49 protein-coding genes, 2 pseudogenes and 1 riboswitch (2 of these 52 only partly in view) are annotated in these 57,671 nt (G+C 45.3%); of the genes and pseudogenes, 37 read left to right on the plus strand and 14 right to left on the minus strand.

What is annotated here, in order from left to right; translation table 11 throughout:
* The 6 genes from uvrA to IPJ71_16095 form a co-directional block, all read left to right on the plus strand.
* Nucleotides 1-2,978: the 3' portion of an excinuclease ABC subunit UvrA gene (uvrA, locus tag IPJ71_16070; GenBank protein ID MBK7845174.1), read on the plus strand. It extends 37 nt beyond the left edge of the window; 2,978 of the gene's 3,015 nt are visible here — the last part of the coding sequence; the start codon falls outside the window, past its left edge; its stop codon occupies nt 2,976-2,978.
* Nucleotides 2,975-4,690, plus strand: coding sequence for an ABC transporter ATP-binding protein (locus IPJ71_16075; GenBank protein ID MBK7845175.1), 1,716 nt, complete (start codon nt 2,975-2,977; stop codon nt 4,688-4,690). Before uvrA ends, IPJ71_16075 begins: the two co-directional genes overlap by 4 nt.
* A gap of 242 nt (nt 4,691-4,932) precedes the next feature.
* Entirely contained in the window at nt 4,933-6,483 is a 1,551-nt protein-coding gene (locus IPJ71_16080) for a sigma 54-interacting transcriptional regulator (GenBank protein ID MBK7845176.1), read from the plus strand.
* A 520-nt stretch (nt 6,484-7,003) separates the two neighbouring features.
* Nucleotides 7,004-7,816 carry a hypothetical protein gene (locus IPJ71_16085; GenBank protein MBK7845177.1) on the plus strand — a complete coding sequence of 271 codons (813 nt, stop codon included), beginning with the start codon at nt 7,004-7,006 and terminating at the stop codon, nt 7,814-7,816.
* Nucleotides 7,817-7,910: 94 nt separating this feature from the next.
* Nucleotides 7,911-8,960 (plus strand): phosphotransferase, encoded by a 1,050-nt coding sequence (locus tag IPJ71_16090; protein MBK7845178.1) that lies wholly within the window; start codon nt 7,911-7,913, stop codon nt 8,958-8,960.
* The gene (locus IPJ71_16095; protein ID MBK7845179.1) at nt 8,957-9,985 is read left to right on the plus strand and encodes an NDP-sugar synthase; all 1,029 of its coding nucleotides are present in this window, start codon (nt 8,957-8,959) and stop codon (nt 9,983-9,985) included. The genes IPJ71_16090 and IPJ71_16095 overlap by 4 nt, the downstream gene beginning before the upstream one ends.
* Before the next feature lie 37 nt (nt 9,986-10,022).
* On the opposite strand, the gene IPJ71_16100 is transcribed toward IPJ71_16095, so the two are convergent.
* The gene (locus tag IPJ71_16100; GenBank protein ID MBK7845180.1) at nt 10,023-10,955 is read right to left on the minus strand and encodes a hypothetical protein; all 933 of its coding nucleotides are present in this window, start codon (nt 10,953-10,955) and stop codon (nt 10,023-10,025) included.
* Nucleotides 10,956-11,293: 338 nt separating this feature from the next.
* Nucleotides 11,294-13,264, minus strand: coding sequence for a Tad domain-containing protein (locus tag IPJ71_16105; protein ID MBK7845181.1), 1,971 nt, complete (start codon nt 13,262-13,264; stop codon nt 11,294-11,296).
* A gap of 176 nt (nt 13,265-13,440) precedes the next feature.
* On the opposite strand from IPJ71_16105, the gene IPJ71_16110 reads away from it, so the two are divergent.
* The 7 genes and pseudogenes from IPJ71_16110 (at nt 13,441) to IPJ71_16140 (ending at nt 20,316) form a co-directional block, all read left to right on the plus strand.
* Entirely contained in the window at nt 13,441-14,346 is a 906-nt protein-coding gene (locus IPJ71_16110) for a hypothetical protein (GenBank protein MBK7845182.1), read from the plus strand.
* Complete coding sequence (locus IPJ71_16115; GenBank protein MBK7845183.1) at nt 14,343-15,263, plus strand: ABC transporter permease; 921 nt, start codon at nt 14,343-14,345, stop codon at nt 15,261-15,263. Before IPJ71_16110 ends, IPJ71_16115 begins: the two co-directional genes overlap by 4 nt.
* Nucleotides 15,260-15,874, plus strand: a complete 615-nt coding sequence (locus IPJ71_16120; GenBank protein ID MBK7845184.1) for an ABC transporter permease — start codon at nt 15,260-15,262, stop codon at nt 15,872-15,874. The genes IPJ71_16115 and IPJ71_16120 overlap by 4 nt, the downstream gene beginning before the upstream one ends.
* Before the next feature lie 3 nt (nt 15,875-15,877).
* Nucleotides 15,878-16,093, plus strand: coding sequence for an ABC transporter permease subunit (locus IPJ71_16125; protein ID MBK7845185.1), 216 nt, complete (start codon nt 15,878-15,880; stop codon nt 16,091-16,093).
* 55 nt (nt 16,094-16,148) lie between these two features.
* A pseudogene (gene nagZ / locus IPJ71_16130) lies at nt 16,149-17,315 on the plus strand (beta-N-acetylhexosaminidase).
* A 26-nt stretch (nt 17,316-17,341) separates the two neighbouring features.
* Nucleotides 17,342-17,477, plus strand: a riboswitch (cobalamin riboswitch).
* A 69-nt stretch (nt 17,478-17,546) separates the two neighbouring features.
* Entirely contained in the window at nt 17,547-19,382 is a 1,836-nt protein-coding gene (locus tag IPJ71_16135) for a TonB-dependent receptor (GenBank protein ID MBK7845186.1), read from the plus strand.
* Nucleotides 19,383-19,497: 115 nt separating this feature from the next.
* Entirely contained in the window at nt 19,498-20,316 is an 819-nt protein-coding gene (locus tag IPJ71_16140) for an energy transducer TonB (GenBank protein ID MBK7845187.1), read from the plus strand.
* Nucleotides 20,317-20,577: 261 nt separating this feature from the next.
* Here the strand turns inward: IPJ71_16140 and IPJ71_16145 are convergent, their stop codons facing one another.
* Both IPJ71_16145 and IPJ71_16150 read right to left on the minus strand, forming a co-directional pair.
* On the minus strand, nt 20,578-21,486 hold the full coding sequence (locus IPJ71_16145; protein MBK7845188.1) for a hypothetical protein: 909 nt from the start codon (nt 21,484-21,486) through the stop codon (nt 20,578-20,580).
* A gap of 218 nt (nt 21,487-21,704) precedes the next feature.
* A complete protein-coding gene (locus IPJ71_16150; protein ID MBK7845189.1) occupies nt 21,705-22,946 on the minus strand; it encodes a hypothetical protein in 1,242 nt (413 codons plus the stop codon).
* Between the two features lie 320 nt (nt 22,947-23,266).
* Here IPJ71_16150 and galU point away from each other — a divergent pair, with 320 nt between their 5' ends.
* The 18 genes from galU (at nt 23,267) to IPJ71_16240 (ending at nt 40,677) form a co-directional block, all read left to right on the plus strand.
* A complete protein-coding gene (gene galU, locus IPJ71_16155) occupies nt 23,267-24,157 on the plus strand; it encodes a UTP--glucose-1-phosphate uridylyltransferase GalU (protein ID MBK7845190.1) in 891 nt (296 codons plus the stop codon).
* Between the two features lie 8 nt (nt 24,158-24,165).
* Nucleotides 24,166-25,035 carry a hypothetical protein gene (locus IPJ71_16160; GenBank protein MBK7845191.1) on the plus strand — a complete coding sequence of 290 codons (870 nt, stop codon included), beginning with the start codon at nt 24,166-24,168 and terminating at the stop codon, nt 25,033-25,035.
* Between the two features lie 7 nt (nt 25,036-25,042).
* Nucleotides 25,043-27,079: a primosomal protein N' gene (gene priA / locus IPJ71_16165; protein MBK7845192.1), complete on the plus strand. Its 2,037-nt coding sequence runs from the start codon at nt 25,043-25,045 to the stop codon at nt 27,077-27,079.
* 139 nt (nt 27,080-27,218) lie between these two features.
* Nucleotides 27,219-27,998, plus strand: coding sequence for a hypothetical protein (locus tag IPJ71_16170; GenBank protein ID MBK7845193.1), 780 nt, complete (start codon nt 27,219-27,221; stop codon nt 27,996-27,998).
* A gap of 33 nt (nt 27,999-28,031) precedes the next feature.
* Nucleotides 28,032-29,165: an NAD(P)-binding protein gene (locus tag IPJ71_16175; protein MBK7845194.1), complete on the plus strand. Its 1,134-nt coding sequence runs from the start codon at nt 28,032-28,034 to the stop codon at nt 29,163-29,165.
* A 201-nt stretch (nt 29,166-29,366) separates the two neighbouring features.
* Nucleotides 29,367-30,293 (plus strand): 30S ribosomal protein S2, encoded by a 927-nt coding sequence (gene rpsB / locus IPJ71_16180; protein MBK7845195.1) that lies wholly within the window; start codon nt 29,367-29,369, stop codon nt 30,291-30,293.
* Nucleotides 30,294-30,430: 137 nt separating this feature from the next.
* Nucleotides 30,431-31,081: a translation elongation factor Ts gene (tsf, locus tag IPJ71_16185; protein ID MBK7845196.1), complete on the plus strand. Its 651-nt coding sequence runs from the start codon at nt 30,431-30,433 to the stop codon at nt 31,079-31,081.
* Nucleotides 31,082-31,085: 4 nt separating this feature from the next.
* Entirely contained in the window at nt 31,086-31,796 is a 711-nt protein-coding gene (locus IPJ71_16190) for a UMP kinase (protein MBK7845197.1), read from the plus strand.
* Nucleotides 31,797-31,810: 14 nt separating this feature from the next.
* Complete coding sequence (frr, locus tag IPJ71_16195; GenBank protein MBK7845198.1) at nt 31,811-32,368, plus strand: ribosome recycling factor; 558 nt, start codon at nt 31,811-31,813, stop codon at nt 32,366-32,368.
* Between the two features lie 3 nt (nt 32,369-32,371).
* The gene (gene uppS, locus IPJ71_16200; GenBank protein MBK7845199.1) at nt 32,372-33,154 is read left to right on the plus strand and encodes a di-trans,poly-cis-decaprenylcistransferase; all 783 of its coding nucleotides are present in this window, start codon (nt 32,372-32,374) and stop codon (nt 33,152-33,154) included.
* Complete coding sequence (locus tag IPJ71_16205) at nt 33,155-33,988, plus strand: phosphatidate cytidylyltransferase (GenBank protein MBK7845200.1); 834 nt, start codon at nt 33,155-33,157, stop codon at nt 33,986-33,988. It abuts the gene before it with no gap.
* 135 nt (nt 33,989-34,123) lie between these two features.
* Nucleotides 34,124-35,818, plus strand: a complete 1,695-nt coding sequence (rseP, locus tag IPJ71_16210; protein ID MBK7845201.1) for an RIP metalloprotease RseP — start codon at nt 34,124-34,126, stop codon at nt 35,816-35,818.
* Nucleotides 35,819-35,838: 20 nt separating this feature from the next.
* Entirely contained in the window at nt 35,839-36,573 is a 735-nt protein-coding gene (gene tsaB, locus IPJ71_16215) for a tRNA (adenosine(37)-N6)-threonylcarbamoyltransferase complex dimerization subunit type 1 TsaB (protein ID MBK7845202.1), read from the plus strand.
* A gap of 8 nt (nt 36,574-36,581) precedes the next feature.
* Nucleotides 36,582-37,556 carry a P-loop NTPase gene (locus IPJ71_16220; GenBank protein ID MBK7845203.1) on the plus strand — a complete coding sequence of 325 codons (975 nt, stop codon included), beginning with the start codon at nt 36,582-36,584 and terminating at the stop codon, nt 37,554-37,556.
* Between the two features lie 9 nt (nt 37,557-37,565).
* Entirely contained in the window at nt 37,566-38,330 is a 765-nt protein-coding gene (locus IPJ71_16225) for a helix-turn-helix domain-containing protein (protein ID MBK7845204.1), read from the plus strand.
* Nucleotides 38,317-39,327: an RluA family pseudouridine synthase gene (locus tag IPJ71_16230; GenBank protein ID MBK7845205.1), complete on the plus strand. Its 1,011-nt coding sequence runs from the start codon at nt 38,317-38,319 to the stop codon at nt 39,325-39,327. The genes IPJ71_16225 and IPJ71_16230 overlap by 14 nt, the downstream gene beginning before the upstream one ends.
* On the plus strand, nt 39,320-39,994 hold the full coding sequence (locus tag IPJ71_16235; protein ID MBK7845206.1) for a polyphenol oxidase family protein: 675 nt from the start codon (nt 39,320-39,322) through the stop codon (nt 39,992-39,994). The genes IPJ71_16230 and IPJ71_16235 overlap by 8 nt, the downstream gene beginning before the upstream one ends.
* 131 nt (nt 39,995-40,125) lie before the next feature.
* Complete coding sequence (locus tag IPJ71_16240) at nt 40,126-40,677, plus strand: hypothetical protein (GenBank protein ID MBK7845207.1); 552 nt, start codon at nt 40,126-40,128, stop codon at nt 40,675-40,677.
* 773 nt (nt 40,678-41,450) lie between these two features.
* On the opposite strand, the gene mltG is transcribed toward IPJ71_16240, so the two are convergent.
* The 5 genes and pseudogenes from mltG to IPJ71_16265 all read right to left on the minus strand — a co-directional run bounded on the left by mltG (nt 41,451) and on the right by IPJ71_16265 (nt 47,770).
* Entirely contained in the window at nt 41,451-42,515 is a 1,065-nt protein-coding gene (gene mltG, locus IPJ71_16245) for an endolytic transglycosylase MltG (protein MBK7845208.1), read from the minus strand.
* On the minus strand, nt 42,512-44,029 hold the full coding sequence (locus IPJ71_16250; protein MBK7845209.1) for a succinylglutamate-semialdehyde dehydrogenase: 1,518 nt from the start codon (nt 44,027-44,029) through the stop codon (nt 42,512-42,514). Before IPJ71_16250 ends, mltG begins: the two co-directional genes overlap by 4 nt.
* A gap of 18 nt (nt 44,030-44,047) precedes the next feature.
* Nucleotides 44,048-45,061, minus strand: a complete 1,014-nt coding sequence (locus IPJ71_16255) for an arginine N-succinyltransferase (GenBank protein ID MBK7845210.1) — start codon at nt 45,059-45,061, stop codon at nt 44,048-44,050.
* A complete protein-coding gene (locus tag IPJ71_16260) occupies nt 45,058-46,401 on the minus strand; it encodes a M20/M25/M40 family metallo-hydrolase (GenBank protein ID MBK7845211.1) in 1,344 nt (447 codons plus the stop codon). Before IPJ71_16260 ends, IPJ71_16255 begins: the two co-directional genes overlap by 4 nt.
* Nucleotides 46,398-47,770, minus strand: a pseudogene (locus tag IPJ71_16265) (aminotransferase class III-fold pyridoxal phosphate-dependent enzyme). The gene IPJ71_16260 and the pseudogene IPJ71_16265 overlap by 4 nt, the downstream one beginning before the upstream one ends.
* Before the next feature lie 145 nt (nt 47,771-47,915).
* On the opposite strand from IPJ71_16265, the gene IPJ71_16270 reads away from it, so the two are divergent.
* The 6 genes from IPJ71_16270 (at nt 47,916) to hpt (ending at nt 52,446) form a co-directional block, all read left to right on the plus strand.
* Entirely contained in the window at nt 47,916-48,731 is an 816-nt protein-coding gene (locus IPJ71_16270) for a tetratricopeptide repeat protein (GenBank protein ID MBK7845212.1), read from the plus strand.
* The gene (locus IPJ71_16275; GenBank protein MBK7845213.1) at nt 48,725-49,273 is read left to right on the plus strand and encodes a cyclic nucleotide-binding domain-containing protein; all 549 of its coding nucleotides are present in this window, start codon (nt 48,725-48,727) and stop codon (nt 49,271-49,273) included. Before IPJ71_16270 ends, IPJ71_16275 begins: the two co-directional genes overlap by 7 nt.
* Complete coding sequence (locus IPJ71_16280; protein ID MBK7845214.1) at nt 49,270-50,331, plus strand: AI-2E family transporter; 1,062 nt, start codon at nt 49,270-49,272, stop codon at nt 50,329-50,331. Before IPJ71_16275 ends, IPJ71_16280 begins: the two co-directional genes overlap by 4 nt.
* A gap of 110 nt (nt 50,332-50,441) precedes the next feature.
* Complete coding sequence (bamD, locus tag IPJ71_16285) at nt 50,442-51,197, plus strand: outer membrane protein assembly factor BamD (GenBank protein MBK7845215.1); 756 nt, start codon at nt 50,442-50,444, stop codon at nt 51,195-51,197.
* On the plus strand, nt 51,181-51,924 hold the full coding sequence (locus tag IPJ71_16290) for a tetratricopeptide repeat protein (protein ID MBK7845216.1): 744 nt from the start codon (nt 51,181-51,183) through the stop codon (nt 51,922-51,924). The genes bamD and IPJ71_16290 overlap by 17 nt, the downstream gene beginning before the upstream one ends.
* Before the next feature lie 6 nt (nt 51,925-51,930).
* Nucleotides 51,931-52,446, plus strand: coding sequence for a hypoxanthine phosphoribosyltransferase (gene hpt, locus IPJ71_16295; protein MBK7845217.1), 516 nt, complete (start codon nt 51,931-51,933; stop codon nt 52,444-52,446).
* A 44-nt stretch (nt 52,447-52,490) separates the two neighbouring features.
* On the opposite strand, the gene IPJ71_16300 is transcribed toward hpt, so the two are convergent.
* The 5 genes from IPJ71_16300 to IPJ71_16320 all read right to left on the minus strand — a co-directional run.
* Nucleotides 52,491-53,705, minus strand: coding sequence for a hypothetical protein (locus IPJ71_16300; protein ID MBK7845218.1), 1,215 nt, complete (start codon nt 53,703-53,705; stop codon nt 52,491-52,493).
* A 324-nt stretch (nt 53,706-54,029) separates the two neighbouring features.
* A complete protein-coding gene (gene rimO, locus IPJ71_16305; GenBank protein MBK7845219.1) occupies nt 54,030-55,424 on the minus strand; it encodes a 30S ribosomal protein S12 methylthiotransferase RimO in 1,395 nt (464 codons plus the stop codon).
* 11 nt (nt 55,425-55,435) lie between these two features.
* Nucleotides 55,436-56,365 carry an outer membrane lipoprotein carrier protein LolA gene (locus tag IPJ71_16310; GenBank protein MBK7845220.1) on the minus strand — a complete coding sequence of 310 codons (930 nt, stop codon included), beginning with the start codon at nt 56,363-56,365 and terminating at the stop codon, nt 55,436-55,438.
* 144 nt (nt 56,366-56,509) lie between these two features.
* On the minus strand, nt 56,510-56,944 hold the full coding sequence (locus IPJ71_16315; protein MBK7845221.1) for a hypothetical protein: 435 nt from the start codon (nt 56,942-56,944) through the stop codon (nt 56,510-56,512).
* Between the two features lie 320 nt (nt 56,945-57,264).
* Nucleotides 57,265-57,671, minus strand: partial view of a 23S rRNA (pseudouridine(1915)-N(3))-methyltransferase RlmH gene (locus IPJ71_16320; protein MBK7845222.1) — the 3' portion only. It continues 67 nt past the right edge of the window; 407 of the gene's 474 nt are visible here — the last part of the coding sequence; the start codon falls outside the window, past its right edge — the gene reads right to left on this strand; it ends in the stop codon at nt 57,265-57,267.

The following is a 57,671-nucleotide window of genomic DNA, read 5'->3' on the forward strand; positions in this document are numbered from 1 at the left end:
ATCTTAAGGACATCGAAGTTGATATTCCTATTGGATCGTTTACCGTAGTTTGTGGGCCAAGTGGCTCGGGAAAGAGTTCTTTGGCTTTTGAGACACTCTACGCAGAAGGACAACGACGTTTTTTCGAGAGCCTTAGTAACTACAGCAAGCAATTTCTTAATAAAGCACCAAAACCTGATATCCAGGGCGTCGAAAATATTCCCCCGGCAATATCCATCGAACAGAAAAATTCGGTAAAATCCTCCCGATCGACTGTCGGAACAACCACCGAAGTCGTCGACTATCTCAGACTGCTTTATGAAAAATTGGGCCAGGCATTTTGTCCAGAGCACCATCTCGCTCTTGAGAGAGATTCCATTTCTGAAGGTGCCGATAAGATTCTTGCTTTGTTCGAGGGCGAGCGAGGCTACATCTTGGCGCCCATTCCCGCAGAAAACCGCCTACTCAGTGGGAAAAAGTTTTATGACCAACTCATCAAGGATGGAATCCTAAGAATCTACTGCCCCGCCAAAACCGCCGAGTCAGAGGTTAAAGCCAGCCGTCGAAAAGGCAAGTCCGCCCAAAGTGGCTCCACAAAAAAGGTCCTGGCCCAGGCCGCCTCTGACAGTCTCACTCGCTCCCAACTGACTCCGTTCTTTCAAGGCAAATTGGGAGAAGTCCTTGAGCTGAGCGATGGAAAATTCAAGCGATACGGCCCACCAAAAGATGAATTCTACCTCGTTATCGATCGTTTGGCCTTCCGCTCCGAAGAAAGAGGAAGAATTATCGACTCCCTTTCTCATGCTTATTCGGCCTCTCTCAAATACAACAACGAGAGGAATTCGGGTCGGGCTCTCATTGCATCCACCGAAGGAAAGCACCTCTTTGTCAGTGAAGATCTTTCTTGCTCAATTTGTTCTTACTCATTTCCTCGTCTTACTTCTCGCATGTTCAGCTTTAACAGCCCGCTCGGAGCTTGTCCCAAATGCAAGGGTTTCGGAAACCTTCTTGAGTTAGATATACACAAGGTAATCCCCAATTTTGAACTGAGCCTTTCCCAAGGAGCTCTCACTCCATTCACAATGCCAAGTGCGGCAAAGGACCGGCAGGTTCTCTTTAAATACTGCAATAAGATGGGCATCAGCTTACATACACCCTGGAAAGACCTTCCATCAGAACAAAAGAAACTGGTTTGGGAGGGATCCAAGGATTTTTTTGGTGTGACTGGTCTTTTTGAATACTTGGAGACAAAAAAATATAAAATGCATATCCGAGTATTTCTATCAAGATACAAAAGTGCCGTTCAATGCTCGACCTGCAAAGGCACTCGTTTGAAACCAGAGATTCAGCAGGTTCTCATTGAAGGTAAGTCGATTTCTGATTTGTGCGCAATGACCGTCTCAGACTTGCTCCAGCATCTTCACAGATTGCGATTATCCCCTAGCCAAAAAGAAATTTGTGAAGAACTCCACCAACAGCTTTTGGGAAGACTCAGTTTTCTCCGGGATGTTGGCGTTGGCTATATGACCATGGATAGACCCACCAGAACCCTCTCGGGAGGGGAATACCAAAGACTTAACTTGGCCAATCAACTGGGCATGGGCCTTTCCCAAACCCTTTATGTGCTTGATGAGCCAACGGTAGGACTACATCCTCGTGATAATGACAAATTGATCGATGTCCTAAAAAGACTGAACGAGTTGGGCAATACTCTGGTCGTCGTAGAGCACGACCACGACGTGATCCGAAATGCCTCTCACATCATTGAGATGGGTCCCGGATCAGGCCACCTCGGTGGTGAGATTTTGTTTTCTGGAAATATCAGGGATTTCTATCATTTTGATGGATCCAACACACTGCCCTACTTGAAAGGGGCAGATAAGTGGATCCTAGAAAAATCAGAGCGGCCAATTGAACCTAAGAGCTATCAATACAAAATTGAGGTTACGGGGTGCACGGGAAACAATCTTAAAAATGTTGATCTCTCGATACCTCTCCACCGGATTGTTACGGTCACTGGGGTCAGTGGATCGGGTAAATCTTCCCTCATCACAAATACCCTCTATCCAGCTCTGGCCAGAACTTTAGGAGTTGAATATCTAGAGGGTCTGCCTTTCAAGGAATTGCGCGGAGATAATTTCATCAAGGGCGTCCTCATGATTGACCAATCACCCATCGGAAAAACCGCGCGCAGCAATCCAGTTACCTACCTAAAGGTCTACGACCATATTCGATCCCTTTTTGCGAATACGCCAGAGGCAAAAGCTTTGGGCCTTACAGCGGGAGCCTTCAGTCTCAATGTAGATGGAGGACGTTGTCCTGTCTGCAAAGGCCTCGGTCACGAAGTCGTAGATATGATATTTATGGATGATCTGGAAATTCCTTGTGATGCATGTGATCGTAAGAAATTCCGGCCTGAAATTCTGGAAATTCTCTTCAAAGACCGCAACATTCACCAAATATTAGAAATGACTGTTGCTGAGGCGATGGATTTTTTTGTCAGCTTTCCGAATATTCGTAGGCCTCTGAGCGTGCTCCGAGAGGTTGGCCTCGAATATTTGCGCCTTGGGCAAAATGCAAATTCTTTGAGTGGCGGAGAATCCCAACGACTTAAAATTGCGCGTGAATTTAATTCAACCAGTCAGAAGTCAACGCTCTATATTTTAGATGAGCCCACGACGGGGCTCCACTTTCGAGAAGTCCATTTGCTATTGGGAGTTCTCAATCGTCTTGTCGAGTCGGGAGGATCAGTCTTGCTTATTGAGCACAATCTTGAGGTTATCCGACACTCGGATTGGGTGATAGATATGGGTCCTGAGGCCGGGATTGGCGGGGGCGATGTCATTGCCGCAGCTACCCCTGATGAATTGACCAAATCCTTAAAAGGATATACTGGAAGATACTTAAAACATTACATGGATTTTATTCATCGTTCTGAAGAAGGAAAAATGGAAGTCGTACCAAGCACATCTAAAGCCGAAGATCTATTAAGCTCATGAAAGTGATCTATGAGCGTCTCTGGCCAGAACTGGCTGCCTACAAAAAGAGAGTTTTTGTTATTGTACTCCTTGGGGCCGTTGTGAGCGGCCTAAAGGCCGCCTCGCCAGAGCTGCTTCGGCAACTGGAATCAGCGTGGAGAGAAGACGATCACAGACGGGCCATTCAGATACCAATCTTGATTGCCCTCGTTTGGAGTCTCAGCGGAGTGGCTCGCTACTATCATCTGTTTTGGATGAAATTTACTTCTGAACAGGTCGCTGTGAAGTTGCGACGCGATTTAATGGATAAGTATCTGAGTTTAAATATTGGCTTCTTTCAAAGTTTCTTGAGGGGTTCGGGCGGACTCATGAGCCGCATGATTAGTGACATCCAGACCATTCAAGGTGGCATCCATAAGATTTCAGATATACTTCGAGAACCTTTCATGGCCATTCTCACTTTTTGTTATGTTCTTTACCTCGACTGGAGGCTGACCCTTTTCATTTTAGTAGCTCTTCCAATCATCACTTGGGTCATGCGTTCCTTGGCAAAAAGCCTCAGAAAATATGGCCGGAAAAATCAAGAAGCAATGGAGGATTTAACGAAGACTCTCAAAGAGAGTTTGGATGGTACCAGAATTGTCCAATCGTATAACTTAGAATCTGAACTGCGCAGGCGCTTCAATGAACAAGCCGATCATTTTCTCGATACTCAAAAGGAAATTATTCATCGAGAAGAACTCGCAGGACCGATTTCAGAGGCATTGGCCTCGATTACCCTCGCAATGATCCTCATCTATATTGGGCAGCAGATTTTTGCGAGTAAACTTTTGATCGGCGACTTTCTTGCTTTTTCTTTTTCAATAGGATTGTTGCAAGACGCAGTCAAAAAAATACAAGAGGGCTATATTAAGCTACAGCAAGCTGCCGTTGCTCTTGAACGGCTCAAAAACATCATGGAGATCGATAATTCGGTCGCCGATCCGCAGGAGCCAATTGCCTTCCCTGAGCAATGGCAGGAGATTGAGTTTAACAATGTGAGTTTTTCTTTTGGTAAGGAAAACATCCTCAACAATATAAATTTGACTATTAAACGAGGAGAAATTGTGGCTCTTGTGGGCTCTAGCGGCGGGGGAAAGTCAACCCTCGTTAACCTCCTGGAGCGCTTCTTTGACCCCACCAACGGTGTCATTTCAATCGGCAAAATCGATATTAGAAAAATGACTCTTCGCGACTTACGCGCTCACATTGCGCTCGTGTCTCAAGATGTTTTTTTGTTTGGAGATACAGTTGCCTCAAATATTCGAATGGGTAATTTGCAAAAGGACGAGGCAGAAATCGAGCAGGCAGCTAGGTCAGCGAATGCCCATGAGTTTATTCGACGCACCCGTGAAGGATATCAAACACGCATGGGTGATCAGGGAGCTCTCTTTTCGGGTGGCGAAAAACAACGAATCAGTATTGCTCGGGCCATTTATAAAGACGCTCCAATTCTCATTCTGGACGAAGCAACGAGTGCCTTGGATAGTGAAAGTGAAGTTGCTGTCCAGAAAGGCCTTGATGAATTGATGCATGGTCGAACAGCTTTTGTAATTGCTCATCGGCTTTCAACTATCGCTAAAGCCGACCGAATTTTGGTACTAAAAGGTGGCCAAATTATAGAAGAAGGCAGCCACGATGTTTTACTGAAACAGCAGGGCGAGTATTTTCGTTTTTATCAGTTGCAATGCTAGTTATGAAACTGAATTCAAAATGACAACCTAGCCACCGAAATACTGTCTGGCTATGAATCAGTGACAATAGGACCAAAGTCCAAATTGTCACCCGATCAACACTCTATACTCGCGTATTTTCAATACCTTAGGCAGTCGAATGTCGAACGGTTCGACTTTCACTCTTAAGTGTGTCGAGACTTTGGACGATAACTTCATTGTCTAAAAGCTTTGCTATTTGAGCAAATAAAGAGGTGGGCCAAATGATTAACTGGGACGAATTTGAACATATTCACGTCATTAAGAAGCTCAAACAAATCCTGAGTTCATGGTGGAATATCGATCTTATTTTTACGGATGAGAGGGGACATCTTAGGGGTGTAGATTCCAAGGGCGTTCATTTTACGAACCCAGCTGTCAGTGTCTTTCTCAATAAGGAGTCTGCCGCCACCAACCTTTCTGAAACTATCGCAAAATCCATTGAAGATTTGCGCGTCTCAGAAAATCGGTACAGCATTCGAAAATGGGACACCGCCGGATTTGATATTGCAGTTGTCCCAATTCTTATTGATCACGATTTCATGGGCACCGTGGTAGCAATGGGCTTCTTCAAAGATGAAAATAGCTCTCAGCGTCTCACAGAAGTTCGCGAACGCCTCGCTGTTTTTGGTGCAAATGGCGATACGATCGACGTTGCCTTGAGTAAACTTCGTTACGTCGAAGATCAGGATCGTGAGCACTTTCTTGAACTCGTCGAACTGGTTTCGCAGGAAATTGTCACCTTACACCTTGAAATTACAACTCGCGAAAACAGAATAAAGGAACTCAACAAAGAATTGGGCAGTCGCTACAAATACGACAATGTGATTGGAAAATCAAAGCCCATGCAAAGCCTCTACTCTCTCCTGGATAAGATAAAAACAGCTGATAGCACAGTTCTCATTCAAGGCGAGAATGGAACGGGAAAAGAACTGATAGCCAAGGCCATTCATTACAACTCACTCCGAAAAGATAAGGCCTTTGTTATTCAAAACTGTTCCGCATTCAATGACAATCTCTTGGAGTCAGAACTCTTCGGACATGTGAAGGGGTCATTTACCGGGGCGGTCCGTGATAAGAAGGGTCTTTTTGAAATTGCTGATAAGGGTACCTTTTTTCTGGATGAAATCGGTGATACCTCTCCAACTATGCAGGTCAAACTCCTTCGCGTGATTCAGGAGGGAACCTTTCTTCCCGTGGGTGGCTTGGAACATAAGCGAGTTGACGTGAGAATTGTTGCGGCAACCAATCGCGTACTGAGAGACATGGTTGACCAAGGGACCTTTCGGGAAGATCTTTTTTATCGGCTCAATGTGATCAACATTCGAGTGCCACCCCTACGGGAAAGAAAAGAAGATATTCCCTTCTTGGCAGAATTCTTTCTCAATAAAGCGCAAAATGGAGAAATGAAAAAGACATTAACCAAACGTGCTCTGGAAAAGCTATATGATTACGCATTTCCCGGAAACGTGCGCGAACTGCAAAATGAAATGGAACGAGTCGTGGTGCTAAGCGGATCCGAAACAAAAATCACGGCAGATATGCTTTCCCCAAAAATCCTGGAGGCAAGTGAAAAGGGTAAAATTCAGGGAGCTCGCGTTCATGGGAAGCTAAAAGATGCTCTTGAAGAACTCGAAAGGGAAATGATCAGAGAAGGCTTGCGTCGCACGGGATGGAATAAGTCTAAACTGGCAAAAGAATTGGGAATCAGTCGCGCAGGACTGATCATGAAAGTTGAAAAGTACGGACTTGATAAGCGAAAAATGCTCAAATAGATAATTTGAGAAATATTTTCTGAAATGATTAAAAGTTAATTTATTCCCCCAGGCGGTCGGGGCATTGATTTTGTGCTCATCCCCATTGGCTCTGGAGAATACGCCCTTTTTTCCAGCAATGAATCTGAATATTTTGTCCTATTTTCAAATACTTATACGACCACCCCTGACACCTCCATAGATTATTCAAGAAAACTTCGAGATGCCCCCGGTGAGCCGCCTTGTGGGCACAGGTCTTGCGATGTTTCATCCTCGTGAATCAAATGAAATAGTGGAGTTTTCGTGGAATCTTCCTTTCAAAGATATGGAAATAATCGAGGAGAATTGCTGCTTAGCAGCATAAATCAGCCAAGTGACTAAAACCAACAGCAACCTCTCAAGGATATTGTTCTCTCAGCCACATTTGGATTCAATTTCCACTTCCCTGATCAGTCGGCTGAATATCATTTGCAAAAGGCGCTTTAATTGCACTTTCCAATATTATTCATTTGCCGAAAACAGTGATATTCCACTCCGGCCTTTGGTCGTACGCACACTCCTTGAGAAAAATTCACATGTGATCATTGATGGGTCTCTGCTCTTGTCGATGAGATCCGGGGGACGACTCTTTGGATACGTCGAGATTTATTCAGAGGAGCATCTGAAACCGTGGGAAGTCGATCAGCTCAGGGAGCTATTGGAATTTTCGATTGGCTCTGTCGTTGAGTGCATGGACCATCTTTCAGATATCAGAAGACTGGAAAATGCCATTCTCATGAGTCATCCACCTGTCAATGTTCTCCAGATGTCGAACAGCCACCAAGCTTCAGATAAATTAACCGATATTCGAGCACAAAAGATGGAACTCCAGCTATCTCAAAAAAAAGGCGAAGTTCAGCAAATGGCTCCCGTTCTGATTCTAGCTCGGTCCATCTCTGATATTCATAAAATGGCTCTCACTTTGCACGAGCTATCAAACTATCATTTTTTTGTTCTCTTTGAACATCTGTCCCCTGATATGAGCGTTCGCACAAGTGATTTTGCTGACCTTAGTAAAACAACGATATTGATTTCAGACCTCTCAGATCTGAATGATGAAGCCATACTTGCTTTGGCAAATTATATCTCTTCTTCTCCCCAATCGACTCAACCACGATTTATCTTTGGGATGAAGGCGAGTCATCCAGATCTTCATGTTGAACTGCCAAGCTGTATCGTCAACTTGCTTAATGAAAAATGCCTCTTTCAATTGAAGATGAGCCAGAGTTTTAAATTCCTTCGTGATCATTATCTGTTGGAGGAATTTGAACAATCCACGCATAGGTTCCAAAATCCAGATAACGTCCCTCGATAAAAGATTTTTTTCAGGTTGTCTCCCTACTGATCTTTTGCAAAACTAGATCTGTCAGTTCGGCATTTAGATTATCTTGTTTGATGAGTGCACACCAATGAAGAATGTAATCACTTTAGTTCCAGAAGCTGTTTCGCATGACCTCTTATCGTTTTTAACGAATTCTCTGGGAACAGAACATTTTCAGTTAGTTCCACTTGCTGGTGACGCCAGCAGCAGGCGCTACTACCGAGTCATACTCAATGACCAGTCTTGGGTCCTCATGGAGTGGGAACCATTTGTCAATAACAATCAATATCCCTTTCTGTCAGTTCTCAACCATTTTTCTAAAAATGCGATCCAGGTTCCTTATGTCAAATCTGTTTCAGGAAAGGATGGCCTTGTTCTACTTGAAGACCTGGGAGACCTGACCCTCGAAAGAAAATTTTGGGAAAGTCAGAGCCAGGACAAGGCAATTCCCTTTTATTATCAGGCAGTGGACGAATTGCTGAAAATACATTACACGGCGACCTCAGATCGAACAGATGAATGTACGGCCTTCGGAATAGCCTTCGATACCGCTAAGTTTCTTTGGGAAATGAACTATGGAAAAGAGCACCTGATTGAAAAGCTTGGCAAAATGCATCTTTCTCCTTTGGTAGAAAAAGAGTTGCAGCGCGTTTTTTTTGAAATTTGCTCATTGCTCGATAAGAGACCTAAATTTATTTCCCACCGAGACTATCACAGTCGAAATCTCATGATCAAACTAGGAAAGATGCGCGTAATTGATTTTCAAGACGCTCGACTTGGTCCAATACAATACGATTTAGTCAGTCTCCTTCATGATTCCTACGTTGATCTGGACAAGAGTTCCATGGAGAAAGTGCTCCAGTACTATTTGACAAGATGCCGTGATGATTACGGGCAAAGCATTTCACGAGATGAATTTGACGAAGTCTTTCGATTGCAAAGCGTACAAAGGTGCTTTAAGGCATGCGGGAGTTTTTCAAGTTTTTACAACATCCGTGGAGATACTCGATACCTCAAATACATCCATCACACAATCAATACGGTCTTAGATTATCTTGATTTTTTTCCAGAATACCAATCTTTCAAACTCCTTTTGGGAGATAGTCAACTTTCGCAAATGGATTTCGAAAAGATATGAATGCCATGATATTGGCTGCCGGTCTTGGCGAAAGACTTCGACCTCATACAATCAATCGCGCCAAACCATCTCTGCCTTTTCTGAATATTCCGTTACTTGGCTATTCTCATTATTACCTTTCCCAAGTGGGAGTCAAAAGGCTCATCATCAACACGCACCATGCACCTGAATCAATTCACTTCGCGGCCAGACAGCTTCCTTTTGAACAGAATATGAAATTGGAATTCACATATGAATATCCAAATATACTTGGCAGCGGCGGGGGCATTAAGAAAGCTGAGAAATTTCTTCGTGGCCAAGGAAATTTTCTGGTCTCCAACGGCGATGAGGTTATGATCGCGCCCTCCGGACTAACAAACCTGTGGCAAAATCACCTAAAAACGGGAGCGATCGCGACTCTTCTTGTTTGTACCCACAGCGAAGTGGGATCTCGCTTTGGTGGGGTGTGGGTTAATGACCACGATGAAGTCATTGGATTTGGGAAACTGGCTCTCCCCGGCTCCGTAAAAGCCTATCACTACACTGGATTAGCTTGCTTGAATGATCGAATCTTTGATCACATCCCAGGCGAAATCCCTTTGAATTTACTTTACGACTGCCTCACGACTGCAATCAGAGGCGGCGATCCTGTACGCGTTTTTGAGGAACAAATGCTTTGGTTTGAAACAGGCTCTGAGACCGATTTTCTATCGGCCACGAAAGATTGCCTCCAAGTTCTCAGTCAGGAGGACTTGTTCGGCCAGTGCCTGCGTAAAATTATAAAAAATTTTCGTCCCCAAATAAGAGAACATAGAAAAGGGATCTGGTGTGGGAAAAACAGCAAGATTTCATCCCTTGCCGCCCTCAACGGAAATTGTCTCATCGGTGACGACGTAATCATCGAGGATCGCGCCACTGTTCATAATTTTGCCGTGATAGGAGATCGCTCAATTATTAACGAAAATGCCAGGATAGATAAAGCAGTGATTGGATCGGAAGTTGTGATTCAACCTCAGCAAGAAGTATCGGATTGCCTCATCTTCTGAAGATTTACCAAATAGCAAAGATTTTTTCTCCGAGTTCCTATTCGATAAACACATTCGCCTTGCGTTTTTTCTGATAACGCCGATGAATCATCTCAAAAATGTTGTCCATCTTCACGCCAATAGGCTCTCCTCCAAGCATCTTTTGCATACCTGCAACGCTGGCCGGATCTCGCTTTTGATTGAGCTTATTCTTTAGCGAGGCCAAATAGGCGGCCATGGGATCAGAGCCGTTCGCCGCCCCGCCTTCACCGGACTCTACGCCAGACCCGCCACCTCCGGCACCGCCAACTCCCATTGCTACAACACTTGGGCCTTCACCATATTTTTCCGCCAATTCCTTGTTAAGAGCCTCTAGTCCCTTGCGAGCCGCAGCTACTTGACTGGGGTCCATTCCTGCCGCTGCCATGGAATCTGCGCTACTAAAAGCACTTGTAGGGAATACGCCCTTAGGGGTCGTAACTGTTCCGGCTGTTGGGTTTACCTTGTAACCATTTTTTTCCAGTTCCCTCAAATTGTTGTCAATAATTGGATTTCCTCCTGATTCGAATCCCCCGCCACCGCCACCACCGTCGCCGCCTCCGCCACTGCCGCCGCCTCCACTGCCATCGCCGTTGCCACCACCGCCTCCGCCACTGCCGCCTCCAGTATCCGTCGGTGGTTTGTAATTGGTCGCATCGGTAACATTGTTAGAATCTCCCGCTGCTGCAGCTTGAGTTGCGGCCTGGAGAAAAGCCATCGCAGCCATCGGGCAAGCCCATGCTCCTCCCTCAGTCGCACAGATCGCCGCTAAGGTACCTCCAGCTGCCAAGTTAATAATTGTTCCCATATTTTGAGAGCTGGAGCCCTGTTTAGAGCCCTCATTTATACCACCACCTTCAGTACCTGATGTCGCGTGAGCCACCAATGAACAGAAAATGAGGGATGCCAATAAGACGTTCTTCATTAATGGAAATATTAAATACACCTTCATAAGGTCCCACCTTCTTGCCCAGATTTGCCATTGAATACGGATGGCTTTCGTCTGCACATAGATTGATCTACTTACAGTCAAACAATGAACGGCAACCAACGTCTAACTCAGGATACCTCGACCCACTTTTAGTATAATTCAAATGGCTCCATATCGAGACATTCTATTCACATAATGAGATCAGCTTGTCTCAAATTGAGACAGATCCAAATCGAATATAGATAAGTTGTCCAATCTCTCAGCCTGATTTCGTGTGGTTAAGTACAACCCGGATTCTTCAAAAGATTTGCAGAAATGTTGCAAGGGCTTTTACCAATGAATTCGAACTCCTGCCAATTCTACCAGCCATCTTGATTTGGAGGGGGATTCAAGATGGACCCGGCTGGTTCAGAGACCCCGCCAATTGCATGATTTCCCGAAACAAGGGCATCGCGACTCACCAATTTGACAGAGTAGCCCGTCCTCCCTCCACCAGCAGCACAGGACCCAGGAACCCTAACCGTCATATCGTCATCGGGAAGTGAGCACTTCCCGAAATTTTCTGGAAACTCAAAATTAAGAGCCTGGTTTGCAGGGGCCCAACTCGTCAAAAGATGAGCCTTTTCTCTTACGAAATAAAAAGAATCAAAGCGCCTCTTGCCAAAGGCTGCGGCGTCGCTCATCTGATCCTGGACAGAGTACGAATTGATAGCGCCTCCTCGGAAACCCAAATCCGGACGAAAAATAGTCTCTGGAGGAAATGGAAATCTTGAAAAATTGGGGAAAATATGAGAAAAATAATTTGCCGAAAAGTTCGGTTCTATTCCATAGTAAGTAATATCAAATAAGTCGGGAGAAATAGCTGAAAGTTCGTATCTCCGAACGGGTGGAACCTGATCAAGATCATAATCCCAGGCGAGCGGATCATTGGGAGCACCCGGCACCATACCTCGAAAGGTTTGCTTGTACTCATCGAAGCTTGTTCGCAATGCCAAAAGATCCTTTAAACCGTTGAGAGCCAGGCCCGATCTCAATCCCAACTGATCTCCAGGAAACCGCGAATAATTTGGCAACCGAGTGATATCACTTGGGCTGTCCAGCATGCCGTTTTGCTGAGTGCGCGGGGGAGCGAGAGGATCAGTGCGCGGCCCCACCGATACAGCTGAGGAACGCGGCCAACTCGCATGATACCAGGGACCAATGCGTCCACCAAAGGGTTTCGCATAGGCCCTCGCCTTCAAACTGATTGCTGGCCCAAAGGGAAAAAATATCTGGCGGGGTCGTGTTTCGGCCATGACTCCCACGTAAGCCATAAACCAGGGGTTTTTTTCAACCCCCATCGACATGTGCATGATGTGCGTTGTGGGAGGCTCCGACTGCACCCAAGGCAAAATCTCATTGCCTCCGAGAACATTGAGGGCGTAATTTCTCGCTTCAGCAATCTGTGGAGGCGTTTCAACTAAGACCGCCATAGACTTACAGCCCACTGAATTGTCGACATCCGTGTAGATAATTGTCGGGATCGTTTGGACTTCAGGAAGCCATTCCTCTCTTCTTACATTGTGAAGTGAGTTAAAGAGATGGATCTGAACTCCACCCGCTGAAGTCTTGTTTGCAAAAGTTAAATTTTTATCTAAAGTTTTCGCTACCCCCGCAAAAACAGAGTTTCCGTTTATATCCAGAAAATCCTCGGGATTACCTCCGGATAGATTTTGGGCAAGACCAAAAATGGATCTCTTCCTATGCGACTGATCAATTCTAAATGCCATCATCGAAGAAGCCGCAAACCACCAATTGTAGGCTCCATGTCGCTGACATTGACCATTGTATTGATTTATCAATGAAATCGAAAGGGCCGAAATAACAGCATTGATTCCCAAAAAGGGAGCAATGACAGGTACGTTCGGCAATGGAGGGATATTGATCAAACTCCGCCGACAGAGGTTCTCATTTTCTGCAACCCCTTTCCAGATAGGATAATAGGTCACACAGGTCGTAGGACGTTCAGTGTCGGCATAAAGAGTATCAGACGTAATATTATTTCGAACGGGATGTTCGTCTTTTCCCAAAGTACCTAACACGCGATAGCGCCAGGCCAAGAGCTTCCATGACTGGCGAATCTGGTAATTGGAATGTCCGATAGCATTGAGAATTTCTGCTTGTTTTTGTGCTGCGTAGTAGGCTGCAAGATCCACTGAATTCTGAAGATTAATTTTGTCATGAACAACGAGACCCACATTAATCGACATCGCGAACAAGACAAAAAGCACTTGAAAAATCATTGCGACGAAAATCGCCGTTTGTCCTCTCTCGTTAGGAGTCATTCTCATGAAAAGTAATCCTCCGCAACCAAATGAAAGCAAACATCCACCCATTCAAATCATAGCAAAAAAACTGAAAAAAAAGACCTAAAAGAGAACCAAATGAGGTAACCTGATGACAAACTTTTTGACAGTGACGACTCTCAAAGCCAGACTAAACAAATCACTTAGGAGAACAATCGACCATGGTCCAGATTCGGCATCGCCTTGTAATGCTTCTCTTTGGTCTCGGACTTTTTGCCTCACACCAAATACAGGCTCAGGCGGAAATTATGTTTGAGGGCTATTACAAGGTGATGAGAGGAACCTCCCGAGTTGGATTTTTTATTCAGCGCTATGAATTTGATATCAATAAAAAGCAATTTAAATCGACCTATTTCATCCAAATGAATAGTCCCGATGAATCGGCGTCCGCAAGCCCAAAAATAATTTCTGAAAGTCTCAAAGCAATTGCAGACGACAAATTCCAGCCCATCTCTTATCAGTACACCGTGACGACACCCCAGATGATCAAAACGATCGATGCCAAATTTGACGGTGCCATCATGAAAGCTCTTGTTTCTCAAAGAAATCCGGAGTCTCAGTCTCAAAGTCCAGCACAGACTCTTACCAAGAAAATTCCAAAGGGCACATTCTTGAGCACCTTCCTTGGATATCTTATGCTTCAAAAAACATACTCTGTCGGAAAGAAATTCAACTATCCCGCTGTTGCCGAAGAAGATGCAGAGAGCTACGACGGAGAAGCTTTTATTAAGGACGAGCAAACTTTTCTAAATAAGAAAGTTTTTAGAATCATCAATACCTTTAAATCCATTCAATTTATCAGTTTTGTCACCGATAAGGGCGAAGTTCTCGGCACTCAATCTCCCTTGCAAAACATATCAACTGAACTTGTCCCAAAAGCCAATGATGCCACTCAGGGATTTGTCCTACCCGCCAGCACTCTTAAATTGCTTTTTGGGAAAGTGCCAGTTGGTACAGTTCATTCGCTCACGGGCTCTTCAGAACCGACCATCGCTCCGACAAAAACTGAAGTTCGAGAATCAAAAGTGCCCGCTCCCACAGAGAATCCAAAAAGGATGGGACAGTGATAAAATTTCTCATCCAAAGAGTTTTCGCGTCACTCCCCGTCGTTCTCGGAGTCTGTACCTTGACTTTCTTTTTGATTCATCTCGTCCCTGGAGATCCTATTGATATCATGCTTGGAGAGCAGGCTTCCGCTATCGATAAAGAGGCTCTCAGGGCCGATTTGCGACTTAACCTCCCCCTCCATATTCAATACTTTGAGTTCGTAAAGAGAGTGGTCAAATTTGATCTTGGAAAATCTCTTCACAAACGACAGCCCGTTTCTGCTGAACTTCTCGAACGCTTTCCTGCAACCCTGGAACTTACATGTGCCGCCATGTTTTTTGCTCTCCTCGCCGGTGTTCCACTGGGGGTCGGAGCGGCCGTTCGCCGATCGAGCTGGCCAGATCATGTTGTCACTTTGACCGGGCTCTTGAGCATGTCCATTCCGGGAATTTTTCTTGGACCCTTATTGATTTGGGTCTTTGCCCTGCAATTGGATTTATTTCCCGTCAGTGAGAGAGGGGGGCTCAATCACCTCATCTTGCCAGCACTGAGTTTGGCCATCCCCATCTGCGCAGTGATTAGTCGGATGACCCGCATGTCTATGCTGGAAGTTGTTCGAGAAGATTACATACGAGTGGCCAAGGCAAAGGGATTAACCCCATTCTACGTTTACGGAAAGCACGCCCTCGCAAACGCTCTTATGCCCTTGATAACAATCGTGGGCCTGCAGGTGGGAGCTCTCCTCACGGGAACGGTGATCACGGAGACTATTTTTGATTGGCCCGGCATTGGAACTCTTCTCATTCAAGCCATTCAAAGTCGAGATTACCCGGTCGTGCAGGGTTGTGTACTCTTAATTTCTCTCATTTATGTCTCGGTAAATACAGCAACCGATATCGCTTACGGCTTCGCTAATCCTAAAGTGAGATTGACATGAAATTCCTGAATTGGATGAGGTCCCCGAGGGGACTGGGACTCTGTGGAGCTTCAATGGTTTCCTTGGTTCTTCTGCTTGCGCTGTTTGCTCCGGTTCTATCTCCACAGGACCCCAATTATATGTCTCTTTCTGAGCGATTTGCGAGTCCCAGCATCAAACATCCCTTCGGGTTGGACGAAAATGGCAGCGACGTCTTCGCAAAGGTCGCTTACGGAGCACGGATAAGTTTGGGCGTGGGGATCACAGTCGTCGTCGTAAGTTTGTTCGTCGGCCTTGTCGTTGGATCGTTAGCCGGGGTTCTTGGAGGGTGGATAGATGGCTGCATATGTGGCTTTATTAATATCGTGTATTCCTTTCCAAGTTTTCTTCTCGCCCTCGCTCTGATTGCAATGTTAGGACCTTCTATAAAGAACGTAATCATTGCCATGTGTTTAAGCTCCTGGACGGGTTACGCCCGTCTCGTTCGAGGAGAGATTCTCCATTTACGAGAACGTGATTTTATTCAAACCGTCAAGGCTCTCGGGGGCAGTCGACTTCGTCAGACAGTTATACATATTTGGCCTAATCTTACAGGGCCATTGATTGTCCACTCCACTTTTGCAATCGCCTGAACGATCATTGCGGAATCAGGCCTTAGCTTTTTAGGCCTGGGGGCCCCCCCGACGAGTCCAACTTGGGGCGCCTTACTTAATGCTGGACGCCGCGTTCTTACTGAGGCTCCTCACATCAGCATCTTTCCTGGATCCGCTATTCTGATTCTTGTGCTTGGCTTTAATTTAATTGGGGACGGTTTGAGAGATTACCTCGACCCACGTCGAACGGAATCTTAGACTCTCAATACCCCTCATTTCTGTATCTGGGACCATTTGCCTTTTAAGTCATTACATGGTGGAATTAAAAATTATCCTTCAATTCTTTACTCGGGACCTAAGCTCAGGAGAAAACGTGAAAAAGCAGATTGGACAGCACTTTATTATAGGTCTAAAAGGCAAAGAGCTGCTTTCTGACGAAGCTCAATTTATCATTGATAACAATATTGGCGGAGTTATTCTTTTTGACCGAAATCTTGAGTCGGTTGGGCAGATTCATAAGTTGTGCAGTTAAATCCAGAGTCTTCGTCACAGACTTCCTGAAAAGACACCCTTGTTCATTTCTGTGGACATGGAGGGAGGACGAGTTGCGAGATTGAAACCGCCCTTCACTCGCTGGCCAGCTGCTGCAAAATTGGGATCTCTCGACTCTACTTCTGTTGCCTTCAAATTTTCCCAAATGATGGCAGAAGAAATGCGATCTGTTGGGATAAACCTAGACTATGCCCCTTGCGTCGATGTTTTAACCAATCCTAAAAATGCAGTGATCGGAGACCGTTCTATTAGCTCAGATCCTGAGGTGGTAGCCAAGATTGCATCTGCTCTGGCTCGAGGATTTATAAAAGGTGGTGTAATCCCTTGCGCTAAGCACTTCCCGGGACATGGCGGAACTCTCATCGATAGCCATGATGATTTGCCAATTGAAGAGGCGCAACTCAGCGAACTGATGAACGTGGACCTGATACCCTTTAAGAAAACCTTTCGTGCTCGCCTCGATATGGTGATGACGGCTCACATTAAATTTCCTCATATTGATCCAGACTTTCCGGTCACGCTCTCAAAGAAATTTATCCAGGAAATTATGCGAGGAGAGTTGAAATATCGCAATTTGGTCATTTCCGACGATCTAGGAATGAAGGCCCTAACCAATCACTATGATGTCAAAGCGCTGCCGATCTTAGCTCTTCAGGCAGGATGTGATATCTTACTGTTTTGTAATGACTTTGATCAGCAGGTTCTATCTCTGGAAATGACCTACCAGGCTCTCGCCTCGAAACAGCTTGATGAAGCCCACTTGAAGGAAGCCTATTCCAAAATTATTGCCTTAAAACAAGAGAAACTCACTCAGCCTGACCCACTTCCAATGTCGGAAGTTGAGAAATTGGTAGGGCACCCAGACCATCTTCGTCTCGCAAAATCCGTCGTTGAAGGAAGTGTTCCCGCTGACCTCCTCGGAACATAGTCCAAAATTCCAGCAGCCTTGACGAGCATTTATTTTTCTGCCATCATCCACCCCCAGTGGATTCGAGGGAACTCCGGTGTAAATCCGGGACTGTGCCGCAACGGTGATCAAAGTTTTTTAATTTTGTAAGTCCGACTACTCGCCATTAATTTTTAACCCGAGCAGGTAGTACACATGGACTCATCTCGTTCTCTAATTATTCACAGATTAGTAGTTTATGCAGGAATTGGAATGTTCCTTTTCGTTGGAAAATCCGTCGCGCACGCAAAGAATATTGCGATTGAATCAGAAGATCTGATCACAGCACCACGTATTGAACCATTTTCTGAAAGAAGCGGCCTTTGGCCGCACCATGAGAGTCAAAGCACCCAAGAATTAGACGGCCACTCGAATTGGTGGAGTCGAATTCTTGGGCAGCCTGGCATTGATAGTCGCCAAGAAGGGATACCCGCAATATCTGTTCGCGGTTCTGTAAAAAGTGATCGAACTTTGCTACTCCTTAACGGGATTCCACTCAATTTAAGTGATGGGATGGGTCCCAGTGGTCTACTGATACCCGAAGAGATAGTCGGATCAAGCGATTTTATTCGCGGGCCGGCTTCCGCATTTTATGGACGATCCGCATTGGGAGGCGTGATCAATAACCGAACTGAAATTCACTCCCATCCGAAGATCCAGATGAGCACTGACAGCCTTGGACTTACTACCACACAGGGAATTCTTCCCTATCCATTTCGTGGACAAGGACGAGGACAGGTCTCCGTAATGAGGCAAATTGACAACGGAAATTATCCCTTTACAGTCTTATCCAATGGAGTCACTGGAACTCGCCTTCATAACGACAAACAAATAAATCGCTACACTCTTAGCAATGAGACCTCACTCAAAAAATGGAAAGTGAAACAAATCGCCCTATATGCCGAGAAAAAAGGAAATTACCCTGCCCGAATTGATTCTCCAACAACAAGCCTAACCCCTCCAAGTGGATTGATTGACAACCAAATAGGTCTTTTTGGACTCTCTCTGAATCGCGAACTAAATTCAATGAGCTCATTTGTTTGGAATCTATCAGGAATACGTTCTGATCAGAAATATGACTTAGATATGCCCTCGTTTAGTGCGACACGGACAGATCGAATTTTCCAATCGTTTCAGTTCTCCACAATATCGAACTCAACTTGGGCCTCACAAGTTTTTTTCGATCAGTACTACGACGAGTATCAGGCAAGTTACCTATCTGAGGGGCCATTCCATTCAACCGAAATTGAAGGCGGTGGAACTCTCCAAATTCCAATTTCATCTGAGCTCTCGATACAGCCTGGAGTTCGATATTCCGAAAAATTCAAGAAGCTGACCAGTTCTTTTGGCGTGTTTCAGAACACAAATACCCTGAGCAAGTGGATAACCTTCAGTCAAGGGTACCGTAATCCGACATTGGTCGATCGCTATTGTCAAAATTCATTCTGTCTTGGCAATCCAAATTTGCAACCAGAAGAAAGTGAGCAACTCGAAGTTGGTTATGCTACAAAAGCAGAACCAACTGTGCTCTTTCCCGATTGGAGCTTGGATCACAGCATCTCAATTTTCAGAACATTCCATCAGAATTATTTTGAATATGAATTTGTCGAAGGAAAATACCGAACCGAAAATCGAAGCGGAGCTGTTGTTTTCGGAGCCGAGGGCCTGATAAATCTGTCGACAGCATTTCAAATGACGACTCTCTCATTCACCTATCTTGAAAGCGAGAACCTTGATTCAAAAAGAAGCCTGAACCTTGTTCCGAAATTTCTTGGCACAATTGAAACGAAGGTTTCATTGGCGCAAGGGTGGCAAGGATGGGCAAAGCTGACATATATCGGCTCCTACCCTGATCAATTGAATAGCTCAAGCCCCGTGGTCGACCTTGGAAATACCTATCTCGTTGATTTGGGCGCAGTATGGCACCATAAAGGCTGGAATGCCTCGGTCTCCGGACTCAATATTTTGGATAAACCAATCGAACGGCAGGTGGGTTACCCCGAACGGCAAGTCTCTATACTCGCTAAATTATCGTGGGAAATCATGTAGCACACTGGCCCTACCGCAATGTTTTTTTATTTCCTTTGGGATTTAGGTCTTGGAACGATCTTTGAACCAATTTACCTCAGGGCGAAGCGAGCTCTCATTTTTAAAGGATAGTGCCATGAACACTGTGAACCTAATTCCAAAACGAAAAAAGACCTATTCCATCGGATTTATTGCGATTTCTTTGGCTTTACACGGAGCAATTCTCTACTTGATATTAGCACTCCCCCCCCAATTGAGCTTTCTTCAAGGTAACAAAAATGGTCCAACCCAAATAGAAATAACCAATGGGGCACCAGAAGATCAGAAGAAAGTGACACCCGTTTCATTGCCCGATCCAATACCATCGCCGGCTCAATTGGAGAGACCAATGCAGCCAGTACAGCGAGTACAACCAGCGCAATCAATGCGATCGGTAAAAGATGATAGGACTGCTCCAGAAGAAAAGAAATTAGACCCCGTTGCGCCTTCTGAGAATCTCAAAGCTCCTTCCTTTGCTGATGAGGCAAAAGAAGCTACCGAAGAGAAAGTAACAAATGAGTCCCCTGGAGAAAATGAACCTAAAAAAGACGCCGGTCCAATTGAAGAGATAACAGCAAACGGAAATGGAACCGAACTGGCAAACGAAGAAGAAGCTCTTCCCGCAGGAACTCGACTCAATTCTGATTTGAAACAAAATCCAGGAAACAAACAACCTGTCTATCCCCAAATTGCGCGACAGAAGGGATGGGAAGGCACCGTTGGCCTGACCTATAACATCTCCCCAGAGGGAAGTGTTTCAGACATCGAAATCACACGCTCCTCAGGATATGAGGTTCTCGACCAAGAAGCAGTTCATGCTGTGTCTCTTTTTCGATATCTCCCTCAACAAGAAGGAAGAACATACCATCGAGTGACCTTTATGCTGACGCAAAACTCCCAGCCTCCAAAAAAATGAAACGGAAGACCTGCTGGGTTCTCTCATCAGTAAATGCCTCAATGGAATAAGGAAGAAAAATAGAATGAACCTGTTTACTTATCACCAAAAAGCGCTGCTTTTGATTTAGTGCTCCCCTGAGTTCTTTGTTTTGCCTTACGCTTACGGCCTTTAGCAGCTAATTTCTGTTTTCTAATTCGTGTTGTCTTCTTCGTGGGAGAAGCCATCTTTCCTCCAATGGGGGTAAAGTTTGGTTAACAGTAGTTTGAGGCGCGGAACCTATCAAAATGGAACCCGGAAGTCAACGCTATGCATCGCTCCGTTGCCATTCCCGACGTCTTTTTTGAAGGAATAATCCAACTTTAATCTTGGACCTGCAAACGCCCAACCGGCCGTTACAAAAGTTCTGTCCGTTATTTCATCCCTCTCCGTTCCGACTCGAACGGCCAGAAAGCTGCTGGTAAAAGTCTCAATCCCAAAGCCAAATCGATATTTACTCTGAACATCTCTCTCCAAGGATTTCGCCACATCAAGTCTAAATCGGAATATATCATTATAAAGATATACCGCGCCAAGTCCAAGTACCGGAAAATCCCGAAGATGCCTGGGCAACTTATCACTGTCCCTTGTAAGAAAATGATCCCAGGTTAGGCCTATGCCCCATTCAGGTTGTGGAGCGAACAAAAACCCGATGGAACCGTTCCAGACTGAAAGGTTCAAACCACCCTTCTCAACAATATCTCGATAGTGAACGGAGAGTCCGCCAGTAAAGTGCTTGGCAAGAAACCCACCGATAGAAATCAATCCATATTGCTCATCTACCGGAGGTCCGCCCGCAAAAGTCCGTCTCTTTTTCAGATAGCTGAATCCCCCAGGAACAAGGACCCCCTCCGTATTATCGATAAATCCGATACCCATCACTGTTTCGCCTAAGCCCTTTCCCACTTCTCCATCGGCATAAAAGATGGCCGAGGAAAACTCTCTTGCGTGGGGAAGAATGGCGGGATTCAGAAATTGCCCCTCCTCAGCTTCTGTGGCTGCGCGACCCGTGCCACCTAAAGCTGATGAGATGGGACCTGTAAAATACTGTGCGTGCGCAAGCTGAGAGCCAAAGCCCAAAAAACAAAGGAGGATCGCGATTTTAAAAATCAAAAAGCCAAAGGATTCTTCATTCAATTTTACTTTTGTCATATCGGGATTTTCAGCCATTTAGTTCCAAAAAGCATGTGAGGACTTGTCAAAGGGTACCTGGCTGAACTAAATCTCTGGATTTCAGGATCGAGTTCGGCTTGGTGCAGTGCTCACAGCGGGAGCGCTGCTGCCGGACGCATTTTTGAAGATCCTGAAATCCAGAGATTTAGTTCAGCCAGGGACCCTTGGAGTTTGGAACAACAATCAAGCGGGCCAGTTCATTGACGAGTGCAGACACTCACGTAATGAGGGCAAGAGAGTCCAGTGGTAGTGCAGTCGCCTCCATCATATTTGATGTTTATGGGTGTCTGAGTGGTTGAACGACCATAGCAGTTTCCATTGCTCTGTTTGGGAATGACACATCTATTACCCAAATCTACCCACCAATCTTCCGGACGCAGAACCCTACGTATCGCTTGTAAAGCGACACGATCTTTGTCGGATGGAGTCAGAGGATCGATTACACGAGTACATCGGACTTTGCCAATATCGAAACCGACATCCTCAGAGCGAGCGATAAGAAATTTATACTCCGTTGGACAGTCCCAGGGGCGCAAATTGCCTTCTGTTGGACTTCTTCTCAATAAATCCACTTCTTGAACACTATTGATCACGCGATGGATTCCACGAGTAAAAATCGGATAAGGCGTAGTGTTATTGCTGTTTAAGCTATTCCCAAGCCCCATACTGAAATCAACCTGGTATCCCTTCCCAAATCCTCTCTTCCGATCGTTGGGATCTGGCGAACGAGCAATAACCCCGTTTGCCTGCAAATCACCGGTATAAGTGAGAGTCAATAATCCTGCATCGCGCAAATTGTCACGAAGGGAAGCCGCAGAGACCTCCGAATCCAAAAACCGCACTGCGGCCTCGACCTTCCGGCCGGTCAGGCCCGAAATTCCCGAAAAATAACTGATTCGCTCATCCTCTCCTAAGCTCACGAGCCTTTCGGCGATAAGAGGACTGTCAAGGGGTGCTAAAATATTTGCAAAATCCTTATTTTCCTGAAGGCTCGAACCCGATGCTAAGACCGCCTGAATATCGTTTCGTTGTCGAATCGCAAACTGCAGGCTTGCTCCCGTATTCTTTTCGCTCTGGCTGAGACTATCAGCTCGTTGACCTGCAGTAAAATTCTTTGTTGCAGTCTGATACTCGGTAGTTAAGCGAATACCAGAACCTATTCCATATGCTCCCGCCTTGAACGTAAAAAAGGCGCGAGGATCAAAATCCGACTCCAGTCCGGAACAGGACATGTAGGCCAAGGTGTCTATTTCTGTGTCAAAGGCAAAGGGCAACTGACTGTTGTAACTCAAGGAATCTGAGTTAGCGATGTCCAAAGGATCGGCGCAATTCTGAAAACCAAACATCAAAGAAATGGCTAGACCGCACCAAATAAGTACCCGATTCAAAATCGCCACCTCGAATTTTCTCACTTTGATCCCACCTGGACCCATTTTCATTGTACCTCTACCAACTTAGCTATCAATGAAAGGAGCACTTCTCGTGCCTAATTCCATTGAAAAGAACAAGCAAATGGAGGCTCAAATCTATCCATTAACCACCTGAAAAAACTAATCTATGTCCATTCCGGTAATATCCACTGATCAAAACAAGCCTGTCTACTTCCTGTTCAGCGACCACCCCCTAGACAGTCAATCCCATTTGAAGTAGTGCTCATTTTAAAAATTCTCTAAATGAAACAGATCTTAAATTGGAGGGAGGGCCCCGCCAAATACCCCTTATTCTTGCCAAGCCACGAAGGCTGTGGTTACTTCTCTCTATGCCAAACACTGTAAAGATTGCTGTGATTCCAACGGCAGGGCTCGGAACCCGTTTCCTCCCGGCATCCAAGGCAATTCCTAAGGAACTATTTCCAATTATTGATCGGCCTATTTTGCTTTACGTTGTAGAGGAAGCGGTTCGTTCAGGAATTGAAAATATTGTCCTGGTAAATGGCAGAGGAAAAGCGGCGATTGAAGATTTTTTCGATACCTCATACGAGCTAGAAGATCGTCTTATTAAGACCGGAAAGGAAAATTGGTTTGAAGAGATTCAAAGAATTAAGTCCCTCGCTAACATCATCAGCATTCGCCAAAAGAAAGCAGAAGGGCTTGGTCATGCTGTTCTCGCTAGTCAACCCATCATAGGAAGAGCTCCATTCGCAGTTCTACTGGGTGACGAATTGATGATTAATTCCAAAACTGAAACTCCTGCCATCGGTCAGTTGATGAATCATTTTGAAGACACCCGCATTTCCACCGTGGCCGTGATGGAGGTCGAAAAGTCTGAAACTGAAAAATATGGAATCATCGGCCATTCTGGTCAAATTGATGGAAAATTTAAAGTGGACTTTGTGACTGAAAAGCCGCGTCCAGAAAACGCCCCTTCACCTCTCGCCCTACCTGGCCGGTATGTATTCTCCGCCTCAATATTTTCTCTCCTTCAAAATCTTTCTCCTGGAATGGGTGGAGAAATCCAATTAACCGACGCAATGACCGACTTGGCGAAATCCGAGGGCCTCTTCGCTATGAAAGTCCATGCACAAAGATATGATGCGGGAGACAAGCTCGGCTATTTAAAGGCAAATATTGAGCTTGGGTTAAAACATAACGAAATTGGGGAGCCACTTCGAGACTATTTGATCGAACTCGCCAGGAAATTGTCCTCATGAGGAATATCATGAACTGTCCCAAACGCCTTCAATTCCTTTTTTTTGTTCTCTTCATCTCTTTCGCGGAACAAGGCTGGGCTTATATACCTAACCTTAAAATGATCCTTTCGCGCACTGCCGAAAATCACGGCCACGGCATCTACCGAATTGAACAAGAGGTTTCATTTCAGGAAGGTGAGGAAACTTTCGTTGTGCGAGAAGTTTGGTTAGTGAAGGATTCCCAGCAGATGCGCCTCGAAGCCAGGGGTCGCAAGAAGGCAGAGAACCTTTCTTATACCTTTATTTACGATGGACAAAACCGCTACTCGGTGGATTCAAATGGCATCCGAAAGTCATCCCGTCCCTCCGACAACTGGTTTGAACCCTATTTGTATTTTCGTTTTCAAAAGCATATTCGTCCTCGGATGGTTTCTGAGAGAATTATTCCACCAGATGCGTTGGAGGAAAAGCTTCCACCTACCGATCCCACGAAAAGCCGAATCAAACAGGATTTTGTGCGACTCTCAAGGGTCGGTGGTGTCATCACTTATGGTATCGGCCAGGCTCCACTATCAGCTGATTCAGCCTCCCGACCTGGGCTTTGGATCGAGCAGGACATATTTAATGTTCGGAAAATAAGGCTGCCATCTCAATATGTCATCTCCGCTGATGAATATTCCATTTTTGCTAATCGATTTGCTTTGGCAGCCAAACAAACTGTCCGGTGGGACGACAAGCTGGCCCAAATTAGAGTCATTAGCGTAAAGTCATTACCAAATACCAAGGAAGTTTTGAAACTTTTTGAAGCCTCGAGTCTCGATTTTGGCAAGGATCCTAATATCGCAAGTAAATCTTCAGACATTGGCACTATAGATAATTTCTATAGCCGGTTTCGATAAAAGCCACATGGAAAATATAAAACCTGAGTCTCACTGTTTGGTCGCAGTCGATGCTCCTCTCCCTCCTCTCACTTATTCCGTTGATTCCAGCCTCGCCGAAATGCCGTCTCGAGGCCAGCACGTTACAATACCTCTAGGGAAACGCTCCGTTTCCGGTGTTATTCTTGGCTCTGCGGCCAAATTAAATTCGGACAAATTCAAAATCAAAAATATCCAATCTGTGGTCGAAACACTCCCTCCAATTCCAGAGCCCACTCTTAAATGGATTGAGTGGCTATCAAAATATTATTTTTTTCCTGTTGGGCAAATTGCAGCACTGTGCTCTCCACCACTCAATAAGCTGGGCCGTGGATCAAGAAAGAAATCCCCCGTGCCGGAAAACTCAGAAGATATGCTGTTGGAGTTGACGAGCGAACAGCAAAAGGTGACTCATGCAATAGGGCTCAATCAGGGATTCCATGTGCACTTGCTTCATGGTGTCACAGGTTCGGGAAAGACAGAAGTCTACCTTCAACTATTGTCAAAGATTCTGGATGCTGGGAAGAAGGGTCTTGTCCTTGTTCCTGAGATATCCTTGACACCACAACTATTGAGAAGATTTGCCGCGCGCTTCCCAGGTCGTGTAGCAGTAATTCATTCCCATTTGACAAAACGCGAGCGCACCGAACAGTGGTGGAGCATCATTTCAGGACAAAAGAAGATCCTTGTGGGCGCTCGTTCAGCTCTTTTTTGTCCCATTCATGATTTGGGAATTATCATCGTCGATGAAGAACATGAGGGCAGCTTCAAACAGGATGATTCCCTTAAATATCAAGCGAGAGATGCAAGCATCATGTTGGCCCGATACCACGATTGCCCAATTGTTTTAGGGAGTGCCACGCCAAGTCTCGAATCTTGGCAAAACGCCCTCAGTGGACGCTATTCACTGCATTCATTGAGTAAAAGAGTCGCCGAGCGATCTATGCCCCTTATCGAAATTATCGACATGAAAAAGGAGCGTGAACAGAGGCGATCTCATGAGAATCGAGGCCATCTGCCGTTTTGGTTAAGTCATAGATTGCATGAATCGCTGACTCAGTGTTTTGAACAGAGTGATCAGGCGGCGCTTTTTTTAAATCGCAGAGGAATCGCTCAAACTGTATTTTGTCCCTCTTGCGGTATCACCTACGAATGTCCTAACTGTTCCATCTCTCTCACTCTTCACGGGACAAATCATCTTGTCTGTCACTATTGTGACTATCACGAAAAGCTTTTTGACCACTGCAAGAAATGTGGTTCACTTGATATCGGTCCTCTTGGCTTGGGGACAGAACTCATTGAACACGACGTTCGTCTGCTTTTTCCTCAAATAAAGGTGGCGAGAGCTGACCGAGATGAAATTCAGAGTCGACAAGATCTCGAGAATATTATTTTTTCATTTGAGAAGGGTCAGGTCAATCTCTTGATCGGCACCCAAATGATTGCCAAAGGCCTGGATTTCAAGGGACTAAATCTCGTGGGGCTGGTCATGGCCGATGTCGGTTTTAACCTCCCAGATTTTCGAGCCTCAGAGAGAAGTTTTCAGCTACTGCTGCAGATGGGGGGAAGAGCAGGAAGACATTCAGATCTTCCGGGCAGAGTCATTATTCAAACCTACAACCCCAGCCATCCGAGTATTGTTCACGCCATCAAAAGCGATTTTCACCAATTTGCTCAGGAGGAGCTCCTGGTGCGAAGTTCACTTCATTATCCACCTTTCAGTCGACTGGCATCCTTTCGAATCCAAGGCAACAGCCTGGAAGGAACAGAAGGCGTCTCCCAAGTTTTGGGAAGACGTTGCCAACTTCTTCGCGCGCAAAAACAGGCCTATAAGGCAATTGAAATTTTAGGTCCCGCACCTGCTCCCCTGGCAAAATTGCGTGGCAAACATCGATTCCAAGTCCTCATCAAAAGTCCAGAGGTGGCCTTGTTGAGTGCTTTTTGCAAACAAGTTCTGAGCGACGAAAGTTGGGTCCAGAGGGGAGTAAAAATTCAAATTGATATCGATCCCGTCAATTTGCTCTGATTGAATTCTCCCTTTCCTTCCCGCTCAAAAATCTTATAGAATTAAATCAAGAACTCAACAAATCGAGATTCCTATTAGCACTGATGCTTGCCCAAGATGTGGATCACCGAGTGACGAGCTTTTCAGAATTGAGCCCGGCATGCGGCTTGCTTTGTCTTCAGATTCAAGGGGAGAACAGATTCCGGAATCAGCTTGCCCAGGTTGCTATGAAGAGCTCACCCGAAGAGTTTCCAAAGGCGTTAAGTTGCGTATGGAAGCTCAAGCACGTGAGCAAAATCGAGCGGTGCTCTGGAAAAGCCGCGTTGGCCTCGTGAAACAGGCTCGCCAATTGATGCATCAGAAGGCCTACTCAGAAGCTGCCGTTTCTTATGAAAAGTATTTGCGCATAGTCGAGATTGTTTTCCAGAAAAAAATGGGGGAACTAAGTCCTGATGTTTTCAACAATTCCAAAAGATCAAAAGAGGTCACTGTCATAACTTCTGTCTATTGGGATTTACTCCGAATTTACGACATGAGCCCACGATATGGAGATCGGCAAAAACGCACGGCAAATAAATTGGCTGAATTCATCAAATATAGCACGATTTTTCCAGACATCATAAAACGAGCCGAGGCGTTCTCTCGATCAGCCAAAAATCCCGAAATCATCAGACAGTTTCTTCGCGCCTCAGGGGGATTGCGTGGAGCCTGCTTTGTTGCGACAGCAGTTTTTGATGATGCTCATTGCTCTGAAGTTATTTTACTCCGTCGCTACCGTGATGAGGTCCTTCGTGAAAGTCCCTTTGGGCGAAGGTTCATTTATTATTACTACCGCCTCTCCCCTCCCTTGGCTAAATTTGTCAAAGCATCACCTCGGTTGAAAAAATGTCTTAGGGGTCCTATTCGCTTTTGTGCGGAGCGACTTTATAAAAATCCTTGAATTGATAACCCGCCTCAGCGAGTTTAGGACTCTATGGCAACAGCAACAAATTCCCAGCTCTACGATTTTATTATCATAGGCGGTGACCTGTCCGGTTTGCTAATTGCACAGGCTCTTGAATTTGGTGGATTGAAAGTGGGTCTCATTGATGAAAATGAAACCATGGGCGGATCTTTTCGCCCATTTGATGTCAACGGTCAAAATTTCGAATCAAATCTTGGAATTATCAAGTCTTCCCCCGAGGCCGACCTTTTATTGAAGTGGTTGGAAGACCAACTCGGAAAGCCAGTGATTGGCCCAAAGCTCGAGATTTCGCCCCTTACTTTTGAGGGCGGAACCTTGAAAACCTTTATGGGGTTTGGAGATCGCAAATTTGACTCTCTTGAAATCCTGAACCAGTACAATCAAAACTGCCTCATTGAACTCAAGAGCCAGCCGGATGAGTGGATTAAGTACTTGGCCGAGACATTCATTGAAGAAAGAATCCCGCAGTCCATCGTGACAAAACTGAATGCGACAAACAATTCGATGGAAGTGACCATCAATGGCGCGCGAACCCTGATCGCAGAAAAAGTCATCTATACCCCTGTCGCGAAGCACCTCCTAGCGCTCTTTCCCGAAAATCAACTTTCCAATCGCTTGCGTCAGCGTCTTGCAAAATCACGCCTCTACACTTCGGTAAATTTGCATTGCTTGCATAAGGAAAGCGCTTTTACTGCATCGTCAGCACTCCATTTCCTTTATGGGGCAAAAGATGAATTTGAGCCCACCTTGGGGCGATTTTTCAAGGCCCGCTATGAATTTTCTGGCCAAACCTCAGTTTGGATGGGGCTTCTCAACACTGACCTCGCTGAAGATTCAGAGGCGATAGCTAATCTGTTGAGAGAAATGAAAAAGCAAATTAAGAGGGCCTATCCCGAATTTTTCGAAAATCTTTCTGCTGAGAAAATTGTTGTCAATGAAGGCAGCCATGGAGTCATAGATCTCGGGTTGAAAGTTCCGGGTATCGTTCCTGAGCAGCCCAACCTCTTTCTTGCCAATCACACCCAGACGGGTCTTCCGCCTTTGCTGGGTTCAATTATGGTGGCTCGCCTTGCGCTAGAATGGGCCTTGGGCTCCGAATCGGGACTAGGGGCAGAATCTCCGCAAGGTGGTTTCTCTAATTAGTTCGGTAAGTTGTCTCTTTCGATGTGACCGCTGCCCACGCCAGAGTGGGACTCGCTATAGCCCCTTCAGGCTATTTACAGGCTCCTATTGCCCTACCACGCTGCTTATGCTAACAGTAACCAGATTTTTTAACTACACACCTCCTCGTATCTTTGGTCCCAAGTGGCAGTGGGGAGGGCGGCATAACCAGAGAGGATATCTATGGCCAATCTTACAATGAAAGAAATGCTCGACGCAGGTGTTCATTTCGGACATCAGACTCAGCGTTGGAACCCAAAAATGAAACCCTACGTCTATACTGATAGGGGCGGAATCCACATTATAGACCTGCAAAAGTCAGTTGGACTCGCCCGGAGAGCTGCTGAGTTTGTTAAATCAGTGGGCGCAAATGGGGGAAAATTGATTTTCGTAGGAACAAAAAAACAGGCTGTTGAGCCCATTAAGGAAGCCGCTGCTCTTTGTGGACAATATCATGTGACTAAACGCTGGCTCGGGGGAATGCTCACAAATTTTCAGACAATTAAATCAAGTATCGATCGACTCAAAAAAATTGATCGCATGCGAGAGAAAGGTGAGCTTGATTTTTTCTCCAAGAAGGAGCGTGCCCGAATAGAGAAGGACTATCTTCGTCTTTTGGAATATTTGGACGGTATCCGTGAAATGAAGGACTCCCCCTCGGCAATGTTTGTCGTAGATCTCAACAAGGAACATATCGCAGTAAAAGAAGCTCGTCGGCTTGGTATTCCTGTTATCGGTATTGCGGACACCAATGTAGATCCAAATGAAGTTGATTACCCCATTCCCGGCAACGACGACGCAATTCGCTCAATTAAGCTCTTTTCAAATATGGTAGCTGAGTCCTTTCTCGAGGGCGTCAAGCTTTGGGAAGAAAAACTTCGTTCGACTGCTGACAAATCCGCAGCTGCTCCAGAGAAGGCTACGGCGTCAGCACCCACTGCTACTCCGATAAAGGATACTTCTCCTTCTTCTGATGGCGGACCATCTGTTGTAAAAGTCAGTCGTGGACGTAAGCTTGTCGCTGCCGGTCTTGCTGATGAAGTCGAAATTGCAGCCGAGTTGGAAATTGCACCCGAAGAGACCGTTGTTCCTGAAAGCACAGAAGAATAGATACGCGTAGCCTGAGCCTTTGGGCTGGGGCAGAGCGAAAATTAGGTCCTCCTATTATCTGCCCCGAATGGGAGGATCCCGTTTTTAGAATTGATTAGAAATTTTAGGTATAAAATATTGAAAAGAGGATAGCTATTATGACAATCAGTGCTTCTCAAGTAAAGGATCTCCGCGAAAAAACGAGCGCGGGCATGATGGACTGTAAAAAGGCCCTCGAAGAATCGCAAGGTGATTTTGAGAAGGCCGTGGAATGGCTTCGAGTGAAGGGCCTCAGTAAGGCTGCAAAGAAATCTGGTCGGCTTGCAGCTGAAGGTCTCGTATCTTCTTATATACATGCGGGAGGCCGTATCGGTGTCCTTGTAGAAATCAATTCTGAAACTGATTTTGTGGCACGCAACGAAGAATTTCAGAAATTTGTGAATGATGTGGCTATGCACATCGCTGCAATGGCGCCATGCTTCGTTCGCGAGGAAGAAATTCCCGAGGAAGTTAAAAATAAGGAGCGAGAAGTACTCATAAATAAGGCCCTTGAAGAGGGTAAAAAGCGCGAATTCCTGGATAAAATCATTGATGGCCAGATGAAAAAGTGGGCGGCAGAGTCGTGTTTGATGGGACAAAAATTTGTCAAAAATCCGGACATCACTATCCTCCAGCATCTGCAAGAAACCATCTCCCGAATTGGTGAAAACATCGTCATTCGTCGATTCGCTCGCTACGAATTAGGCGAAGGTTTAGAAAAACGGTCAGAAAATTTCGCTGAAGAGGTCGCGGCGCAACTGAAAGGGTAACAGATTGGCTAAGAGCAAGTATCGAAGAGTCTTGTTGAAACTTAGCGGCGAAGCTCTCGCTAGCAAAAGTAATTCGATAGATCTTGAAATTATCGAGAGAGTTGCAGCTGACGTCTCTGAGGCCGCCTCGCTCGGGGTACAGATTGGAATAGTGATTGGCGGCGGGAATATTTTCAGAGGCGTTGCGGCTTCGGCTCGTGGTATGGATCGGGCCAGCTCGGATTATATGGGTATGCTCGCCACCGTCATCAATGGATTAGCTGTCCAGAACGTCTTCGAAAAGCACAATCTTTCTACGCGTGTACAGACAGCTATCGGAATGGCTGAAATCGCAGAGCCCTATATCCGTCGACGTGCCATTCGCCATTTGGAAAAAGAGCGCGTCGTTATTTTTGTTGCCGGTACCGGAAATCCTTACTTTACAACCGATACGGCTGCGGCCCTGCGTGCAATGGAAATTAATGCGGACGTCATCTTGAAGGCAACAAAAGTAGATGGAATATACGATAAAGATCCTGTAACTCATTCAGATGCCACAAAGTTCGATAAGATCAGTTATATGGATGTCCTGAAAAAGGGCCTGAAAGTTATGGATTCTACTGCAATTAGTCTCTGCATGGACAACAAATTGCCGATAGTTTGCTTTAATTTGCTTACTCCTAATAGTATTACTCGAGTGATATCTGGTGAGAACATTGGAACAACTGTCTTTTAGAATTGGGGGGAAACATGGTTGAAAATATTGTTAAATCTACCAAAGACCAGATGGAAAAGTCTCTTTTGGCTTTGGCTGGCGAATTAAAAAAGGTGAGAACTGGCCGAGCTCAGGTGTCAATGTTGGATGTTGTGAAGGTCAACTACTACGGCAGCGCCACTCCGCTCAATCAGGTAGCTGCGGTCTCTTGTCCAGACGGAAAATCCTTTTTAATTCAACCCTGGGAGGCATCAACTCTCAAAGAAGTTGAAGCCTCAATTATTAAGAGCGATCTAGGAATGAGTCCTCAAAATGATGGAAAAGTCATCCGCCTTCGACTTCCTGATTTGACGGAAGCCCGTCGCAAGGAATTAGTAAAGACTATCAAAAAGATTGTTGAGGATGCCAGGGTGGCTGTGCGAATGGCAAGACGTGATGCCAATGAATCTGTAAAGAAGGCCGCCAAGGATAAAGTAATCAGCGAGGATGAGCAGAAACGCCTCGAAGGAGAAATACAAAAATTGACTGATGGATATGTCGATAAAATTGACAAGATATCCGATGAAAAAGAGAAAGAACTCATGACAATCTAGTCAATGATAGAAAATCTGGAGCCCTTTAAAGTGACCCCGCCGATACACATCGCAATAATTATGGACGGAAATGGCCGTTGGGCCAATGCCCATGGACATCATCGTTTTTTTGGGCATGTTCGGGGAGCTCGGGTAGCTAAGAGCATTATTGAGGCTTGCTCATTTCGGCGGGTTAAATTTCTTACGCTTTTTGCTTTTAGCAGTGAAAATTGGCTCAGACCAAAAGACGAAGTCAGCCTCCTGATGAAATTGTTATTTAGCCGGCTCAATCGTGAGCGAGCTGGATTGGTTCGAAATAATATTAAATTCAAATGTATTGGCGATCTAGATCGGCTCCCTGCAAAGGTAAAGGAGGCCGTTAACCAGACGATCTCTGAAACTGATCATTGCACGGGAATGACTTTGATTTTTGCATTGAGCTATGGAGGTCGGCAAGAAATTGCTAACGCAGCGAAGAGAATCGCCTTCCTTGTCGGCTCCGGAAAATTGCGCCCCGAGGATGTCAATGAGGAGCTCTTTCACTCTCAGCTAGAATCTTCGGAAATTCCCGACCCAGATCTCATCATTCGCACAAGCGGAGAATCGCGCCTCTCGAATTTCTATTTATGGCAATCAGCCTATAGCGAATTCATGGTTTTTCCCAAAATGTGGCCAGAATTTACGCGGAATGATTTAGATCTCGCAATTGAATCATTTAATCTCAAAGAACGTCGCTTTGGTAAGACCAGTGAACAGTTAGGCTCAAGTCCCCAGACTTCATCCCGCAGTTTAAAAGGCGAAGTTTAAGTGAGTTCCAACTTTATGGGGCTCCAAACGAGAATTCTCTCAGCTTTGGTAGCGGTAGGCTCCCTTGTCGCTATTGCTTTTTACGGAGGTCCACCAGGAATCGCAGTTATCTCCCTTGGGATTGTCATGCTGGGCTGTTATGAATTTACCAAAATTGGCTTTCCTCCAGATGAGAAACTTCCACCATTTTTAAAAGGCCTGTTTCTTGGGAGTTGCTTCGGTTTTATCGCCATAGCAATGCTCCTCGAACCTATTGCAGGCCTGGCAACTCTCGCTTTGACGTCGATGATCCTTTTCTCCTGCTTATTGAGTGCACTTCACAAAACTGTCCCGCTGGAAGTGATTCGGAAACTCTCGTCCTCCCTCATTTTAGGTTTGGTTTACACAGGTTTACTGCCGATTTTTGCACTTAAACTCCTGTTTCTTCCTGATGGGCTCAAATGGTTTTCGCTCATGCTTGTTGTGGTTTTTTCCGGAGATACCTTTGCCTATTTCGTTGGACTTTGCTTTGGCAAGCGCAAGCTGATGTCTTCAGTTTCCCCTAAAAAAACAGTTGCCGGGGCCTGGGGAGGACTTTTGGGGTCTGGACTTGTCGCTTGGCTGGCGGGAACTTACTTTGTTGATGAGCACTCGCTTGTTCTGTTTATCACGGGTTCTATTGCCAGCGGCTTCTTTGCTCAATTTGGAGATCTCTTTGAATCACTTCTCAAGCGTGTCAGTGGCCACAAGGATTCTGGCAGTATTATGCCAGGACACGGGGGTGTGCTTGATCGTTTGGATGGAATTTATTTTGCCTCCCCTATTTTCTTTCTTGTTGCTCAATACCTCAGCTAGGAAGCGCTGTGTTGAAGTGGTTTTTTCGGCACCTTAGGCGAGGTACCCCCTGAATTTCATTCCAAATCTGAGAATCTTTGGCTTTCTTGGCGGTTTTTGCTTTGGTGTCGCCGCTCCTCCCTTTAGAATACCGAAATGGATTTAATTCTTAATTGGTTACAATCGGGACTTTCTGCAATTGGGCCCTTTCTCATCTTATTGGGTCTTCTCATTTTCGTTCATGAGCTTGGCCATTTTTTGGTCGCTAAATGGTGCGGAGTAAGAGTAGAGGTTTTTAGTCTTGGATTTGGCAAGAAAATTTTGAAATTCAGTCGTGGGGAGACGACTTATTGCATCTCGATTGTGCCTCTTGGCGGTTATGTCAAAATGTACGGAGACGATCCGACTGCAGAAATACCCGAAAATGAAAAGTCCCGAGCCTTTCTATGCAAACCAGTCATTCAGAGAATCGCGATCGTTTTGGCGGGCCCTCTGATGAACTTTCTATTTGCCATTCCACTGTTTATGGCTGTGGGTCTCAAGGGCGAACTTGTCCCAGGGCCGCGATTAGGAGATGTTGAGCGAGAGAGTTCTGCCTTTCAGGCTGGATTTCGTTCAGGTGATAAAATTCTCTCGATGAACGAGGAAACCATTTCGTATTGGTCCCAGATCGCCAAAAAAATTGAAACCTCCGTTGACCGTGAAATTCAATTTAAGGTAGCCAGATTCAATAGCGGGGAGACGGTTTCACTTAAAGCTTCTCCGACTCTTGTACCCAACGATAATATACTGACTCTTGATACTCTCGTCCCAAGAATTCCCGGACTTGATCCGTCTGGACGCTCTTCAATGGTTGGAGTTTCATCTCCTCAGTCACCTGCTGCCCTCGCCGGATTAAAAACTTTTGATATCATCACCTCTATAAATGGCGTGAAGGTCAATGCCTTTTGGGAATTGGAACCCACCCTTCAGGCTCACAAAAATAGCGAGAAGTTAGAACTCGTGGTTCATCCTTATACAGCGAAAGCAAATGCTGAAAGTCGAACGGTAGTGCTAAACGATTTTCACACTCTGTCGAATTCCGCTGATGAATCCAAATCTCTGCTTGATGTGTTGGGACTCGAAGAATCTGATCTGTATCTCCTTCAGGTTAAGGAGAATTCTCCGGCTGCTCGAGCTGGCTTGAGGGACGGAGATAAAATCATCGGGCTCGATAAATCCCTTGTGGAGAAATGGGATCAGGTTCTCGCAAAGGTCAAGGCATTCAAGGCAGAGGACAAGGTCATTCATTTTTCAATTGCACGTGAGGGCAAGACAATCGATGTTGATATCGCGCCAGAAATGACTGAGGTCATGAATCGCCATCAGAAAGAAGAAAATCGCTTTACCGTTGGAATTATTCCGGCAATTCTGGAGTCCCCAGGAGAGCTCACCCTGTTTCGGGTAAGTTCTCCCGCAGAGGCCGTCTCTTATGGGTTTGAAAAGACCATCGATTGGACCAAAGCTATATCTGTTAGCTTTCTCAGAATCCTTACAGCCCAAGTTTCGCATAAAAATATCGGTGGGGTTATCACGATCGGCAGAGTGGCAAGTCAGACTTTCGAAATGGGTATTTCCGCATTTTTGCGAATGATGGCCATCATTTCCATCAATCTTTTTCTGATCAATCTTCTTCCCGTACCTATTTTGGATGGTGGACACTTGGTATTTTTTGTCATCGAAGCCCTTCGAGGAGCCCCCCTGAGCATGAGAAAAATGGAGATTGCCCAACAAGTTGGGCTTATCCTTCTCATTTCTCTCATGGTACTATCCCTTTTTAACGATATAACAAGCTTTGTGAAGTCTCCTTAGATCTGTTAACAAAGTGAGCTATGAAATTAGTACTAATTGCAGAGACAAGCTCTCCAAGTGGCGGGCTTTCGCTCCTTGAATGTTCAGACAAATATTTAGACGCTGTCGTCAGAGACTGCCAGCAATGGCAGCGCGAATCTTCACATAGCGAAGTTGTGACTGGGGCAGTTAGAATCCTGCTGGAGCGAAATGCCCTTCACCTGAGTGAAATTAGTCTTTTTGGGGTTGGTGTGGGTCCTGGGAGTTTTACGGGCATTAGAGTAGGAATCAACATGATGAGGGCATTTGCTTACTCCTTTCAGACTCCCCTTTTTGGGTATTCTAGCCTAGAAGCCCTGGCTTTAAGCACCCATCGACAAGATTTGCCCATCGTGTGTTTGGTCAATGCCTTTGGAAACATGATTTATGGAGCCTCTTACGCATGGACAGCAACAGGCTCTCTTCGAGAATTGGCATCTCCGCGTGCCCTGGGCCTAGATCAGGTCTCTCAGCTCTTCGATGGGCCCTCTCTCGTTGTAGGCAATGCCTATGATACCTATCAAAGATTTTTTCCCCACGGCCTGCTCAATCTCATGTTGCGTGAAACGCATCAGCCAGACGAGCCTCAAGTCCAGTTTTTTTCCCCTCGTTTGGATCTGCGAGCCAGACAAGAGGTCAAAAATGATTGGAAATCCGTTAAACCTCTTTATATTCGCGCGTCTGAAGCCGAAGAGAAGTTAAAGAAGGGTCTACTTAAACCCTTACCAAAGATTTGAGAAACTGAATGTCCGATGTTCGGGATAAAGACAAAGACAAAGTCTATTATTTGAGAGGAATGATGAATTCCGACTCTCGAATAATTTCAGTTGGAGGAGGCAAAGGAGGAGTTGGAAAGTCGTTTTTTAGCTCTGGCCTTGCTATCTTTATTGCGAACCTAGGATACGATACTCTTTTGATAGATTTAGATCTGGGGGCAGCCAATCTTCACACTTGCATCGGAGAAGACTCACCCCCGCATTCTATTCATGATTTTTTAACTGGCAAAATAGCAAATTTTGAAAGCCTCGCCGTTCAAACCGGCCATCAAAATCTCCGGTTTATCAGTGGATCTAACGACTCCTACGACATGGCAAACATCACTGAAGATCAGAAGACACTTCTGATGTCCTCTATTTTTCACACGAAGGCCGATTTCATCATTCTTGACCTGAGTGCAGGAACTCACTCTACCACCTTGGATTTGTTTTTGATGGCCACACACCAACTGATCACCGTAACGCCGGATCCTTCCAGCGTTGAAAATGCTTATAGATTTATCAAATCTGCATTTTTTAGAAAAATGAAGCGATTTGAGTTCCAATTAAATTTAGGTAACCTGATTGCACAACTCATGGCAAATAAATCCCATAACGGAATTCGCTCACCTGCCGATCTCCTTTTCTATGTTTCCAAACAGGATCCAGACAATGGCGAACGACTTCGAAATTTGATGGAGAGCATGAAAATTCAAATTGTTCTCAACCAAGTTCGCACAATGAGTGATGTTACTCTCGGTCCTTCTATAGAGAGCGTCTGCAGAAAATATTTTGGAATCAAAGCTCAATTTTTAGGACATATCGACTACGATAATGCAGTATGGCAGTCGCTTCGAAAAAAGAAACATCTCCTGCTAGAATATCCTCACAGCCGGATATATGCTCAAATGCTGGGAATTGCCCGAACAATCGTTGGTCCAAGAAAACAAAAAGCTGTGGTATAGAATAAGAAGATGAATCATCGACTGGCCGACCAAACCTATTATGAAATTCTTGAAGTGGCATCAGATGCAACTCAGCAACAAATTCATGCCGCATACCATCGGGCACGAAACACTTATTCCCCTGAGAGCCCAGCACTCTACTCTATGTTTACTCGCGAAGAAGCACGTGATTTGATGACTCTCATTGAGGAAGCTTTTTCCACTCTGAGTAACCAAGCCAAACGAAAAGATTACGACAGGCAATTAATTCGGCAGACAACACAGAAGGATCAAACTCAATTTGGCCCGGCAAATGCATCCGAAGAATTACCAGATTTTCAAGTTCCGGAGCAAGGGCCCAAAGTTGGTTCAGCACCGCTAGCGAGTGTTGGAATTGCAAATACTGCGGACATTGAACAGATCGCTGTAAATCAGAAGAGTTTCCAGCCATCCAAGCCTAAGGCTGACCGTGTTCCTGAAGGGTTTGGGAAAACACGTTTTAGTGCCTATCAAATAGATCCAAACTTTGAAAATGAGATAAATCAAACGAGGACCTTCGATGGAACGTTTCTTCAAAAGGTTCGGATTTATAAACAGGTGAATCTTGATCAACTCAGCCAGGAGACGCGCATCAGCCGGACCTATTTGAGTGCCCTCGAATCAAACAATTTCAAATCCCTTCCTGCGCCTGTTTTTACTCGCGGGTTCGTTGTGCAAGTAGCAAAAATCCTAGGACTCAACGAGAAACTCGTTGCTGACTCCTACATGTCACTCTATCGCAATGAAAAGTTCTGAATCCAATTTGATAGTTCGGAAATTTGAAATAATCATTTCTGAGGATCAGGCAGGCACAAGACTTGATCGAATTCTTTCCAGCAACCCGGAGTTTTCTTCCAGATCTCAAGTGGCTCAACTGTTCTCAGCAGGTTCGGTTATTAAAGGTGACAAATCTTTGAAAGCCTCGTTTATGCCAAAAGTCGGAGATTGCATTGTCGTACTTATTTCTGAGCCAATTCCTTCTCAAGAACTCGAACCTCTTGATTTTCCTTTGGCTATACTGCATGAAGACGCAGACGTTATAGTCATTAATAAGCCCGCGGGGCTCGTGGTCCATCCGAGCAATGGCCACACGCATGATACGCTGGTTAATGCCCTTGTTTTTCACACAAACAGTCTTGCCTCGGGCTTTCAAAAACATCGGCCCGGTATCGTTCATCGCCTCGATAAAGACACTAGTGGTATTCTTGTGGTCGCCAAAAATGATCGCTGTCATGCCTTTCTTGCAAAACAATTCCGGGAAAAGACGGTCCATCGCATTTATTGGGCTCTCGTCTATGGGCGCCCGTTCCCCCCAGCCGGAACTCTACGCTCTCATATTGGCCGTCACCCAAATGATAGAAAGAAATTTGCCTCCACAGATAATAATCCTCAGATCTCAGGGCCTAAAGGAAAATTGGCAGTTACTCACTATCGAACTCTAAAGACTTCACCTCAAGGCTTTGCTCTGATCGAATGTCGACTTGAGACAGGACGCACTCACCAAATTCGAGTGCATTTGTCTGAGCTCGGACACCCCATAGTTGGAGATCCTATTTATGGCGGACTGCAGAGGGCAAAGGGATTAAAGAGCTCAAGATTGCGTTCCTTGATCTTTAACTTGGGGAGGATTTCACTTTGTGCCAGAGAACTTTCCTTTGTCCATCCGACCTCAAAAAAGCTCCTGGCGTTTCAAATCGCCTGGCCGGAAGATCTCTTGGATCTATATATTCAAACCGGGTTTGATCGTGTTTGAACCTCTCAAAATTGATTCTCAAACTGTAGGATTTATTTACCACGGACCACATGCGACTCTCTTTTTTGGAAATCGGTTTGGGACTTTGAAACTGCTGGAAAAATCCTTTCCAGATGTTCGGTTTCATCAACTTCAACAAGTTCATTCCTCAAAGTGGACGGAGGCCCATCGTGAACCCCCGCTCGCCGATGCCCACTTTACCTCCCACAAAAATGTGGGACTGATCGTTCGAACCGCAGATTGTTTACCAATTTTAATCTGTAATCAAAATGGCATCGCAGCGGTACACGCTGGTTGGCGCGGAATTGTGGGAGGTATTCTCAATGAACACCCCCACCAATTTTCGATAGAGGGTTCTGAGATTTATATTGGCCCGCATATCAATGCTTCCTCCTTTGAGGTAGGAACGGAGGTTCTTGAGCAAATTCGACCCATTGGACATCAGTTATCTATTCCTGAGAATGAATTCATTTTATCTCATCGCGACCAGAAAAAATCCTATGTAGATCTCTCTCGAATTGTGCGAGCTCAGTTGATAAGAGCTGGTGCAAAATCAATCTTTACGCACGATTCTGACACCCTGACCGATTTGAACTTTTTTTCCTACCGCAGAGACCACAACTCACAAGGGCGACAAATTTCGTTTGTGATTAAAAAAAATCTCTAAATTCGCTGATATTCGAGACGACGGGCTATTTCCTGTTGGCATTTGGCAACCTGGACCCATCTTTGGTGGAGATTTGATCAGTTGCGCCTTGGAAACTAGATACACATTCCGACGAGGAGTAGAATTGTGAAATGAGCGCAGTTGCACCTCCCATCTCCTCATCCCCTCGCCCCTCTCCCCGATTTAAGTCTATCATCGGCTTTGCTTCTCGGGGATTTTTCATAAGCATCTACTTGATTGGCCTCCTTTGCGTCTTTCATCCATCTCTACGAAATTACATTCGCGGAGCTCTCAACAAAGAATTCCGCCAAATCCTTGCCTCTGCCTCCGGTCCACTACTTGCTGAAGGCGGAGTTGCCAAAGTGATCAAAATCAGAACAAGTGAGGGAATTTTTCTAGAAATCTATGGGAGAACGCCGGAGGGAACAAGGCCTCTCCTTGCTCGAATTCAACTCCCCGATCGTCGAGACGGCTATTTTAGCTTTGGAAAAGTGACTTCCAATCTCTTCATTCATGATGTTGATAGCGACAACATTCCAGAAATAGTCGCTCCTACCTTTGATGAAAGCCTAATAGCTCACCTGAACATCTATTCATTCAACCCCGTTACTTTAAAGATTGAACCCAAAACAAGATCACTCTCCTCCCCTCGAGAGAAAGACACCGAGACACCAAAAATGTGATTTCTCGAGAGATATAAGTCCTTGACATTCAAATGACGCCTAGTATTATCTCGGCTTTTGGAGGCGATTCATGGTTCGGACTGCTCTTGTTTTTTCCCTAGCCATTACATTTCTTTCCTCTTGCGGTGCGGGTCGCAGTCGTCCCCGCGGAAAGCAATGCGCAAGCGACTACAATCCAATAAAAGTTGATATCCAGGATAGCAACGTCCAAAAAATATCGCTCAATCCCGATTCCAAAGAAGTTCCAGCTGGCGAATATAAGTATCTACAGGCGGAGTTATTTTATTCTGATAAAACCAACAATCTGATGTTTCACGTAAGAAATCAGATTGACAAAAAGACGGGCCAAACGCAGTCCTCGATTGTTTGTGTAAGAGGTTTTAAACAAGAAACACAACTACACTTAAAACAGACAACAAGTGGAATGAAATCCATGACATTAGATAACTCTGGAAAAACCACTTACTCCGTCGCTAGCTTCGTTGTCGATTTTGACGGCTATTTTCTGAGGTCCCCGCTAATTGAAGATCTGAACGATAATGAAAAACCTCCCACGCCAGAAAAACTTTACCAGAAAAAGGGAGGGGAGTTTTCCTTTTACAAACTCTCGAACGATGGCAAGCAGTTTGAATTGCGCTCAACGACGAGCTCAAGTTCGGCAAGTTTGAGCACGTTGTTTCGTTATGAATTTACTCCGCTTGCTCCTGAGGCCAAAAAGCCAGTTGAAACCGCCCCAATAAATGACTCAGCAACAAGTGAGATCACTAGTGATCTCACTTGTGCGAAGCACTTTTCTTATCGCGTAAATTTCGCCAGGACTTCCCCTCGCGTTGCTGAGGATCTAGCTGAAAGGTCTTCACAGCTTGATTGTGATCTTGAAGCGTCTCAGAAAACACATGAGTTCCATTGTTTCGACTGACAAAATAGAGGTAATTTGAGTTTTCTGGATTGAGAGTAGCCCTCAAAGCTTCCCTACCAGGATTTGCGATGGGGCCGGCAGGAAGTGCGTCGACCCGATAAGTGTTGTAGGCTGTGTAATCCTTTATGTCCTCTCGGGTGATATTCATTTTCATCTCTCCCGTTTTTTCCATAATACCATAGAGTATCGTTGGATCGCTTTGCAGTCTCATGCCCCTGCGAAGACGATTGATAAATACCGATGCGATTCGGGCCCTTTCAGGTCCCGCCCCCGTTTCTTTCTCGACAATACTCGCCAAAGTAACAGCTTTATGCCTATCCATAGAATTTCCTGCCTCCTTTGAAATCTCGGAGTACACTTCAAGAAAGCGATTCACCATGACCTCGACGATCTCCCGCTGTGAAGTATATTTGGTAAAGCCATATGTTTCTGGAAAAAGGTATCCTTCAAAAGAGTGGAGATCCGCCTTGAGCAGTTGGTAAATCAATTTTCTATCGTGCGCAAGTTTAACAAACTCTCTTGCCGACCCGAATCCCAATTTTTCCAATTGACTGGCTATTTCAAAAATATTGATTCCCTCCGGAAAGGTCACCAAGTGTTGAATGCTCTTTCCCGAAGAGAGAATTTCCAAAATGGTCCGAGGAGTCGAACCTCTATTCAGCATGTATTCCCCGGCCCTTAGCCTTTTGCTGGAACCCGTGAACCTTGCGTAAATAATAAGTAAATTTTTGTCTGTGACAATACCCTTTTCTTCTAACAATTCAGCTATTCTTCGAAAACTCAAGCCCTTGGAAACTTCAAAAACAACAGAATCGGAGGAGCTCTGCATGGGCCCTTTTAAAAAAATAAAAAACTTCCATGAAACAACCACCACGCAGATGAACAGAAATGAAACAAGCAAACCAATGATCTGTTTCACGGCGAATACTCGTAGTTCATTCCTGGCATGTCCTGTCCTGTTTCATAGGGATTCAAATCTTCGAGACAGGAAACTGGCACCGTGCAATAATTTACTGCAAAATGAGCTGAGGGGCGGTCGTTTCCTGACTTACCCATACCGCCAAACGGTAGTTTTGAACTGGCTCCATTTGTTGTTCGATTCCAATTCAAGAGCCCCACGCGTGCTTCCAAAAGGGCCTTTTCATAAAGGGATCGGTCTTTACAGAACATTGCCAATACCAGTCCGAACCCTCCCGAATTGTTTATTGCCATTGCTTCCTCAAAATCTTCAACTTTGTAAACAGCCACGTTTGGACCAAAGATCTCGCTTTTTTGATAAACCGATTTACTGTCGAGCTTTTCAACCAGATTAATGCTAGGGGTAACGTAATAGCCGGGATGATCCAGCTCCAGTACTTTTCCTCTCATCATGCTTTCCGCGCCTTCACGTTTAGCGATTTCTTGAAAACGAATATAATTGTCCACCGAGTCTGAGCTGATGAGCGGCCCCATGAATGGATTATCTTTCCAATGGCCAATACTCAGTTTTTTGGCATGGCGATAGAATTGATCCAAAAACTTATCGTAAATATCTTTATGAAGAATGACTCTGCTCGTGCCACTGCATCGCTGCCCCGTTGTTAAAAATGCACCCAAAAGGGTTTCGTACACGCTTTTCTTGAGATCAGCGTCTTTCCAAACTATTGTTGAATTTTTTCCACCCATTTCCAAAGCCAGAATTTTCCAATAATGATGAATGGTATCTTGTTTTATCTTTAATCCCACTTCATATGATCCTGTAAATAAAACTCCATCCACCAGCTCATGGCCCGCAAGCCGCTTCCCGGTGTCACCCCTACCTTGAATCAAATTAAAAACGCCGTTTGGAAATCCAGCCTTTTTGAAGATCTCAGCAATCAGTTGTCCAGTGGCTGGTGTCTTATCTGACGGCTTAAACACAATTGTATTGCCGGTTGCAAGCGCTGGAACAATATGTCCGTTTGGCAAGTGTGCTGGAAAATTGAATGGTCCAACAACTGCCATAACTCCGCGCGGTTTAAATCTGACAAACCCATCGACTCGAGGAAGAGCATTTTCAATTTTTTCGTCCTGGATCAGCTTAAGGGAATGATTGAGAGTGACGTCAATCTTACTTGATAGAGCCTTGCTCTCATTGCGGGCTTCCCAAAGGGGCTTTCCCGTTTCTCGAGCAATCACTTCCGCCATTTGTTCTTCGTGGGAAATATAAACTTCCTTTAATTTGAATAGATACCCCAAACGATCCTGTAACTTCAATTGGCACCATTCGCGAAAGGCCTTTTTGGCTGCTCCACAGGCTTCATCCACATGATCATTGCGAAAGGAAAGTTCAAGAGTCGTCTCCTTCAGATTCGCAGGGCTTAAATTGGACCAGCTTCCGTCCGGTCGCTCCGAAACAAGGAATCGCCCATCAATAAAATCCCCTAAATACTTATGATTCATCTGAGTGGCCATAGTTCCTCCAATTCAGTTCTAAACTGGCGATACGAAAATCTCAGCGCCCAATCTCAATTTCAAAGCGGACCAGGTTTTATCAGGAAAGTAAACAGTGTCTCCCTGTTGCGAATAGGATGAAAAGCCACCCCTGAAGTCATGATCCTTACCAAATCCTACAACACCCATTTTATCGAATAAAACCCGCTTCTTTTTTCCAACCAGGGCCATCTTCCCGTTCTTGATCAAGCTGACTTCGCTCACTTTAACGCCCAGATGGGGTCCTCCATCAAATGGATCTACTTCATTTTTATATTTAAATCCCAGTTTTTCCAGCATGTGCAGTGCCGCTTGAGTCTCTTCGCCAACTCTCCCTAATACTAAGCGTGCTCTCGAGTCCAGAAGGCACAGATAGATATCTTCCTCTGGAAAGAGACTGTGAATAAAATTATTATTCTGCTGACTCAAGAGATCTGCTTCCTTGTAGGGCATCCCAGTAAAACGACGTCCCAATGATTCCCAAAATTCACTTCTCCCCTCATCAGTCAAGGGTGGAGCCATTTCAGAATGCAGTTCGGTCTCAAAGCGATCAGGGCACATCGCAATATAGGCAAACCTTGTAAGGCTGACTATCTTGCCAACTTTTTCAGGTCGCCTGCGATAGCTACGATCCACCACCAAACCGCCAACCTCTGTTGCGCCATCCGTATTTACTCGCAATCTGAGAATTTGATGTATAAACCCAATTCCCAATTCCTGGCTAAAACGCTCTTTCTTGAGAACTTGAAAACTATAGTTTGGAGAAGTTGGAGTTCCTGTCTTGGCAACAATGAGGGAGCTGGCGGAAATAAAATTATTTTCAAGGTCCTCAGCAACAAAAATATATTCGGCATCGCCAATTTTCCTTTTTCCCCGAAAGGACAACTGGCTATTTTCAATTTTTTTTGCCAGTATTTTTTTATCTGCAGGCAAATTAAGAAGAGTAAACTGACTCGCAAGTTCAAAAAGTGCCGCTAAATCATCTTGATTCGCCACCCTTACAACAAAATTCATAGACAAAACCTCTCAACCACTCCTCGGTAAAACCGCCTGGCCACATCCAAATCATCGAGACTAACAAACTCATTCGGGGCGTGCGAGTTTCCAATGCTTAGTCCTGGCCCAAAAACCAGACACTCTATACCTAGCCGTTGAAAGACACTCGCTTCGGTACTTGCCGATAGCTTGCCAAAGTCCTCCGAAATTCCCTGAGCTGCCAAGGCCTCATGACAAATAGAATTGAATTCCGATTTCGATGGAGCCACAAATGTGGCCTTGTAATCTCGAAGAATAAATTCAGCTCCGACCTTTTCGCACATGAGTCGTAGCTGACTGATCCACCTATCATAAGTTTCTTGAGAAACACTGGGAAGGAGCCGACAACTTCCTGTGATAAGGATTCCAACCTCCGAAGTTCGGATGGCCCCGATATTGAGGGAAGGGTAGGGATATGCAAATCCTTCATCCCTGTACATGAGAAATTCCTCGTTGAGCTCCTTCACCACGCTCCAAATCTGCATTATTTTATTAACGACTGAATTCCTCAACCCTCCTACCAAATCAAATTCGAGATAAGCATTAGCTGGGATAGAATTATAGTTCAATCCACCATCTAGCTCCATAATCGCTATTCCCTCAGGCAAACATTCCAAGAATTGAAACATCTTAATAATTGCGCTCTCTCCCAAGTGTGGAACTGTTGAATGAGCGGCCTTGCCCGAAAAGATTTTACTTTGCGACGAGCTGCTCTCAAACGTATCATGGTCCAGACGATATTTTCGTTCTTCCGCAGAAAAGGGGACCCGCACTTCGACGACTGCAAGCCCTTGGCCTGAACCCATGAGGCGCAAACCAGTAGGTTCGCCAACCAAGGCATATTTAACGGCAACCTTCCTTTTGCGAATCAAGCGAATGGCGCCTGCCATGGCAGATTGAGCGCCATAAGTGCCCACTAACACAAATGATCGTTTAAGGTCGCGTCCGCATAATTCACCTGTCGCAAACATTTTACATAGAAAATCCAGTTTGGTATCGGCCGAACCTAGGCCAAAAAGTTCGCGATTATAAATGCTTGCATTAAACGGATTGGCAGCCGTTTTAGTCCACATTGAATAGATTCCAGGATCCACAGTATCTAAATGAGTTTGTAGCATTAATTTGTCACGTGGAGGTCCCCCCCGAGGAAAAAGCAGCAAGTTAGCCTGCTCAACACCTCCGAGCGACTCCTCCTGGATTTCTGCTCGAAAACCGAGGTCCTTGCCGACCTCAGCCAGATAGTCCACTGCCGCCCTGACGTCTCCAGCCGGACTTGTGTCCAAGGAAATTAAATGACGGCAACACTGAATAAAGCTCAACTCATCTCCAAAATGGACTTCTCAATAATAGATCCGGCGTTAACAATATCTTCCTTCGTCATGACCGCCGGAATGAGAAATCTGAGCCGAAACGGACCTCGTCCACAATTAAATGCAATAAGTCCATTGGCATAAAGCCTTTTGAGCAAGTCTCCCACCTTTTCTTTGCTCCCATCTAAGGGGGTGACGGCCACCATGAGACCCATCCTCCCGCATCTTGAAGCTTTCCTTTGCAAGAGGTTTCATTGAGTCTATTTAACATTCCAATAAATTCTCGATGTATCTTTATGACCTTCCCCTCGGGTCCCATGTAAGCCTCAGTATCCATGATTTCTAGAATTTTCAACCCGACTCTCAGCTCTACGCTTGCGCCAGCAAATGTCCCCGCGATGAGACCCGGCTTGGGGTTCAATTCTCCAGTAAACAGAGTGGCGCCCGTCTGCAATGTTTTAGCGACTGTGCAAACGTCAATGTAATCTCCAATATCAAGCGTCTCAAATGCAAAGAATTGTCCGGTACGGCAGAAGGTCTGAACTTCGTCAGCCCAAATAGGAATTCCCGCCTTTTTACACTCTTCGAATAGGGGTATAAAAAATTCCCTTGGAGCTGCATTGTAGCCGCCTTCGCCCTGCATCGGTTCAAACATGAAGGCACAAATGTTTTTCCTATTGTTGGCAATGTGAAGCTTCAACATATTTAAGGCGGAAGTTCCGCTTGCAGGATTGCCTTTGTCGTAGAATGGCAGTCTCAAAATTTCATCATAGGATGGCAGCCCTTGCTTGAAGGAGGGGTTATCAGTAATTTCGGCCATCATCGTGGTACGACCGGCAAAGGCCGCATCAAAAGCCAAGATCTTGCGAGCGGGAGAAGTTTTCTGCCGACAGGCTTTTAGAGCATTCTCGTTCGCCATCGATCCACTCGTTGTCACCCAGGCATGCTTCAAGCGGCTCTTTCGACCCGCAATCTCCACAAGCTTTCTGGAAATTTCACCGTACTCGACGTTGGGCTGGAGATTTCCTTGAATTGTTACATCTGAAAGACTTCCCCAAATGGCTGCCTCTATCAAATCAGGGTGGCTATGTCCCAAGAGATGGATGCCAATGCCGTTTATGAGATCCATTTTAACACTGCCATCCCGTAACTCAACATAAGGACCACGTCCCGCCCCAGAGCCGATGTAAGGATAAAAAAGCTCCCGTCCTCGGTAATGGCCAAATTCATCCACCAAACTTTTATAGGAAAATTCCAGATCCGGATCAGAATTTTTTGAATGGGTCACTTGAGAACAGGTCGTCCGCACTTCAGCTACCAGCTCCTGGATCATCTTTTTTATACGAGATGATTTTTGAATACCCTCTCCAATAAGCATTTCAAACTACTCCCATTTTGTTTAACATCGCTACCTGATTGTAATCGTGAGCACCGCTTAACAGCAAGATATGGCACACAGCCATGCAGCAAATTAGCAAAGACTCAATGGACATCTTCCACACTTCTCTCTAAAATAGCCGAGCATGCGACAACATCATTGGGTTATTTTTTTGCTGATTTTTTTGGTGACTCCAAGAACTATTCTTGGAAGCGAAGCTGAATTTAACAAGGATCTCTCCAGTTTAGAGTCCTATCAGGCCGCTATTCAAAGTTACCAACAAGGCCATATAGCTAAAGCTCAAGAGCAGTTCTTGCTGTCTTTAGAAAAATCACCAGACAATACCTTCGTCCTCTACAACTTGGGTCTAACAGACTACCAACTTGGCAAATATGGACGAGCTTTAGGAGCTTGGCGCAAAGCATTATATTTTGATCCTAATTTTTCATTGGCCAAAAAGGCGATTGCTGCAGCAATAAAAGAAAAGGGACCGATTCAGCCGGACGCTCTTTCGAGCTGGGAAATTATGCGCAGAGAAGTCGTCTTAAATTTTTCATTGAATGAATCCTTGGCAGCGGCCGCAATTATGCTGCTTCTCGGAGGAATCTTTCTGATTCGATACTTAGCCCAAAGACGTCAGGCCTTTAAATTGGAATTGTCGCTGCCACCAACTCCCTATTTGGGCATTTTATCTTCTGTGTTGTTTTTGGTTTTTGTTGCCCTTTCTCTTCTTCGAGCATTCGATTATTTTTCCCCTCGCGCAACGGTTATTTCAGGACATATCGATATTCGTTCCGGACCGAGTGGTGATGATGCGAGCCTATTCGAAATTTTAGAAGGCCACGAGGTTATTGTCAAAAAGGTTGCTGGAGACTGGGTCCAGGTCGCTTATCCGGGAGGCCTCACCGGCTGGACTGAAAAATCTGTGCTCTTTCATCACTCTGGAAAAAATCCATGGTAAACACATTATGGGACAATATTTTTAAACGTTCAGCGCAGCAGAACGATATCGTTCGAGTCCTAAGTCGCAATTTTTTGTTTGAATCTCTTTCGCCCCGAGAATTGCACTTTCTAAAAGAGCTTGTTCACCTGAGAAGTTTCCACGCCGGGGAATCGATTTTTAAACAGGGAGAGCTGGGAATAGGTATGTATATCGTGGTGAGCGGTTCCGTTGATATTTTTGTGTCTGATCTGCAGCAAATTGAACCCGAAGTCTCTTCTGTGCATATCACCCGACTCGGTCCAGATGATTTTTTCGGAGAGCTTTCGCTCGTCGAAGATAAGGGGCGGCGTACAGCTACCGCTCTTGCTTGCGAAGAGACCAAGCTCGTTGGTTTTTTTAAGCCAGATCTCATTGAGATCGTCGAGAGGAACCCGTCCACGGGCGTTCAAATCCTTTTTCGGTTGAGTGAGGTATTGGGGCGACGCCTCAAGGAGACATCTGACAAGGTGACTCGATTGAGGCAAGAGATTCAGACCTTCCATGAGCAGACAGATCAATGAAGGTTGCCAATAAAACTTCGATTCAGCTTCGCAGAGAGAATATCACGCGGCTTTTGTTTTTTTTGGCGGCAGTTGGCCTCGTTTTCCTTGTTTTGATTATTGTCGAAAACCTCCTTTTGTCTACTGTTCTGGCCTTTGTATTTAGCTATCTACTCAGTCCCTTGGTGAATCGCCTTGAACGCCGCGGAGTCAATCGCACCGTTTCAGTAACTCTCATCTTCGCTCTAGTGACACTGACTCTTGCTGTCGTATTGGCTGCCCTTTTCCCCTTTATTTCTGATCAAATGACTAGCTTTAAAGCAGAGATCTCAATTTACATCGAGGGAATTGCCCATCTCATCAAGGATAGCGAGGCTCTATTTGCGAAGCTCTCTGGGACCTTTTTTAACATTGATATCAGCCAAAAAGTCGAGCTCACCCTGACCAGCTGGACGAGTTCTCTTTTTGATGATCTTCCTTCCATTCTGCAGAAGCTATTCACCACCCTTCTATTGGCCCCATTTCTAACTTTTTTTCTTCTCAAGGACGGGAGGCGGTTTTCAAAGATTATCTTGTCATTGGTTCCAAACAATATTTTTGAAATGATTCTCAACCTTTATTCTCAGGTTAATGATCAGATTGGCCAATTTGTACGAGCTCGCCTCATGGAATCCATTTTTGTTGCGCTATTGATGTGGATTGGCTTGTTCGCCATAGGGGCAAGGTATGCCACTTTACTGGCGTTATTTGCTGCGCTTACAAACTTGATACCCTACGTCGGTCCGTTTATTGGAGCCGTTCCCGCAATTGTCATGGCAGTGATCAATGGAGAATCATCTCTCTTCTTTTTTTTGACCGTTATGGTTTACCTGATTACCCAGCTTGTTGACATGCTCTTCATCATTCCCTTGGTCGTAGCAAAGATAGTTGACCTGCATCCCGTAACCGTGATCCTAGCCATCATTGTTGGCGCCCAACTCATGGGGGTCTTAGGAATGATTATTTCTATCCCCGTCGCAAGCGCCCTAAAAGTGACGGTTACGAGCGTCTATGTGCATCTCGTAGGTTTTCGCAGCTAACTAACTGTAAGTGCGAGTTTTTGGCTTCATTCTGAAGCGAGCTGATGAAATCAAGGCCTCGCAGATTGAGACTATTGACTGCGTATGGGCCAAAACATTAGACTGCCGCAATGATGGCAAAAAGTGGGGCTTTGGTGCCCATCCTTCTCCTTGGAATAATCTTTGGGTGCTCTTCGGCCGATAAGCTCAGCTCGGATACCCCCGAGGGTGCCTATGAAATAGGTCAGAAGTTTGAAAAAGACGAGCGCTACGAGGAAGCCATTGCTCAGTATCAAGAAGTGGCAAATAAGCATCCATATAATAAATTGGCTTTGGACGCCAAACTGCGCGTGGCGGACATCCATTTTAAGCGCGAAAATTACATTGAGGCGCAAACGGCCTATCAGGTGTTCAAGGATTTCCATCCTCGTCATCCCAGATCCGATTACGTGACCTATCAGTTGGCGCTTAGCTACTTTTATCAACTTCCCGAGACGATTGATCGAGATCTTTCAATCGCGAACAAAGCCATTCTCTATTTTGATGAAGCGGTGCAAAACTATTCCAGCGGAGAATTTGCCCCAAAAGCTAAGGAATATAAAATCAAGTGTTTAAAAATGTTGGCCGATAAGGAGCTTTATGTAGCTGACTTTTATTTCATTCGCGATCAGTACGGAAGTGCTTTGGGACGATTTGAAGACCTCCTTGAAAAATATCCTGCGCTGGGATACGAGGCTCGTGCTCTCTACGGAGCATCAGTTAGCGCCCATCATCTGAAGGATAACTCCAAGTTTCTCAAATACTATAAAATGCTCGTTTCCCAGCATTCAAACTCCACTGAAGCACAGAAGATAGAGAGAGAATTGGGCAATGACATTACAAAATAGCGACCATGATGATTTGTTGGTTACGGCCAAAGAATATTTCAAAATAAATAAGTATTCGGCCGCGGAACCTATTCTCAATCAACTCATCCTTCGTGGAACCAAATCCGCCGACATATTTCACATGTTAGGCACAATCTACTACGATCAGGGAAAATTTAATAAAGCAATTCGTGCCTTTCGAAGAGCATTAGAAATCGAACCTTCCTTCACTGATGCATCAATTGGTCTCAGTATCATTTTAAATGACCTCGGACGATATGAGGAAGGACGCAAGGTATTTGAAGAAGCCCAGGCCATGCTTGACCGCCATAGGGCAGATTCCGATCCCTATATAAATGAAAAATTAGCTATAAAGCACGATGAACTAGGCGAACTCTATTTTCGATATAATCGCATCAAGGAAGGTCTCGACCAATACTATAAGGCGCTTAGCCTTTCGAGTCGAAAAGCTGAACTCACCATGAAGATTGCGGAATGTTATGTAAAACTAGAGGACTATGGAAGAGCTATAAAAGAACTGAATCTTATAGTCAGAGATTTTCCCGCTTTTAGCACAGCGCGCGTGCGTCTGGGTCAGTTGTACTACGATTCAGGACAAGTTCCTGAAGGCGTTGCTCAATGGGAATCCGTGTTGCAACGCGATCCTAGTCACTCAGAGGCAACACGACTCCTGAGACAAGCACAATCCGTTGAACTCACAAACAATTCCGACCTTGCAAGTCGATGAGGAACCATGAAAAAGCTTAGAGAGCGAATGATCCCTTTCATAACAGCCCAAGAAATTGATGCAATGGTTAGCCGTCTGGCTGAAGAAATTGAGGCGGACTACGAGAAGAGTGAGCTTGTGATGATCTGCCCTCTCAGAGGGTCGGTCCTTTTTGTCGCCGACCTAATGAGAAAAATTCGTTTGCCACAAACCATCGACTTTGTTCACCTCACATCACCGAAAGGCAAAGGTGTTAAGATCGTTAAGGATATTAACATTGATATCACTGGTCGCCATGTTTTGATCGTTGAGGAGATAATAGATGCTGGTCGCACTCTCAGCTTTCTTGAGCAACGCCTCCTTGCCTCTCGTCCTGCGTCGGTAAAGATCGTAGCACTTTTGGATAAGCCGGCCAGACGCGAGTTGCCGATCAAACCAGATTACGTGGGTCGCACCATAGATGACCGATTTGTCGTTGGGTACGGGATGGATTCAGAAGATCTCGGACGCAATTACCGGGACATATATATTTACGCTCAATAATCCTTATTTTGAGTGGTCTGCTCATCCATTTCTTCGAAATAGAATCAATATGCAAACGATACTCCCAGTTCAAAAACAGAATTTGCGGAGGAATTTACTCCCCACAAAGGAACATAGGCATCGAAATGAGCGCCCAGCAGGCGTAGGCTGCGTGTCCAAATTTCACGCAGGCCTTGCATCTCATAGGTTATTCCAAAGCGCCCCTCCTGCCTTTTCGCTTCCGTGTGATCACCAAGCAACTCATATCGGCTGCCCTCAAAACGACGACCCGAAAAATGGTCTGCTTCCCTTCTGAAAAAGGCAAATCCCGTACGAATGAACCAAGATGGGCTCAGCTTTCGAAAAACAATCAGCTCCGCACTCACCTCATCCCCCGGATTTCTAACAACATCTGAGTCGATCCCACCATCTACAAATAATCGCCCTTTCTCAGGCACTCGCATTGCGACCACATCTGGCAATTGCAGAAGATAGCCAAGAGAGGCTGTTGCACTCCAATATGGACCCCACCACCACTGCCAGAGACTATCTAGGCCAAGATCAAGTTGTCCCTCGTTGGTCATGAAGGGATCAATGCTATAGGGATCCAGGGGGGGCGAAGTTGGAAGAACCAAAGCATGCCTCAAAACCCAAGACCTGTTTGGGCTTTGGTTTACCAAATAGGCACCAAGAATTTCAACATCTCCGATGTGATAGCGAACTCCAGAAGACAAGCCTTCAAGGAGTTGTCGCCCTCCTTCTTCGTCCCCCGGGGCCGACGGACCTATGCCTGAAACAAATTGATTTCGGCCGAGAACTCGAGATTGAGTCTCTTCATTGCTCGTCCATTCAGTTTTTTGACTAACTAATCGATTTTCAGCCACGATCGACAATCTGGCTCCCAATGTCCATTGATCCGAGAGTCCAAATGCCCAGAAAGGACGAATCAAGGTCCTTTCGGCCACTGAGTACATTTTCTCAATAATTGCGATATCATCTTCGAGCTTACCCTTTTGCGCTTGTAAGGCCCGAAGCTGAACTCTCTCAGATTCTGGGGACTCTTGAATAAACTGTCGCCATGTCAGCTCCCGCAAAACCAGATCGTGACCATTAACTCTGGCGCCACGATCATTAAACTCGGAGCTAAAATCAGTTCTAGTTCCTGAAATGGAAAAAGTCATATCACCGACTTCAAGAATCTTCGCTTGACGAAAAGCGGAGGGAAAATCTAAGCCCGCGGCAACACGCGCAGTGCAAATATACATCATTAATATCAGCATCGGGAGCCGCCAAAACAATCTCAAGCTTAACTTCTCTTTTGGTTCCGTTTAAATCCACAAGTACTGTTTTGTGGCTAGCCGAGTAATGCAAAACACTCAACTTAAAACAGCGGCCTCGACAGAATTTACAGAACTGCCCAATTGATAAACACAGCGGTCAATTGACACCTCACTAGTTGACCAAAGCGTTAACGACGAAAAAAATGATGACTGTATATACAAATAATACAATTAAATTACCCGAAAACATGACGCCTCCCCCGCAACCATCTCCATCGGGCCAGATATGACCAATGATGTCAATGATTATCCCAAGAATCTCGACTATTTAGTAGGATTCTCGTCGCTCACGATTTCTCCCACCAGATCGTAATCGTGAGAGTCGGTAATCAAAACGGACACAAGCTCACCAAGCTTTGCCTCACCAGCACTGATGTAGGTCAATCCATCAATATCAGGGGCTTGCTGAGAGTGACGACCCTGAAGCAAAAGCTCAGTTTCCTCACTCATTCCCTCTACCAAAACTCTGATCGTCTTTCCAATGTAGGCCCGATGCTTGATTTGGCTGATTTCTCTTTGCAACTCCATCAGCTCATCAACCCGACGCAGTTTAGTAGCTTCGTCGATCTGGTCGCTCATTTCACCTGCTTTCGTGTCTTCCTCTCGAGAATAGGGGAAGCACCCAACTCGATCAAACTTCTGACTTGCAACAAATTCCTTTAACTCCTGAAATTCGACTTCAGTTTCACCTGGAAACCCAACAATAAATTGAGTTCTTATTACAGCTTCTGGAATTTCTTGTCTGATTCTGTTCAAGGAATGTTCAATTTGCTCGCGCGTCATGCGCCGATTCATTCGCTTCAACACATCAGAGTTTATGTGCTGCAGAGGCATATCAAAATACTTCACCAAATTTTTTCTCTCTTTGAATAGCTGCAGTAGCTCGGTATTAATGCCATCCGGATACATGTAAAGAACGCGGATCCAATCGGCTCCTGATTCATCAGAAAGTGCTCTTAAAAGGTTTGTCGAATTGGTCACGTCATCTGATGGGTTATTTTTTCGTAAATCCCAGCCATAATCTGTAAAATCATGAGAGATCACAATGAGCTCTCTGACTCCCCCTGCAACGAGCAGTTTGGCCTCACTGACCACTGATTTGAGCGTTCTCGACTGGAGATTTCCGCGAATCAACGGGATGGCACAGAAAGAACAGCGCTTTTTGCAGCCCTCCGAAATTTTTAAATACGCTCGATGTCTGAGTTGAGAATTAGTCCTTGGTGAGCTTTCTTCCTGCAGATAAGTTGGTAAATTGAAAAATGTCTTTTGCTTTGATCCCAACTCCGAATTCCTTATGATTGTCGAAATATTTTGAAATTCTCCTGAACCAACAAATAAGTCGGCCTCTGGCAATCCCTTTACCAGTTCGCCTTTGTAGCGCTGTGTGAGGCAGCCTGCTACGACCAATCTCGATAGTTGTCCGCTCTTTTTTAATTCAGACAGCTCAAGAATTTTCGAAATGGATTCCCTTTTTGCTTCTTCAATAAACCCGCAGGTATTCACTATTATGGTTTCGGCATCTTCAGGATTCTCAACGACGACAAAACCGTCTTTCTTTAAAGTGCCCAGCATGATTTCTGTATCAACCAAATTTTTAGGACACCCAAGACTTACAAAATGAACTCTTTTCGCTTGGATTTCTTCATTCACCGTTTCCATGATTACCTTTCTTAAAATTCAGATATCTCTGCGTCCGGAGGAGGCGTATATTTGAAATCCTTAGCAGACAGGCTAATATCAAAATCCACATCACTAAACTTGTAGCTAGTTTCATTTTCCAATTCATCCCAATAAGTGATTTCTGCAATCTCTGATAGCGATTTTCTCAACACTATCCTTATCTTTGTTACATCCAAGAGTTTGGCCCCAGACTGAGGTTTCAACTCCATGTGCAAATCCCCATCTTGACGATGAGAAGTGACAAGTTCGAATTTACTCCATACAGCCTCATCTCCAAATAAAATGGCCAAAAGTGCATTTGATTTCCTGATCTGTGACGCCTTCATCTTTGTCACCTGCACAAAACCTGAAGGATCATCTGTTAAGCTCGATTCGAGCCATACTGTGTGATTGTCCACGACCAACAAAGATCCCTCCGGCTTATCAATTTGTACCTTAAGGCGTCCTCTTGAAAACCAGAGCCGCCCCCGCCCTGTCTTTGTTTCATCCAACAAAGCAAGGTGTATTTTCTTTTCAACCTTCATGCCAACGGCTTGAGACTCTTTGTACTTTCCGACCACGGCCTTGATTTCATCAATCTCGGGCGCCACCTGAGCGCTCTTCTTAGAAGCTTTCAAGATTTTGGATTCTCTCTTTTTTTCTCCAACCTGATGATGTTTATTTTTAATCCCTTTTGAGGGCTTAGCTGCCTTTTTGCTCCCTCGACTTGGTTCCTCAATTTCCTTCTCAGGCTCCTTCTTTTTATCGCTAATCCCCGGCAAAATTTTTGCCGAACCTTCCCCAGCATTTAAATCTACTCTTTCGGAAGGAGAGGTCGATTCGATCTCATCCCACATTTCATCCTGGACAGGCTTAGTTTCAGGAGCACTCATGCAGGACGCAGCTGATATCAGGCTTAAAATCAATACAATGAATCTCATGATGCGGCTTCCTCTCAGGCTTTTTCCTTAGATATCTCACAACTTGGCGAATCCGCCGACTCGTTGGATGCTTTTAACAACAAATTGGAGAGGATGAAAGGTCCAGTTCAAGGTTTTTCAAGCTCTCCTGATACTCGGTAGAGTTCACTCCAACCGCCTCGCGAGCGCCCAAACTTGAAAGTCCTCCGGATATTCCAGAAGGGCTCTGGCCCTATTGGCAGTGGCCCCCGTCGTGATGACATCGTCAACAAATATGACTCTGCTATAGGTCTTGCTCCCCTCCCGCAAGTGGAGATTGGCCTTTGCAGAGCGATGTCGATCTTGTCGATGAAGCTGATGGTGAACGACCCCGACACTCCCTCCTCGTTTCAGCTGCTGGGATAAAGGAACTCCTAGGCTCAGAGCGATCTCTTTTGCCAATTTGACTGCGTGATCCATTTGGCCATCTATACGCGGTGGGGCCGGAATGACCACCCAGTCCTTTGCGGATTCTCCAGGGTTCCAATTTGAACGGGCGATGAGCCATTGAACCAATTCCTTCCTAAATACATCTAGGCCGCCTCCTCCTTTCAAGCTCATCACTAGGCGCCTGATCGTTTGATCATTTTTCAAGCCCCAATCCCACAATGCCAAGGTATCTAGTCCCTTCAAGGGACTCCGCCCGCAGGACAAATCATTGATGGTGAGCCTCATTTTTCGGAGGCAAAACTTGCAAATCCCTGCGTTTACCGGTTCTGGCATGCCACAAATAGCGCAACTTCTCAAAAGACGAAAAATAAGATTCATTGTGGCAGGAGGTCTGCATTTACGCGACCCCCGTGTAGATCAATTCCTGTCCTAACGACGGCGCAAACCTCCGAAATAGAACTCAGAGTCGTCTCTCTTTCGAATTAAATCATCTAATCATTGTGATAGGGGATACCCTTCCATATGGTAAGACCCCGATAAATTTGCTCCATAGCGACAATCATGGCGAGATGATGATTAAGAGTGAGTGGTCCCAAGCTGAGCAAATCGCTTGTTCTTTCCCGCAAACCAGCTCCCAATCCGAAGGCCCCCCCGACCACAAAAACAATGCGAGGCTTTCCCATTTCAATTTTTTTAACTAAGAATGCAGAGAACGCCCGTGAATCAACAAAAGTGCGGCCTTTTTCGTCAAATGCCAACACGAGATCAGTCGACTTGATGGAAGATAGAATCAATTTATCTTCAGATTTTACTTTTTGAGAACAGTCCATCCGAGAGGAGGAATCCGACTGTATCCTCTTCACCTCAAAACTAAAAAAATGATTAAGCTTGGTGAGAT

The organism is Bdellovibrionales bacterium (assembly GCA_016714165.1).
Lineage (GTDB): Bacteria > Bdellovibrionota > Bdellovibrionia > Bdellovibrionales > UBA1609 > JADJVA01.

Coding starts and splice junctions, on each gene's coding strand:
- IPJ71_16310 (MBK7845220.1), bottom strand. CDS start 56,365: ATGAGATTCATTGTATTGATTTTAAGCCTGATATCAGCTGCGTCCTGC.
- IPJ71_16075 (MBK7845175.1), top strand. CDS start 2,975: ATGAAAGTGATCTATGAGCGTCTCTGGCCAGAACTGGCTGCCTACAAA.
- IPJ71_16105 (MBK7845181.1), bottom strand. CDS start 13,264: ATGAGAATGACTCCTAACGAGAGAGGACAAACGGCGATTTTCGTCGCA.
- IPJ71_16160 (MBK7845191.1), top strand. CDS start 24,166: ATGAACTGTCCCAAACGCCTTCAATTCCTTTTTTTTGTTCTCTTCATC.
- IPJ71_16110 (MBK7845182.1), top strand. CDS start 13,441: ATGGTCCAGATTCGGCATCGCCTTGTAATGCTTCTCTTTGGTCTCGGA.
- IPJ71_16270 (MBK7845212.1), top strand. CDS start 47,916: ATGCGACAACATCATTGGGTTATTTTTTTGCTGATTTTTTTGGTGACT.
- rimO (MBK7845219.1), bottom strand. CDS start 55,424: ATGGAAACGGTGAATGAAGAAATCCAAGCGAAAAGAGTTCATTTTGTA.
- IPJ71_16080 (MBK7845176.1), top strand. CDS start 4,933: ATGATTAACTGGGACGAATTTGAACATATTCACGTCATTAAGAAGCTC.
- IPJ71_16300 (MBK7845218.1), bottom strand. CDS start 53,705: ATGCTGATATTAATGATGTATATTTGCACTGCGCGTGTTGCCGCGGGC.
- IPJ71_16280 (MBK7845214.1), top strand. CDS start 49,270: ATGAAGGTTGCCAATAAAACTTCGATTCAGCTTCGCAGAGAGAATATC.
- IPJ71_16220 (MBK7845203.1), top strand. CDS start 36,582: ATGTCCGATGTTCGGGATAAAGACAAAGACAAAGTCTATTATTTGAGA.
- IPJ71_16150 (MBK7845189.1), bottom strand. CDS start 22,946: ATGAAAATGGGTCCAGGTGGGATCAAAGTGAGAAAATTCGAGGTGGCG.
- bamD (MBK7845215.1), top strand. CDS start 50,442: ATGATGGCAAAAAGTGGGGCTTTGGTGCCCATCCTTCTCCTTGGAATA.
- IPJ71_16090 (MBK7845178.1), top strand. CDS start 7,911: ATGAAGAATGTAATCACTTTAGTTCCAGAAGCTGTTTCGCATGACCTC.
- IPJ71_16275 (MBK7845213.1), top strand. CDS start 48,725: ATGGTAAACACATTATGGGACAATATTTTTAAACGTTCAGCGCAGCAG.
- IPJ71_16140 (MBK7845187.1), top strand. CDS start 19,498: ATGAACACTGTGAACCTAATTCCAAAACGAAAAAAGACCTATTCCATC.
- priA (MBK7845192.1), top strand. CDS start 25,043: ATGGAAAATATAAAACCTGAGTCTCACTGTTTGGTCGCAGTCGATGCT.
- IPJ71_16315 (MBK7845221.1), bottom strand. CDS start 56,944: ATGAGCTTGAAAGGAGGAGGCGGCCTAGATGTATTTAGGAAGGAATTG.
- IPJ71_16225 (MBK7845204.1), top strand. CDS start 37,566: ATGAATCATCGACTGGCCGACCAAACCTATTATGAAATTCTTGAAGTG.
- IPJ71_16175 (MBK7845194.1), top strand. CDS start 28,032: ATGGCAACAGCAACAAATTCCCAGCTCTACGATTTTATTATCATAGGC.
- IPJ71_16100 (MBK7845180.1), bottom strand. CDS start 10,955: ATGAAGGTGTATTTAATATTTCCATTAATGAAGAACGTCTTATTGGCA.
- galU (MBK7845190.1), top strand. CDS start 23,267: ATGCCAAACACTGTAAAGATTGCTGTGATTCCAACGGCAGGGCTCGGA.
- IPJ71_16135 (MBK7845186.1), top strand. CDS start 17,547: ATGTTCCTTTTCGTTGGAAAATCCGTCGCGCACGCAAAGAATATTGCG.
- tsf (MBK7845196.1), top strand. CDS start 30,431: ATGACAATCAGTGCTTCTCAAGTAAAGGATCTCCGCGAAAAAACGAGC.
- IPJ71_16230 (MBK7845205.1), top strand. CDS start 38,317: ATGAAAAGTTCTGAATCCAATTTGATAGTTCGGAAATTTGAAATAATC.
- tsaB (MBK7845202.1), top strand. CDS start 35,839: ATGAAATTAGTACTAATTGCAGAGACAAGCTCTCCAAGTGGCGGGCTT.
- IPJ71_16240 (MBK7845207.1), top strand. CDS start 40,126: ATGAGCGCAGTTGCACCTCCCATCTCCTCATCCCCTCGCCCCTCTCCC.
- IPJ71_16170 (MBK7845193.1), top strand. CDS start 27,219: ATGCGGCTTGCTTTGTCTTCAGATTCAAGGGGAGAACAGATTCCGGAA.
- IPJ71_16095 (MBK7845179.1), top strand. CDS start 8,957: ATGAATGCCATGATATTGGCTGCCGGTCTTGGCGAAAGACTTCGACCT.
- frr (MBK7845198.1), top strand. CDS start 31,811: ATGGTTGAAAATATTGTTAAATCTACCAAAGACCAGATGGAAAAGTCT.
- hpt (MBK7845217.1), top strand. CDS start 51,931: ATGAAAAAGCTTAGAGAGCGAATGATCCCTTTCATAACAGCCCAAGAA.
- uppS (MBK7845199.1), top strand. CDS start 32,372: ATGATAGAAAATCTGGAGCCCTTTAAAGTGACCCCGCCGATACACATC.
- IPJ71_16145 (MBK7845188.1), bottom strand. CDS start 21,486: ATGACAAAAGTAAAATTGAATGAAGAATCCTTTGGCTTTTTGATTTTT.
- IPJ71_16250 (MBK7845209.1), bottom strand. CDS start 44,029: ATGGCCACTCAGATGAATCATAAGTATTTAGGGGATTTTATTGATGGG.
- IPJ71_16255 (MBK7845210.1), bottom strand. CDS start 45,061: ATGAATTTTGTTGTAAGGGTGGCGAATCAAGATGATTTAGCGGCACTT.
- rseP (MBK7845201.1), top strand. CDS start 34,124: ATGGATTTAATTCTTAATTGGTTACAATCGGGACTTTCTGCAATTGGG.
- rpsB (MBK7845195.1), top strand. CDS start 29,367: ATGGCCAATCTTACAATGAAAGAAATGCTCGACGCAGGTGTTCATTTC.
- IPJ71_16120 (MBK7845184.1), top strand. CDS start 15,260: ATGAAATTCCTGAATTGGATGAGGTCCCCGAGGGGACTGGGACTCTGT.
- IPJ71_16290 (MBK7845216.1), top strand. CDS start 51,181: ATGACATTACAAAATAGCGACCATGATGATTTGTTGGTTACGGCCAAA.